This is a genomic window from Nocardioides campestrisoli (assembly GCF_013624435.2).
Classification (GTDB): domain Bacteria; phylum Actinomycetota; class Actinomycetes; order Propionibacteriales; family Nocardioidaceae; genus Nocardioides; species Nocardioides campestrisoli.
The window spans coordinates 56,295-112,368 of sequence record NZ_CP061768.1 but is presented as its reverse complement, the minus strand read 5'-3'; the positions used below and the strand labels follow the sequence as shown (position 1 = coordinate 112,368).

Sequence of the window (56,074 nt, the reverse complement as noted above, 5' to 3'; positions counted from 1 at the left end):
CTGGCCGGTGCGAGCCCGATCATCGCCGTCGACATCGACGCCAAGAAGCTCGAGGCGGCCAAGAAGCTCGGTGCCACCCACACCGTCGACTCCTCGAAGGTCGACCCGGTGGAGGAGATCAAGCGGATCTGCGCAGAGACCTACGAGGGCGCCGAGGGTGCGGACGTGGTGATCGAGGCGGTCGGCCGCCCGGAGACCTGGAAGCAGGCCTTCTACGCCCGCGACCTGGCCGGCACCGTCGTCCTGGTCGGTGTCCCGACCCCGGAGATGAAGGTCCCCGAGATCCCGCTCGGTGACGTCTTCGGCCGCGGCGGCTCGCTCAAGTCCTCCTGGTACGGCGACTGCCTGCCCAGCCGCGACTTCCCGATGCTGGTCGACCTCTACCGCCAGGGCCGGTTCGACCTGGACGCCTTCGTGACCGAGGAGATCGGCATCGACGACGTCGAGGCCGCGTTCGAGCGGATGCACGGCGGCGACGTGCTGCGCTCGGTGGTGGTGCTCTGATGGCCGCGCGCGTGGACCACGCGGTCTCCTCGGGCACGTTCTCGCTCGACGGGGAGACCTTCGACGTCGACAACAACATCTGGGTGGTCGGCGACGACTCCGAGTGCGTGGTGATCGACGCACCCCACTCGGTCGACGACATCCTCGCCGTCGTGGGCGGCCGCACGGTCAAGGCGATCATCTGCACCCATGCCCACGACGACCATGTCCGCGTCGCCCCCGCGCTGCGCCAGGCGGTGAACGGCGGCTCGGGCGCGCCGATCCTGCTGCACCCCGACGACCGCCCGCTGTGGGAGCTCACCCACGGCGGCCCCGACGCCGAGGACGGCTACCTCTGGGACGTCGACCTGGTCGACGGCCAGGAGATCGAGGTCGCCGGCACCACGCTGAAGGTGCTGCACACGCCCGGCCACGCCCCCGGCGCCGTCTGCCTGTACGCCGAGGAGCTGGGCTGCCTGTTCACCGGCGACACCCTCTTCCAGGGCGGTCCGGGCGCGACGGGTCGCTCCTTCAGCGACCGGCCCACGCTCGAGGCGTCGATCCGGGCGAAGCTGTTCGACCTGCCCGACGAGACCGTCGTGCACACCGGCCACGGCGACGACACCACCATCGGTGCCGAGCGGGAGCTGCTCGGCGAGGGCTGAGTCGGCCGCTGTCGGTTTCACCGGGTCCCCGGTGAAACCGTCACTTCTTGACCGTTGCAACGGCAGGTAAGTGACAGGTTTCATCGGGGAGTCGGTCGCGGCGACCGTCTTCCCGGCACTCGCTGTCGATCGACACGTCGGTACGAGCGCGAGGACAACCGTCCGCGGAGTGTTGCTCCGAGCCCGTGAGCGACCTCACCCGCGGCGGGCGAGGAAGCGGGCCCCGTGCCTGAACCGGCTTACGATCCCTGCGTGCAACACCAGAACGGCATCGACCCCGAAGACCTCGCCACCACCGTGAAGGTCCTCGGACAGCTCCACGACCTCCCCGACGACCACCCCGACCTGATCCAGGTCAAGCGCGCGGCGTCGCACATGTACAAGGCCCTGAAGAAGGAGCGGCGTACCCGCAAGCGTGAGGCGGAGCTGGCCCACGACCGGGCGATCACCGAGCAGACGGCGACCGGCTCCGCGATGCGGATCGACGACGAGACCGCCGGCATCCCGCTGGTCTCGCACGCCCCCGGCGCCTTCGCCGGCGAGCTGATCAACCCGCGCGGCTGCTACATCTGCAAGGAGGACTTCACCCTCGTCGACGCCTTCTACCACTGGCTCTGCCCGCGCTGCGCCGCGATGTCGCACGCCAAGCGCGACCAGCGCACCGATCTCACCGGCAAGCGCGCGCTGCTCACGGGCGGCCGGGCGAAGATCGGGATGTACATCGCGCTGCGGCTGCTCCGCGACGGCGCGCACACGACGATCACCACCCGGTTCCCCAAGGACGCGGTCCGCCGCTTCGCCGCCATGGAGGACTCAGCCGACTGGCTGCACCGGCTCAAGGTCGTCGGCATCGACCTGCGCGACCCGGCTCAGGTGATCAGCCTCGCCGACGACGTCGCCGCGGCCGGTCCGCTCGACATCCTGATCAACAACGCCTGCCAGACCGTACGCCGCTCCCCCGGCGCCTACTCCAAGCTGATCGAGATGGAGGACGCGCCGCTGCCGGCGCACATCGCACTGCCGGAGATGGTCACCTTCGACGGCATCTCCGAGGCCCACCCGGCCGCGATAGCGGGCGCGCTGACCACCACCGCCGTCGCCAGCCACGAGGGCGAGTCCCTGGAGGTCGCCGAGGCCGCGCACACGGCAGCCTCGATCACCGCGCTCGCGCTCAAGGCGGGCAACGCCTCGCTCGCAGCCCACCTGGACGGCACCGCCGTCGACGCGGGCGGCCTGCTGCCCGACCTGCAGACCACCAACTCGTGGACCCAGCACGTCGACGAGGTCGACCCCCTGGAGCTGCTCGAGGTGCAGCTGTGCAACTCGATCGCGCCGTTCCTGCTCGTCTCCCGGCTCCGGCCGTCGATGCGGGCCGCGGTGCAGGCGGGCGCGCGCCGGGCGTACGTCGTCAACGTCTCCGCGATGGAGGGGCAGTTCTCCCGCCGCTACAAGGGCGCCGGTCACCCGCACACCAACATGGCCAAGGCCGCGCTGAACATGATGACCCGCACCAGCGCGGGCGAGATGTTCGAGACCGACAAGATCCTGATGACCGCCGTCGACACCGGCTGGATCACCGACGAGCGACCCCACCAGGAGAAGCTGCGGATCGCCGCCGAGGGCTGGCACGCCCCGCTCGACCTGGTCGACGGCGCTGCCCGGGTCTACGACCCGATCGTGCTCGGCGAGCGCGGCGAGGACCTCTACGGCTGCTTCGTCAAGGACTACCAGCCCTCGCCCTGGTGAGGCGCGGACCCGGCCTGACCGTCAGCTCAGCGGCGGGTCGGTCGGCTTCCCCGACTCCGGCGGCGACGCCGGCGCATCACCGGACGCCTGGGCGTCGGTGGCCGGGCCGCCAGCGTCGGGCGAATCGGGCGCATCGGGCGCATCGATCTCTGCCACCGGCGTCATCCTGCGCCTCGCCGCCAGCTTCTCCAGGCTGCTCAGCAGCCCGGTGCGGACCTTCTCCACCTTGTCGCCGTACTGGCCCTTGGTCTGCTCGTTGATCCGTCCGGTGGCCTTGTCGATCCAGCCGGCGATCTCGTCGCGACGCTCGTGCGCCAGGCCGCCGGCCTTCTCCACCGCCTCGCTGGTCTTCTTGTCGGTCTCGGTGACCAGCTCCTTGAGCCGCTTCTCCAGCTCGAGCTCGTCGATCTTCTTCTTCATGTCGTCGGCGAAGGCCATGAGGATCTCCAGGAGTCACGGTGACGGAACACCACGCGGGCGGTGTGAGGGTCTCACCAGAGTAGGTTGCAGGGCGTGACGGACCGGAGCGACGAGCAGCACGAGCAGGCCACCGCCGACCTGGGCTTCGCCCGCGTCGACCTCGACCGGGCCCACCGCACCGGCGACCCCGAGGTGGTCTACGGCGCCGGCAAGTCCCCGGTCCAGGTCGCGGAGATCCTGGCCACCCTGCACGCCGCCCACCCCGAGCGCGCCGTGCTCGCCACCCGGCTCTCCGAGGAAGCCCAGGCGCTCTGCGTCGACCTCGGCGCGCAGGTCGACCGCACCGCCGGGACCGCAGTCCTGGGCCCCCTGCCCGCCCCCCGCGGCACGGTGGCCGTGGTCGCGGCCGGCACCTCCGACGCCCCGGTCGCCCTCGAGGCCGCCCTCACCGTCCAGGTGCACGGTGCCGCCGTCGACCTGATCACCGACGTCGGCGTCGCCGGGCTGCACCGGCTGCTCGCCGTCCGCGACCGGCTCGAGGCCGCCGACTGCCTGGTGGTGGTGGCCGGGATGGAGGGAGCGCTGCCCTCGGTCGTCGGCGGCCTGGTCGGCGTCCCGCTCGTCGCGGTCCCGACCAGCGTCGGGTACGGCGCCTCGCTCGGCGGCGTGGCCGCCCTGCTCGCCATGCTCAACTCGTGCGCCCCCGGCGTCACCGTGGTCAACATCGACAACGGGTACGGCGCCGGCGTCGCCGCCGCCCGGATCGCCCGGCAGTCGGTCCAGCGATGAGCACCGCCTGGATCGACGCGTCGGTCTCCGGGGCCAGCGGCGACATGCTGCTCGGCGCGCTCGTCGGCGCCGGGGTGCCGCTCGACGTGATCCAGGGCGCGGTCGACGCCGTCTCCCCCGAGCCGGTCACCCTCCACGCCGAGAGCGTCCGCCGCGGTGCCCTGGCCGCCACCCGCTGCCACGTCGAGGTCGCCGACTCCACCCACCACCGCACCTGGCGCGACGTCTACGCGCTGCTCACCGAGGCGTCCCTGGCCGAGCCGGTCCGCGAGGCCGCACTGCGGGTCTTCGAGCGGCTGGCGGTCGCCGAGGGTGCCGTGCACGGCGTCGCCCCCGAGGAGATCTCCTTCCACGAGGTCGGCGCACTGGACGCGATCGCCGACGTGGTCGGCGTCTGCGCCGGCTTCGCCTGGCTCCGCGCCGAGCACGGGCTCACCGAGGTGGTGGTCAGCAAGGTCGCCGTCGGCTCCGGCACGGTCCGCGCCGCCCACGGCACCCTGCCCGTCCCCCCACCCGCGGTCGCCGAGCTGCTGCGCGGCGTGACGTCGTACGCCGGTCCGCCCGGCGCCCCCGAGACCGAGCTGTGCACGCCCACCGGCGCGGCCCTGCTCACCACCCTGGCCACCGGCTGGGGCGCCCAGCCGGCGATGGCGGTCGAGCGGATCGGGGTCGGCGCGGGGGGCCGCGACCCCGAGGGGCACGCCAACGTGCTGCGGCTCCTGGTCGGCGCCGCCGAGACCGGCCCGGCCGGGGCGCCCCCGCTGCAGATCGAGACCAACATCGACGACCTGGACCCGCGCCTGTGGCCGCAGGTGATCGCCGCCCTGCTCGCCGCCGGCGCCTCCGACGCCTGGCTCACCCCGATCCTGATGAAGAAGGGCCGGCCCGCGCACACCCTCTCCGTGCTCGTCGCCGCCGACCGGGCAGCGCAGGTGCGGGACGCGATCTTCCGGCACACCACCACCCTCGGCGTGCGGGAGGTCCCGCTCGGGAAGCACTCCCTGGACCGTGAGATGGTGAGCGTCGAGGTCGACGGTCGCACCATCGCGGTCAAGCTCGCCCGCCACGACGGCACGCTGGTCAACGCCCAGCCCGAGTTCGACGACGTGGTCCGGGCGGCCGAGGCGTTGGGCCGTCCGGTCAGCGAGGTGCTGGCGGACGCGTCGGCCGCGAGCCGAGCCTTCTTCGACCGAACTACCTTCCTGGAGTGACCCCTGTGGACCTGGCGGTCGTCGCGCTGACCTTCGGCGCCCTGTTCCTGGTGGAGCTGCCCGACAAGACCTTCATCGCCACCCTGGTGATGAGCACGAAGTTCAGGCCGCTGCTGGTCTGGATCGGCGTCGGTCTGGCCTTCGCCGTGCAGACCGGGATCGCGGTTGCGCTGGGCAAGGCCGCCTCCTTCCTGCCCACCGACGTGGTCCGGGCCGCGGCGATGCTGCTCTTCCTGGCCGGGGCGGTGCTGCTCTTCCGCGAGGCCCGCAGCCACGACCAGGCCGAGGGCGAGTCCGAGACCGAGCAGGAGTTCGCCGAGAAGGCCGCCGCCCGAGGCGAGGTGACCGGGTTCAAGGTCGTGCTCACCAGCTTCCTGGTGCTCTTCGCCGCCGAGTGGGGCGACCTCTCCCAGCTGCTCACCCTCTCCCTGGTCGCCAAGTACGACGACCCCGTCTCCGTCTTCATCGGCGCCTGGGGGGCGCTGCTCGCCGTCTCCGGCCTGGCCGTGATCGTCGGCCGGGTGCTGCTGGCGAAGGTGAAGCTCTCGGTGCTGCACTACGCCGGCGGATGCGTCTGCCTGGTGCTGGCCCTGTTCTCGGCGTACGAGCTGCTGACAGGCTGACCCGGGCCCTGCCACAGTGACGACGTGACCCACCACCCGACGCAGGCACAACCGACCGAGGCAGAGGTACGGGCGGACGCCGTGAAGCGTGACCGCCTGGTGGAGACGGCCCGCCGCGGGCTGGCGCTGCTGGAGACGGACCGGCGAGATCCCGTGGGCCGGGGCCTCCTCGGCGACGCAGTCGGGCAGTGGCCCGGGGAGCCGCCGGTGTGGCTCTCCGCCGCCGCGCTGGCCTGGCTCAGGCCCTCACTGCCCGAGCTGCCGCTGCGCACCGAGCGGCTGGTGCTCCGACCCGCCACCCCCGACGACCTCGAGGACCTGCTCGCCTACTACGGGCGGGAGGACGTCGCGACGTACCTGCCGTTCGGCGTCCAGGACCGCACCGACCTCGCGGCGTCCATCCAGCGACGGCTCCGTTGGCACCGTGAGGACAACCCGGAGCCCCCCGCGCTCGGCCTGCTGCTCGAGCTCGACGGCCGGGTGGTCGGCGACGTGCTGCTGATGTTCAAGCCGCCGCACCACAGCCAGGCGGAGATCGGCTGGGCGGTCCACCCCGACGCCGCCGGACGCGGCCTGGTCACCGAGGCCGCCCGGGCGCTGCTCGACCTGGCGTTCGGGCACTACGGCTTCCACCGTGTCTACGCCAGCCTGGACGCGCGCAACCTCGCCTCCGCCCGGCTCTGCGAACGCCTGGGGATGACGCGCGAGGGGCTGTTCCGGCAGGACTTCTGGTCCCAGGGCGAGTGGACCGACTCGCTGCGCTACGCGATCCTCGCCGACGAGCACGCCCCCACGACGGGCACAGCGACGCGGGACGACGCTGGGCCCGCCCACTAAAGTGCCCGCCATGGCTTCGACAGGCGCGACCGGCCCCAGCAAGACCGAGACAGGCTCCAGCACGCGGCTCGGGGTGGACTCCGAGGTCGGCACCCTGGAGACCGTGCTCCTGCACCGGCCCGGCCCCGAGCTCAAGCGGCTCACCCCGCGCAACAGCGACAAGCTGCTCTTCGACGCCATCCCCTGGGTCAGCCGGGCCCAGGAGGAGCACGACGCCTTCGCCGAGACCCTGCGCGGGCGCGGGGTCGAGGTGCTCTACCTGACCGAGCTGCTGGTCGAGACCCTCGCCGACGCCGAGGCCCGGGAGCGGGCGATCGACGGGGTGACCAACACCCTGCACCTCGGCGACACCCTGGCCACCTACCTGCGGGACTCGCTGCACGACCGCACCCCCGAGGAGCTGGCGCTCTTCCTCACCGCCGGGGTGCGCAACGACGAGGTCCGCGGCGGGCACGGCCTGGTCACCTCGCTGCTGGCCGAGGACGACTTCCTCATCGACCCGCTGCCCAACCTGCTCTTCACCCGGGACTCCTCGGTGTGGATCGGCGACCGGGTCGCGATCACCTCGCTGGCACTGCCGGCCCGGCGCCGGGAGACCCAGCTGACCGAGCTGATCTACACCCGGCACCCGCGGTTCGCGGGCACCTCGACGATCCACGGTTGGCAGCACGAGAACGTCGAGGGCGGCGACGTGCTGCTCATGTCGCCGGGCGTGGTCGCGGTCGGGGTGGGCGAGCGGACGACGCCGGCCGGCGCGGAGCGGTTCGCCCGTCACCTGTTCGCCGAGGGCCTGGCGCACACCGTGCTGGCGGTGCCGATCACCCAGGAGCGGGCGACGATGCACCTGGACACGGTCTGCACGATGGTCGACGTCGACAAGATCGTGATGTACCCCAACCTCGCCGACTCCCTCCAGGCGTACGCCGTCACCCGCGCCGAGCCCGGCGAGGGTGGGGACCCCGACGAGCTGCTCGTGGCCCCGGCCGAGCCGTTCCTGGTCGCGGCGGCCAAGGCGATGCAGATCGACACCCTGCACCAGATCGACACCGGCCTGGACCCGGTGACCGCCGAGCGCGAGCAGTGGGACGACGGCAACAACACCCTCGCCCTGGCGCCACGGGTGGCGGTGGCCTACGAGCGCAACGACCAGACCAACGCCCGGCTCGAGGCGGCCGGCATCGAGGTGGTGCGGATCGCCGGCTCCGAGCTCGGGTCGGGTCGCGGCGGGCCGCGGTGCATGAGCTGCCCGGTCTCGCGGACGCCCCTGCCGACGATGTGACCCGACCGCGTGACCCGACCGCCTGACCCGGGGGCGCCCTGTCCCAGGACCATTCCCAACCGTGGCGGCGCGGGGTAGGGATGGAGACGGGCCGCGGCGGGAGCCCCCGCCCGGGGTTGGAGGCGCCGATGTCGAGCGAGGAACCCGCGCGCCGGCGCGCTCCCGGGCCGAGCCGCTGGCGGCTCACCCTCTCCGACGTCGGCCGGCTGCTGTCCACCTGGGCGGTCTCCACGGCGGCGCTGTGGCTCAGCGCCCTGCTGCTGCCCGAGCTCTCGGCCTCCTCCCTGTGGGACCTCGCCCTGGTCGCGGCGGTGAGCGGCCTGGTCGGTCTGCTGGTGCGACCCGTGCTGGTCGAGGTGAGCGTGCGGATCGCCTGGCTCACGGTGCTGCCGCTGGCCTTCGTCGTCCAGGGCGTGGTGATGCACGTCGCGATGGTCACGGTGCCCGGGATCACCTCGACCTGGCTGGTCGCCTTCGTGGTGAGCTGGGTCTCCGCGGTCGCCGGCACGCTCGCGGCGTACGTCGCCTCCGCGGGCACCGACGCCTCGTTCACCAGCGCGCTGGCCCGGCGCGACCGGGCGGTCACCGTCCCCGACCCCGAGGTCGACGGGCTGGTCGTGGTCCAGCTCGACGGCGTGCCCTTCCCGGTGCTGCGCTGGGCCGTGCAGGCCGGCCGGGTGCCGACGATCCGGCGGTGGGTCGGCTCCGGCAGCCACCTCCTCACCGAGTGGACGCCGCAGCTGCCGTGCACCACGCCCGCCAGCCAGCTGGGCATCCTGCACGGCACCGTGGACGGCGTCCCCGGCTTCCGGTGGTACGACCGGGAGCTGGGCCGGGTGCTGGTCGCCAACCACCCCGCCGACGCCCGGATCATCGAGGAGCGGGCCAGCGACGGACGCGGCCTGCTCTGCGAGGACGGGACGTCGATCTCCAACCTCTTCTCCGGTGACGCCGGACGGTCGCTGCTGACCATGAGCCACGTGGCCGCCAGCCCGGGGTCGCTGCAGACCAAGCGGTCGCTGGCCTGGTTCATGCTCACCCCCACCGGCTTCGCCCGCAGCTTCACCCGCACGGTGGGCGAGGTGGTCAAGGAGCGCTGGCAGCGACGCGTCCAGGTGCGGCAGGGGCTGGAGCCGCGGGTGCCCCGGACGTGGACCTTCGCCTTCCTCCGGGCGCTGACCAACGCCCTCCAGCGCGACCTCAACACCGCGCTGGTCTCGGAGGAGATGCTCGCCGGCCGCAAGGTCGTCTACGTCGACTACGTGGACTACGACGAGATCGCCCACCACGCGGGGATCTTCCGGCACGAGTCGGTCGCCGCGCTCGACGGGCTCGACCGGGTGCTCGCCCAGCTCGAGCAGCTCGCCGCGCGGGCGCCGCGACGCTACCGGCTGGTGGTGGTCTCCGACCACGGCCAGTCGCAGGGGCAGCCGTTCGCCGACCGCTACGGCCAGGACCTCTCCGCGGTCTGCGCCGGGCTGATGGCGGTCGAGGTCCGCCACCCCGAGGCCGCGGACGAGGGGTGGGCGCGGGCGGGCGCGCTGGTCCAGGACCTCGGCGACCAGGGGCTGGCCGGCCGCGTCGCCCGTCCCGCGCAGCGCCGGGTCGACGAGGCGGTCGACGAGGGAAGGTCCGGGCACACCGACCGGGCGCAGGACGTGGTCGTGCTGGCCTCGGGCAACCTGGGCCTGCTCCAGGTCCAGGGCCCGAGCCGGCTCAGCGTCGACGAGCTCGACCGGCGCTGGCCGCGGCTGCTGCCCGGCCTCACCGCGCACCCCGGAGTGGGGTTCGTCGCCGGCCTCGACGACGCCGGCGTCCCGTGGGCCTACGGCCACGACGGCCGGTGCCAGCTGGCGACCGGCGAGGTCACCGGGAGCGACCCGCTGCGCGAGTACGGCGAACCGGCGCGCCGGCTGCTGGCCCGCGCGGTGCTGCGCCCGGAGGCGCCCGACCTCTACGTCAACAGCCTGGTCGAGCGGGACACCCTCGACATCGCCGCGTTCGAGGAGCTGGTGGGGGCCCACGGCGGCCTGGGCGGGTGGCAGGAGAGCGCGGTCCTGCTGGCCCCCAGCGAGTTCGGCGACTCGATCCCCGACCGGGTCGAGGGCGCCGACCAGCTGCACCAGGTGCTGCTCGGGTTCCTGCGGCGCAGCGGCCAGCGGCTGGTCTCAGCGGCCGGGGCCGAGGTCGAGCGTCCAGGGTTCGCCGGGAGCCACGCGGACCACCTCGCACCCGGGCGCCCCGACGGCGACCGCTGAGACGAAGGCGTCCAGCGGCCGGTCGAACCAGCCGCCCACCTGCCTCATCAGCGGCGCGTGCAGGGTGCCCCAGTGCACCGGCAGGGCGTAGCGGGCGCCGGTGGTCGCGCACGCCCGCGCGGCCTGCTCCGGGCCCATGTGCCCGCCGGAGAGGCGCGGTCCCCACCCCCCGATCGGCACGATCGCCACGTCCAGCCGGTCCGCCCCGGCCAGCCCCGGCAGGTCCGCCATCGCCGGGTAGAGCTCGGTGTCGCCGGCGAACCACACCGTCGTCCCGCGCGCACGCAGCAGGTGCCCGTGCGCGTCCTGGGGGCGGTGCGGCAGCGGGCGGTCGTGGTGCACCGCCGGCACCAGCCGTACCTGCGCGTCGCCGACCGTCGCCCACCCCTCCGGCGCCACCCCGCGCAGCCCGCGCCGGGTCGCCCAGCGGGCGTTGTCCGGCCCGGTGAGCACCGGCACCCCGGGCAGCAGTCGCAGCGACCTCAGCTCGGCGTGGTCCAGGTGCAGGTGGGAGAGGAGGACGGCGTCCGTGCCGGCCCACTGCTCGGGGCGCGGTGGCGGCGGGCTGCGCCGCAGCAGGGTGTTGTGGGCGCGGAGCAGCGGGTCGGTGAGCAGCCGCGTGCCGGCCAGGTCGATCACCACGGTCGAGTGGCCCAGCCAGGTCAACCGGAGCGGCCCCGGGGCTCCGTCCATCGTCCGAGCCTAACGGCGCCGCGGAGCGCGGTCGACGCGGTCGATGCGGTCGACGCGGCGCTCAGTCCGCGTCAGCCCGGTCAGCTGCGGTCAGCCCGCCCGTGGGGCGTACATGATGACCGCGACGCCGACCAGGCAGATCACCGCGCCGACGATGTCGAACCGGTCGGGACGGAAGCCGTCGACGACCATCCCCCAGGCCAGGGAGCCGGCGACGAAGACCCCGCCGTACGCCGCGAGGATCCGGCCGAAGTTGGCGTCGGGCTGCAGGGTGGCGACGAACCCGTAGATCCCCAGCGCGACCACCCCGGCGCCGGCCCAGAGCCAGCCACGGTGCTCGCGGACCCCCTGCCAGATCAGCCAGGCGCCGCCGATCTCGGCGAGCGCGGCCGCCACGAAGAGCAGGATCGAGCGGGTGGTCGTCATGGGCACAGCGTGCCGTAAGCCGGCGGCGAAGCGGGTACCGGCTGTCCATGACGTACTCAGCCACCGGCTCCCCTGCCGGCCTCCCGAGCGACACGACCCCCGAGCCGCCCTCCCGTGGTCCCGGCATCCTGCTGGGGCTGGGCCTCGGCGGCTTCGTGGACGGCATCGTCCTGCACCAGATCCTCCAGTGGCACCACATGGTCAGCGACGTGGAGCCCGTCGACACCGTGGCCGGCCTGGAGGTCAACACGCTCGCCGACGGGTTCTTCCACCTGGGCACGTGGTTCCTGGTGGTGGGCGGCCTGGTCGCGCTGATCGCGACCTGGCGTCAGGGGCGGATGGCCCCGAGCTGGTCGTTCCAGCTCGGCCTGCTGGTGATGGGCTGGGGGATCTTCAACCTGGTCGAGGGGCTGGTCAACCACCAGCTGCTGGGCGTGCACCACGTGCGCGACGACCTGGGCGCGCCGCTCTCGTGGGACCTCGGGTTCCTGGCCTCCGGAGTGCTGCTCACGGCCCTCGGCTGGCTCTGGCACCGACGCGGTGCGGCCGCCCTGGAGAAGACCCGGGACACGTCACCGGAAATCTGAGCGCCCGGCCGTTGTTGACGGGGGATACAACAACGACCGGGCTGTCACAAACTTACGTCACCGGAGGCCGGAACAACAACCTCGGGGGGTGACTTTTCCTGGCCAGATTTGGAGAATCTCTCCCGCGGGGGCCGGGGAGGCGCCCAGCGGACCCCGCCGCCCGCTCAGCGGATGGTGACCTGGCGGTTCGCGAGGCCCGCGCGGGCGGACCGCTGCTCGGCGGTCAGCTCGCTCTCGTCGGCCAGCGCCGCCTCCAGGTCGGCGGCGAACCGGCGGGCCGGCTCCTCCAGCACCTCGGCGCCGGTGCCGACCGGCAGGTCCCAGACCGGGGCCAGCAGCCCGTGCGCCCGGAACATGCCGACCAGGCGCGAGCCCTCGGCCACCGAGTCCTTGCCGGCGGCGTGCAGCCGGGCCAGCGCGGTGAGCAGGCTGTCCTCGTCGTGCGGCATCACCCAGCGCAGGTGCTCCTTGGGGCCGACGTTGGTCCAGTACGCCGCCTCGACGCTCGCGAGCCGGGCCGTCGGGCTGGCGGCCTCGTCGGCCTGCTCCAGCGCCGCCTGCATCGTCGCGTCCCGCTCCGGCACGTCGTCGAGCCAGTAGCCGAAGCCCTCGTGCACGGTGATCTCCAGCGGCTCGTCGACCACCAGGTCCTGCAGCCGCTTCCCGGGGCCCGGGTCGGCGGTCAGGCCGACGATCCCGCTCTCCCCGGCGGCCGCGCGCTCCAGCGCCAGCTCCAGGACGGCCCCCAGGTCCCGCGACGGGTCGCCGTACTGGTGCTGGACCTGCAGGCCCAGCCAGACGTCGCCGCCCTCGCGGACCATCGCCGGGGCCGCCATCGGCAGCAGCGAGCAGAGCCGGACCGAACCGGACCAGCCCTCGGGCGCCACGCCCTCGCGCAGCGTCAGGGGCGCGGTCGCCGCCGGCACCAGCTCGCGCAGCGCGATCAGGTCGCACTCGCTCGGCAGGCCCTCGAATGGGCGGGCGACGTACGGGGAGGCGCCGCCGGCCGCGCCGTGGCAGGCCTTGTAGCGCTTGCCCGAGCCGCAGGGGCAGGGCTGCCGGGGGCCGACCGCACCCGCCTCCCCGGACGCTGCGGGCTGGGACTTGGTGCGTGACTTCTTGGCCATGCGCGAGAACCTACCTGCCGTCCAACAGGTCCAGCATGTAGGCCGGGCGGTCGGAGATCACCGCCCGGACGCCGAGCTCCTCGCACAGCGCCAGCTCCGCCTTGGTGTTCACCGTCCACACGTGGATGTCGCGGCCGCTGGCCACCAGCCGCTTGGCCAGCCCCGGGTGGTCGCGCAGCTCGGTGATCCCGGGACCCACGCTCCAGCCGTCGCCGATCACCCGGCGCAGCATCGGCCAGTGGTGCGCCTTCTCGATCAGCATCACCAGCTCCAGCTCGGGTGCCATCCGCTCGACCCGCTGCAGCGCGGACCAGGAGAAGCTCATCACCCGGGCCGGCGAACCCGCGCCGGCCCAGCCGAACTCCTCCAGCATCTGCACCACCCGCCGCTCGACCAGCCCGCCGTATCGCACCGGGTGCTTGGTCTCGATCGCGATCTCCACCCGCTGGGGGTAGTCGCGCACCATCTCCAGCAGTCGCCGCAGGGTCAGCACCTTGCGGTGCGAGACGTCCTCCTCGGGAGCCTCGTCGTCGAGGTCCGCCCACGGGTTCTTCCACCGGGCGAAGTCGAGCTCGTCGAGCTCGGCCAGGCTCATCGTGGAGACGAGTCCCCTGGTCTCCGCGGTCCGCCGCAGGTTGCGGTCGTGCACGCAGACCAGGTGACCGTCGGAGGTCAGTCGGACGTCGCACTCCAGCGCCTCGGCCCCGGCGTCCAGCGCCGCGATGTAGGCGGCCAGCGTGTGCTCGGCCTTCTCGTGGCTGGCGCCCCGGTGGGCGACGACCTGAGGTCTCATGGGTGTCAGTGTGCCTCACCCCCCCGGCCGGACAGCGAGGGTGAGGCACCGTCGCGGGAGGTGTTCGCCGGAAGTTCTTGAACTTTTTTCTTCCTGGGTGCATCCAGACCGGGCCCTGCGCCGGAGAAGGGGGCACACACGGCGTCGACCGAGACGCCGACGCGTACGAGAGGAACAGTTCGATGAAGCGACTCACCGGATCCCTGGCCGCACTGGCCACCGCCGCGACCGTCTTCGGCGCCACGCTCCCTGCCGAGGCCGCGCAGGCCCCGAAGGAGAAGTCGCTGGTCTCGGTGCTCACCGCGGACAACAACAAGTTCGACAAGAACAGCAAGGACTTCGACATCCTCACCGAGGCCGCCCTGGCCGTGGTGGGCGCGAAGCCCGACTCGCCGGTGGGCCTCCTCGCCGACGGCAGCGTCCGCCTGACCGCCTTCGCCCCGACCGACCAGGCCTTCCGCCACCTCGCCAAGGACCTGACCGGCAAGACCGTCCGCAGCGAGAAGAAGATCTTCTCGACGCTGGTCGACCTCGCCGGGGTGGACACCATCGAGCAGGTGCTGCTCTACCACGTGGTCGCGGGCAAGACCCTGACCAGCAACAAGGTCCTCAAGGCCAAGGGTGCGACCCTGACCACCGCCCAGGGCGGCACGCTCAAGGTCAAGATCACCAAGAAGAAGGGCAGCCCGGTGATCACGCTCAAGGACCAGGACCGCAACGACAAGGACGCCAAGGTCATCCTGACCGCGATCGACCTCAACAAGGGCAACAAGCAGGTCGCCCACGGCATCGACCAGGTGCTCCGGCCGATCGACCTCTGAGTCACGCTGGACCGACGCTGAGCTCCACAGGCGCCCGGGCACGGTGGGTCATCCCCAGCCCACCGTGCTCGGGGTAGCGTGACCCCGTGATGATCGCCGGGACCGAGCCGACGGCCTTCGAGGTCGCGACCGGGCTGAGTGCCGGGAACCACGACATGCTCGCCACCGCCTTCCGGCGCTGGTCCTCACTGGTCCACTCCGTGGCGCTCCGCGCCCTGCGCAACCACCACGAGGCCGAGGACGTCACCCAGCAGGTCTTCGTCTCCGCGTGGCGGAGCCGGCACACCCTCGTCCCCTCCGACCACGCCCTGCCGGCGTGGCTCATCGGCATCACCCGCCACCGGATCTCCGACCGGCTCGCCGAGCGGGCCCGGGACGCGCAGAAGGTCGCCGCAGCCGCCACCTCCCCCGACCTCGACCAGGACGAGGGGAACGACCCGGTCTCCTCGGTCGTCGAGCGGCTCGTGGTCACCGAGCAGCTGGAGAGCATGGGCGACCCCCGGGGCACCATCCTGCGGCTGGCGTTCCACGAGGACCTCACCCACGAGCAGGTGGCCCAGCGGACAGGCCTCCCTCTCGGCACGGTGAAGAGCCACCTCCGCCGAGGACTCATCCAGCTCCGCAAGACCCTCGAGGAGGTGCACCGTGCATCCGCGTGATGACGGCGAGCACGTCGACGACCAGCTCCTTGCCGCGCTGGCGCTCGGGGAGGACGACGGCTCCGACGAGCTCGCCCGTGCCCGCGACCACGTCGCGACCTGCACGACCTGCGCCGAGGAGGTGGGCGAGCTGCGCGTCACGCTCGCCCTCGTCACCTCCGGGGCCGACGACCTGCTGGTGGCACCCCCGCCCGCGGTGTGGGCGGCGATCGCCGCCGAGCTCGGGCACGACTCCGAGCCAGCGGGCCAGACACAAGCGGCCCAGACGCACACGTCTGCTCCGACGCCGGCAGCCGCTCCCGCGCCGGAGCCGACCGAGGCGCCGCACGCGAGCGTGACCGAGCTGTCCGGACGGCGCCGCGGCGTCCCGACCTGGCTGGCCGCGGTGGCAGCCTCCGTCACCCTGCTGGTCGGGGTGGGCGGCGGCATGCTGATCGCCGGCGGCGACGACCCCGCCGAGGAGGCCGCGCCGGAGCCGACCGTGGTGAGCAGCACCGACCTGGTCAGCCTGGACGCCGACGCCCAGGAACGGGGCCGGGCCCAGGTACGCCGCCACGACGACCAGGTGGCGCTGCACGTGGACGCCCAGTCGCTGGACGGTCCCGACGGCATCCGCGAGGTGTGGCTGCTCAACGTCGACGGCAGCCGGATGATCTCGCTCGGCCTGCTGAGCCGCGGCGAGCAGGGCGACTTCGAGTTCCCGGTCGACCTGCTCGACGAGGGCTACCGGATCGTCGACATCTCCTACGAGCCGCGCGACGGGGACCCCACGCACTCCGGGCGCAGCCTGGCCCGCGGCACGCTGGAGGGCTGAACCCGCGAGGGCGTCAGGCCGAGGCGCTCTCGGGCTCGTCGTGCCGCGCCCAGGTGCTCTGCACGGCGTCGTACATCTGGTCGCAGAGGATCCGGTCGACGTCGGTCTTGTGCTGGGGGAAGAAGTAGACGTCGACGGGGCGGCCGCCGTCCTCGGTGACCAGCCGGAACGCGTGGAACATCGCCACCCGGGACGGCCGCTCCACGGCGGTGACGTCGGGGAACCGCAGCTCGAACGCGGAGCCCTCGGGCATCCGCGGGTCGATGGTCCGCCAGATCACCTGGTGGCTGGTGACGAACAGCGTGCCGGAGAAGTCCTGGGCTCCCTGCACGCAGCGCAGGTGGGCGAAGTGCACCGGCCGCTCGTTCTCGAGCATGACCGGACGCACGAGCTGCCAGTACGGTCCGGCCGCGACGCGCTCAGCCAAGGTGCCTTTCGCCATGCGGAGAGGCTAGGTGCGCCGGCGGCTCCTCGCCCGGGGAACGCAGAGGTCTTTACCGTGCAGTAACGGGGGTCACACGGTGCCGTCCCGGTGGCATCATCGCCGCCATGACCGTCGACCCCGGCACCGCCGACCTCGAGACCTTCCTGGCCACCACCCCGGACGAGCCGTTCGTGATGCTCAACCTGATGCGGTACGCCGAGGGCGGGCGCGCCCTCTACACCGAGTACCTGCGACGCGCCGCGCCGTACGTCGAGGCCGCCGGGGCCCGGGTGCTCTACCTGGGCAAGGGCGGTACGCCGCTGGTCGGCGGGGACGCGCAGGCCTGGGACGCCGTGATGCTGGTCTGGTACCCCTCACCGGCCGCCTTCACGGCCATGGTCGACGACCCGGAGTACATGGAGGTCTCCCACCTGCGGGCGCAGGCGCTGGCCGCCGCCGTGCTCCAGCCCTCGCGGCCCCTGGTCTCCTGAGTCCAGACCCGCTCTCCTCCTGAGTCTCACGGCCGGTGGGCGGTGTCCTTCTCCATCCGGCCAGCCTTCCCCGTCGCTACAAGCGCCCGACCCGACCCCGGCCGCCAGCCGCCCAGCAGGACCCGTCGTCGGTGCAGTCGAGAGTGTGGAACGCGGTCTCGCTGAACTGCTCCCACGTGCGGCCACCGTCGCGGCTGAGGCTGCTCCCGCCCACCGGGCCCGACTCCCCGACCGCGATCAGGGTGCTCCTGGCCCCGCTGAGCCACGCGGCGTCCTCGCCCAGGTGGGCGAGCGCCCCGGACGGCGTCCAGCGACGGCCGTCGCGGGTCCGGGCGGAAGCGGCCGGCACCCCTGCCTCGGCGCCGAAGTCGCCACCGACGGCCACCCCCTCGCGCGGGGTGCGGAAGGCCAGCGCGAAGACGCCGGCAGCCTCGCCGGCCGGGAGGGTGGACTCCGTCGCCTGCCAGGTCCTGCCCCGGTCCCGGGTGTGGAAGATCCGGGAGACCTCGCCACCGGTGCCGAACCACGCGTCGTTGCCCTCGACCACGAGGCAGTCGCCGCTGGCGGAGAAGTTGAACTCGGCCGGGTCGCCGGTCTCGGTGAGGGGCGAGGCGGGCATGCCGTCGTCCGGGAGCCGGGTCCACGAACGGCCGCCGTCCTCCGTGGAGAGGATCTGGAACCGCCCGTCGACCGGGTCGCTGACCGCCAGTCCGCGCTTGCCGCCGGGGTAGAAGCCGAGGCAGTTGTAGAACGCCGACTCGTCGGTGTTGCGGAACGTCTCGGTCCAGCTCGCGCCGCCGTCGGTGGTGCGGAAGATCCGCGAGTCCTCGCCGGGGCCGATGGCCAGCACCACCGCGGTGCGCGCGTCGCGGGCCTCCACGTCGCGCAGCGAGAGCCCCTCGGTGCCGGGCGGGCTCACGTCGCGCCACGACCGCCCGCCGTCGGTGGTGCGGTAGACCTTGCCGGCGCCCCCGGTGACGCTGCTGCCCGCCGCCCAGGCGGTACGCCGGTCCACCGCGTCCAGCCCGCGGAAGCTCTGGTCCGCGTCGATCACGCTGACCTGCCACTCCGGGGCTTCGGGGCCGGGGCCGGGGTGGGAGCCATGGTGGGGGCCGGGCCCGGCGAGGGCCGGGGCGGCCACCAGCGAGGCGGCCAGAGCCAGGGCCAGTGTCCGGGTCAGGGCGAGGGCGGGTCGCTGAGCGACGGTCCCGAGAAGGATGCGCATGTCCGGCACCCTGCCGTGCCGGTCAGGCCCTGTCCAGAGGGTCGGCCCCCCTCCGCGGAGTCACGCCCCGGGTCACGCCCCGAGTCACCCCCGGAGTCACCCCCGGAGGAGACCGGTCAGACCCGCTCGCGCAGGTAGCGGCCGAAGTGCGGCACCGTGAACGCGATCTTGCCCCGCTCCCCGGAGTAGATCAGCCCCTTCTTGAGCAGCGAGTCGCGCGCCGGGGAGAGCGACTGCGGCTTCTTCCCGAGCGCGGAGGCGACGTCGGCGGTGGGCACCGAGCCGATGTCGTCCAGCTCCTCGGAGTCGGCCTCGGCGATGGAGACCGCGACGTCCGCCATCGCGCGCAGGTAGTCCCGCTCGCCGGGCGTGGCCCGCTCGAAGCGGGAGCCGAAGAAGCCCACCGCCAGCTCGGCCTCGGCCTCGGGCGCGGCGACCGAGACGTCGTCGCAGGTGATCGGCGAGCGCGGTGCCAGGTCCCAGACCGACTTGCCGTAGGCCTGGATGAAGTACGGGTAGCCGCCGGTGGCGGCGTACATCGCGGCCAGCGCGTCCTCGGTGAAGCAGGCGTCCTCGTCCTCGGCCGGGGCAGAGAGCGCCCGGTCGGCGGCGTCGCGGGAGAGCCGGTCGATCCGCTGGTAGCGGAAGAGCCGCTCGGAGTAGGACTTGCTCGCCGAGAGCACCGCTGGGAGGTGCGGCAGTCCGGCGCCGACCACGATCACCGGCAGGCCGGTCTGGCTCATCTCGTGGCAGGCCGCACAGAGCGCGGAGACGTCGTCGGGACCGAGGTCCTGCATCTCGTCGATGAAGACCGCCACCCCCTTGCCCACGTCGGCGGCCAGCCCGCCGACGTCGGTGAAGAGCTCGACCAGGTCGATCTCGATGTCGCCGGAGTCGGCCCGGCCGCGCACCACCGGGGCGTCGATGCCGGGGTTCCACTGGTCCTTCAGCTTGGCCCCGACGCCGGCGTCGCGCTGGGCGAAGGCCCGGATCACGCCGAGCACGTGGTCGGCGTCCTCCTCGCGCGGGTGGCCCAGCTCGCGGACCGCCTGGTGCAGCGCGCTCGACAGCGGCCGGCGCAGCCCCTGGTCCGGACGCGCCTCCAGCTTGCCGGTCCCCCACCGCTTGCGCACCGCGGCCGAGCGGAGCGCGTTGAGCAGCACCGTCTTGCCCACCCCGCGCAGCCCGGTGAGCACCAGGGAGCGCTCCGGGCGGCCGGCGGCGATCCGCTCCAGCACCACGTCGAAGGCGCGCAGCTGCTCGTCACGTCCGGCGAGCTCCGGGGGGCGCTGTCCCGCACCGGGGGCGTACGGGTTCCTGATCGGGTCCACGATGGCACCGTATCCGGCACTCTAGGTCGCCGCCTAGATTGACCAAGCGAGTCGCAGACGAGCTGTCCTCATGTCTGCCCCACGGCCGGACACCCGACCCGGCGTCCGGTCAGACGCCGGGTGCGGGGCTGGGCGGCAGCGTCGGGCCGATGGCGTCGCCACGCACCTCCGGGACCTCGGCGACCGCCGCGGCGGCAGCCTCCGCCGGCAGCGCCGACCGCACCGCCCACTCGAACATCGCCAGCGCGAAGAGCGTGACCAGGAGCGAGTCGACGCCGACCGGCAGCCACTCGCGTCCGCCGCCGAAGCGGCCCGCGAAAGTGAGCACCAGCAGTCCGGCGTAGTAGGGCCCGAGCCAGACCACCGAGTCGATCGCCAGGGAACGCCGCAGGCCCGGCTGCCGGGCCACGCGCCAGACCAGGAGCACCGCACCGACGGCGATCGGGATGGTCAGCTTGGCCATCGTCTCCCAGCCGGTCCAGTAGACGATCAGGCTGACCACCACGAACGCCGCCCGGGCCACGAGTCCCACCGCCGGCAGCCGGAACGGGCGCGCCCGGGCCGGCACCTGACGACGCAGGGCGACGACGGTGACCGGGCCCAGGCACATCGAGAGCACGATGGCGCCGGAGTTGAACGCCAGCAGCTCCGACCAGCCGTCGCGGAACGCGACCAGCAGCACCAGGCCGACGGCGAGGTTGAGCAGCATCGCCCGCATCGGCACCCCGTGCCGCGAGAGCACCATGACCGACCGCGGGAAGAGCCCGTTCTCCGAGACCGCGACGGCCAGCCGTCCGGTGGAGGCGGTGGAGACCAGGCCCGCGCCGAACGGACCCAGCACCGCGTCGGCCACCACCAGCTTGGCCAGCGTGGCCATCCCCAGACCGGCGAGCAGCCCGGCCAGCGGGCCGTTCGCCCCGCCGTGGCCCAGCCCGGCCCAGCCGTGGTCCAGGTCGACGGGGTCGACCGCGCCGACGTAGGCCAGCTGGAGGACGGTGAAGAGCGCGGCGCAGACCAGGATGCCGCCGACCAGCGCCACCGGGATGGTCCGCTGCGGCCGCGCGGCCTCGCCGGCGAGGTCGAGGGCGTGCCGGAAGCCCAGGAAGGCGAAGACCACCCCGCCGGTGGTGATCGCGGCCAGCACCCCGCTGACGCCCTCGGGGGCGAACCCCGTCTCCCGGATCGGCGCGGTGGAGAACTTGGTCAGCAGCGCCACCGAGATGACCACCGGGATGAGGAGCTTCAACCAGGTCAACGGGGTGTTGATCCGGGTGAACAGCGCCACCCCGAACGCGTTGAGCGCGGTGAAGCCGGCCAGCACGACGGTGGCGGCGAGGATCCCGGGCAGGCTCAGCGCGCTCTCCCCGTCCGCGGAGGCCGAGGCGACGAAGAGCCAGTCGAAGGCCCGCTCGTTGCTGACGTACTCGAGCATCGCCTGGGTCTCGATCGGCGCGGCCGTCACGTAGCCCACCCAGGCCACCCAGCCGATCGCGATCCCGACCCCCGGCCCGTGGCTGAACGTCGGCAGCCGGCCGAGCCCGCCCACGACCGGCAGCATGGCCGCGACCTCGGCGAAGACCAGCGCCACCGCGACCAGCATCACCCCGGCGATCGGCCACGCCAGGATCGCCGCGGGGCCGGCCTGCTGGGCGGCGAAGAGCGGCGCGAAGAGGACGCCGGAGCCCACCACCCCGCCGATCGCGACGAAGGTCAGGCCCACCGTCCCGACCCGGCGCCGCGGGGCTTCGGTCTGCTCGGTGGCCACGGTTCCTCCTCACGAGCGGGACCCTCTGGCTCCCGACGCTAGAGGGGCGTACGCCGCCACGACAGGGGCGCGGGACAGGACCGTTGGACCCTTGCGAGCGCCCGTGCGCGCCATACACTCGCGGCATGCCCGAGCTGCCCGAGGTGGAGGCACTGGCCCACGACCTCGACTCCCGCCTGCGCGACCGGGCGATCACCCGGATCGACCTGGCCGCCTTCAACGCGCTCAAGACCTTCGACCCGCCGGTGCACGCCCTGCACGGCACCCTGGTCGACCGGGTCGGCCGGCACGGGAAGTTCCTCGACATCGAGGCCGGCGGCCTGCACCTGGTGATCCATCTGGCCCGCGCCGGCTGGATCCGCTGGCGCGAGGAGGTCCCGGCGCTGCCCGCCAAGCCCGGCGGCAAGAGCCCGCTGGCGATGCGGATCGTGCTCGACGAGGACGAGGCGGGCCACACCAACGGGCTCGACGTGACCGAGGCCGGCACCAAGAAGAGCCTGGCCGCCTACGTGGTGCGCGACCCGCAGGAGGTCGAGGGGATCGCCCGGCTGGGCCCCGACCCCCTGGTCGACGAGTTCACCCCGCAGGCGCTGGCCGCGATCCTCGCCGAGGCCGGCCGCGCCCAGCTCAAGGGCGTGCTGCGGCACCAGGGCACCATCGCCGGGATCGGCAACGCCTACTCCGACGAGATCCTGCACGCCGCCCGGATGTCGCCGTTCAAGCCGGCCAGCAGCCTGGACGACGACGAGGTCGCGGTCCTGCACGACGCGATCAAGGTGACCCTCGGCGACGCCGTCCAGCGCAGCACCGGCCTGGCCGCCAGCGAGCTCAAGGGCGAGAAGAAGTCGCACATGGCGGTGCACGGGCGGACCGGGAAGCCGTGCCCGGACTGCGACGACACCGTGCGCGAGGTCAGCTTCGCCGACTCGAGCCTGCAGTACTGCCCGACCTGCCAGACCGGCGGCAAGCCGCTCGCCGACCGGCGGATGAGCCGGCTGCTGAAGTAGCCCACCGACTCCGACACCCCCGAGGCGCTATCATCGCCGCATGACGATGAAAGCGGCAAGTGTCGATGACGGAGCAGAGCCTGCGGCGCTCGACGCCGCAGCATGCCTCTTCCACGGGTTCTCCGACCCCTCCCGGCTGGCCATCGTCCGCCACCTCGCGCTGGGTGAGCACCGGGTCGTCGACCTGACCGAGCACCTCGGCCTGGCGCAGTCGACCGTCTCCCAGCACCTGGCCTGCCTCAAGGACTGCGGACTCGTGACCTCCCGGCCGCAGGGCCGGGCGTCGATGTGGTCGCTCGACCACTCCGAGGCCGTGCTGGACCTGCTGGCCGCCGCCGAGCGGCTGCTCGCCGCGACCGGCGACGCGGTGACCCTCTGCCCACCTTCGGCCTCGACGCCCTGACCTCCGAGGACGACGCCTGATGACCACCCACGTGCACCCCGTCACGGCTCTTGACCCCGCAGAGAAGGCCCGGCTCGGCCGACGCGCCCAGCTGCTCGCCGGCGCCTCGGTGGCCTACAACGCCGTCGAGGCCGTCGTCGCCGTCACCGCGGGTGTGGTCGCGGGCTCCGTGGCCCTGGTCGGGTTCGGCCTGGACTCGGTGGTCGAGGTCTCGTCCGGCCTGATCATCCTGTGGCAGTTCCGGCACCGGCTCCCCGAGAGCCGGGAGAAGCAGGCGCTGCGACTCATGGCGATCTCCTTCTTCGCCCTCGCCGGCTACGTGACCTTCGAGTCGGTCCGGACACTGGTCACCGGGCGCGACCCCGACTCCTCCCCCGTCGGCATCGGCCTCGCCGTCGCCTCGCTGCTGATCATGCCGTTCCTGTCCTGGGCGCAGCGTCGTACCGGCCGGGCGCTCGGCTCGAACGCCGTGGTCGCCGACTCCACGCAGACCCTGCTGTGCACCTACCTGTCGGCGGTCCTGCTGGTCGGCCTGCTGCTCAACACCACCCTCGGCTGGTCGTGGGCCGACCCGCTGGCCGGGCTGGTGATCGCCGCCGTCGCGGTCAGGGAGGGCCGGGAGGCCTGGCGCGGCGACAGCTGCTCCTGCGGGCCCGTCTGCACGCCGGCGTAGGGCTAGTCTTCGCCCGTGCTGCCCCCCGGTGACTCCCGCGATCGGGACGTCATCGGGCTGCGGGAGGCGACCAAGGCCTGGTTCGCCGTCTCGCTGCAGACCTTCGGCGGGCCCGCGGGCCAGATCGCGGTGATGCAGCGGATGCTGGTCGACGAGCGCCGCTGGATCGGCCAGCAGCGGTTCCTCTTCGCCCTCTCCTACTGCACCCTGCTCCCGGGCCCGGAGGCCCAGCAGCTGGCCACCTACGTGGGCTGGCTCCTCAACGGGGTGCGCGGCGCGCTGGTCGCCGGCACCCTCTTCGTGCTCCCGGGCGTGGTCGCGCTGCTGGCGCTCTCCGCGGTCTACGTCGCCTACGGCGAGACCAGCGGCGTCGAGGCGGTCTTCCTCGGTCTCGGCGCGGCGGTGATCGCGATCGTGGTCCAGGCGCTCGGCCGGCTGGGGCGCCGGGCGCTGACCCGACCGGCCTACGCCTGGCTCGCCGTCGCCTCCTTCCTGGCGCTGACCCTCTTCGCCGTCCCCTTCCCTGCCGTGGTCGCGACCGCCGCGTTCCTCGGCTGGCTGCTCGGCCGGCTCCGGCCGGCCAGCGTGGTCCTGCCCGCCGACCCCCCGGACGCCGGCCCGCCCCCGCTGGTCCCGGACGACGCCCTGCACACCGAGCGCCCCTCGACCCGCCGCTCCGCGCTCGTCCTCGGGCTGGGCCTGCTGCTCTGGACGACCCCGGTCGTGCTGGCCGCCCTGACCCTGGGCCGCGACAGCGTGCTGGTCGACCAGGGCCTCTTCTTCTCCGGGGCGGCGCTGGTGACCTTCGGCGGCGCGTACGCCGTGCTCGCCTTCGTCGCCCAGCAGGCGGTCACCGTCTACGGCTGGCTGACCGCCGGGGAGATGGTCCGCGGCCTGGCCCTGGCCGAGACCACGCCGGGCCCGCTGATCATGGTGGTCCAGTTCGTCGCGTTCCTCGGGGCCTACCGGGACCCCGGTGGCCTGGATCCGTGGGTCGCCGCCGTGCTCGCCGCACTGCTGACCACCTGGGTGACGTTCGTGCCGTGCTTCCTCTTCATCCTGCTCGGCGCCCCGTACGTCGAGCGGCTGCGCCAGCACCAGGGCCTCTCCGCAGCGCTGTCCGGGATCACCGCCGCCGTGGTCGGGGTGATCGCCAACCTGGCCGTCTACTTCGCGCTGCACACCCTGTTCGGCGACACCACCCGGGTCGGCGCCGGGCCGCTGAGCCTGGAGGTGCCGGTCCCGGACTCGGTGCACTGGCAGGCGGTGCTGCTCACCGCCCTCAGCTTCCTGCTGGTGGTCGGTCGCGGCTGGTCGGTGCCGCGCACCCTCGTCACCTGCGCGCTGGGCGGGGTCCTGCTGAGTCTGGTCTGAGGCGGTCTGGTCCGAGGCGGTCTGCTCCGAGGAGGGGCTGCCGGCTATCCGTCGGCGCCGGTGCGGGCGCTGCTGCCCAGGCAGGTGCCGTCGTTGTAGGCGAAGAACTCCTCCACCATCCCCAGCTGCTTCCGGCTGAGCCCGGCCTCCAGCGCCTCCACCTCCGCGCGGTCGGCGTCGTCGTCGACCTGGGCGATCAAGTCGCTCCAGATGTCGTGCCCGGCGCGGGCCTCCTCGCCCATGTCGTCGGGGATGCCGATCTCGGTCGACTGCCGGCCCCACTCCTTGAGCGTGGCCACCACCTCGGTGTCGCTGGCGTTCGAGCCCTGGTCGGCCCGCTCGTCGAAGAAGTCGCGGTAGGCGTCGCAGTACCGCTGCTGGGTGCTGACCTCAGCGGGCTCGTCCTCCTCGGCACCGCAGCCCAGGGCAAGGGAGCCCACCAGCACCACCGCCAGAGGCAGCGCAGACGCGCGCGCGAGGTTCATGGACCACAGCATGGAGCACAGAGTGCACCATCCGCGCGGGTATCCGCATCGGCGGGTCTCATGTGACCTTCGTCGCAGCGACGTTCCAGCGCTGCTCAGTGGCTGCTACTGGCCGCTCAGGAGCCGAACGCGGCCGGCTCCGGGACCTCGAGCGCCTCGCGCAGCCGGGCGGCGTACTCCCGGCGGTCGACCTCGACCACGCCCAGCGAGGCCAGGTGCGGGGTGCTCCACTGCACGTCGAGCAGCCTTCGGTCGGCGTGCTCGTCGCGCAGCCGCTCCACCAGCCCGACCAGGGCCACCTTGCTGGCGTCGGTGACCCGGTGGAACATCGACTCCCCGGCGAACAGGCCGCCGATCGCCACGCCGTACAGGCCGCCGACCAGCTCGCCGTCGCGCCAGGTCTCCACCGAGTGCGCCCAGCCCAGCCGGTGCAGCTCGCCGTACGCCAGGCGGATGTCCGCGTCGATCCAGCCGTCGCTGCGCGCCGGGTCACCGCAGGCCTCCACCACCTCGTCGAAGGCGGTGTCGACCCGGATCTCGAAGTCGCGCACCGCGCGGCGCAGGGACCGCGAGACCCGCAGGTCGGCCAGCGGCAGGATCCCGCGCCGGACCGGGCAGAACCAGTACGGCGGGTCCCCCGGCGTCCCCGACGGCATCGGGAAGAGCGCGTGCCGGTAGGCGGCCAGCAGGGTGCCCGGCGTCAGGTCGGCCCCGATCGCCACCAGGTCCTCGTCCGGGTCGAGCCGTCCGGGTGCCCCCAGCATCTCGAAGGCCCAGGGTGAGGGCGGGGGCTCGATCGGCACCCTGACAACCTAACCGTCTGGAGCCGACCCGCGCTGTGCGACCCGGCCTAGGCTGTGCGTCATGGGAATCACGAGCTCCGTCGGCAAGTCCGTCGGCAAGATGGTCGTCCCCCAGGTGGGCCGGCTCGCGCCCGGCGTCACCAGCCGTGCCGTCCTGGAGGCGCTGGCGAGGGCGATCGACGGGGTCGGCCCGCTGCCGCCCGCCGCCCGCGCCGCCGAGAGGCAGCTCGCCGAGCAGGGCGGGAACGTCGACCGGGCGATCCACGAGGTGATCGAGAACAACGTCCGGCTGGCCGGCGCCCAGGGATTCGCCACCAACATCGGCGGGCTGCTCACCATGGCCGTCACCCTGCCGGCCAACATCACCGGGCTGGCGATCATCCAGTCCCGGATGATCGCCGGCATCGCCCACCTGCGGGGCTACGACCTCGACGACCCCAAGGTGCGCACCGCCGTGCTGGCGACGCTGCTCGGCTCCGACGTGGTCGACGAGCTGGTCAAGCGCCGGAAGATCCCGGGCGCCCCGCTGGCCCTGGCCGCCGCGCCGGTCCACGACCCGACGCTGGGCGTGCTGCTCGCCACCGAGGTCGCCCAGGTGATGCTGGCCAAGGTGGCCGGCAAGCGCCTGGCCACCGCCGCCGGTCGTCGCATCCCCGTGGTCGGCGGACTGGTCGGCGCCAGCGCCGACGGCTACACCACCTGGCGCGCCGGTCGCTACGCCGACAAGGAGTTCCGGCCCCGGGCCCGCCGGTAGACCATCAGCAGCCCGCGTCCGGGACGCGTCTCCTCCAGCAGCCGCACCAGGCGCTCGCGCAGCCGGTAGGAGGGCCGCAGGTAGGAGCGCTCCAGGGCCTCACGGGTCTGGGCCAGCTCGTGGCCGAGCTCGCCCTCGACCCGGCGCAGCCGGGCGGTCTCGGTCAGCAGCGCGGAGATCGCGTCCACCGCCGCGCGGGAGACCAGGGTGTCGTCGGGGTGGTCCGGGTCGGCCCAGGCGGCCTGCTCCTCGGCCGAGCCGAGCGGGGCGCCCAGCAGGTCCCCCAGGTCGCCGACCACGTCGTAGCCGCGGCGCTCGATCTCCTCCACCCAGGTGGCGGAGAGCTCGCCGGCCCACGTGTGCAGGTGCGGGGGCAGGGTCAGCCGCGGTGAGCCTGCGCGGCGCGAGAGGGTCTGGTGGGCCAGCAGCTCCCGCACCAGCGGCCGGTAGTCGGCCGGGTCGACGGTCTTGACCACCTCGCGGTTGATCCGGCGCAGCAGGGCCGTCTCCGCCACGCCGAGCGAGGGGTTGGCGCGCTCGGGGGTGAGGTCGAGGTCGAGCCCGTCGAGGCCGAAGGCCTGGCTGAAGCGGCGCCACAGCTCGTCCCGGGGAGCGCCGGGCGCCGGCACCGTGACCAGGTGGATCCGCTCGGGCGGCACCGAGGCGCCCCAGCGGTTGATGATGTCGGGGATCTCCTGGACCCCCCAGAACCACGAGCCGATCCGGCTCTCGCGGGCCGGGTCGGTGATCTGGTCGAGGAACTTGGCGTAGCTGATCGTGCTGCGGTGCTTGACGTTCTCCTGCCACTCCGCCGGGATCTGCCGGACCAGGTCGCGCACTGAGAGGATCAGGTGCACCTCGGCGTCCTGGCCGTCCTCGCCGGCCAGCGAGGTCAGCGCCCGGTCGACCTGCATCCGGGAGGCGGTGGCGAGGATCTCGTGGCTGATGATCGACGTGCCCGGCCACTCCCGGACCTGCTCCGCGAGCCGGTCCCAGGCGCCGACCGCCTCGAGCTCCAGGCCGCCCCAGGTGAGCTTCATCAGGTCGAGCGCGGCCAGGAAGTGGGCGTCGAACCGCTCGGCCGGGTAGGAGATGCCGTGCTCGCGCAGCACCTCGGCGTTGCGGAACAGCACGTCCTGCAGGTGGGAGGTGCCGGTCTTCGGGGTGCCGACGTGGATCAGCACCCGTCGCCGCGTCGCCGCGCCCGTCCCGGGCTGCACCTCAGCTCCCGCCACGCCCGTCACACCTGATCCTTCCGACCGTCCAGGAGCATCCGCACCGCCAGGGAGAGTACGCCGTCGCCGTGCGGCGAGGGCTCGCGGCCCTCGGCGGAGGCGACGCCGCCGGGCAGCGACAGGTCGACGGGGCGACCGGCGCGGCGCAGCCGCCCCGACATCCGCCGGGCGCGTCGCTCGACCCACTCGCGGTGCTCGGCGGTGACCTGCGGCAGCGGTGCGGCCGGGCCGAACGCGTCGTCCGGCAGCCGCGGCAGCAGCCCCTCGCGCAGCAGCAGGGTGCGGCGCGGCGGGGTGACCATCACGCCCAGCACCGCGGCGACCCGGCGGGAGAGCTCGGCGGCCCGGGCCCCGGGCCGCGGCGGCAGCTCGGGACGGCGTACGCCGACCAGCTCGGGCAGTCGCGCCCACTCCGGGCTGCCCTCGAGCAGCAGGTGCACGTGGTCGGCGCCTCGGCGCTGCTCCCAGGTGCGCAGCACCTTGGGCAGGTCCACCCGGGGCGGCACCTGGCCGCGCTGGCGCCAGGTCTCCAGCCACGACGCCCAGCTGCCCACCCCGTGGTCGAAGCAGTGCGAGGTCCAGACGTCGGCGAGCATCCGGCCCAGGTCGGAGCCGAGCACCACGATCTCCCCGCCGGGACGCGGCGGGTGGCCGCCGGCCACCAGCCCGCGGCGGAGCGGGTCGGCCAGCAGCGGGTCGCCGACCACCCGGTAGCGGCGCCGCCACGGGCGCGGCAGCCGGTCGGGGCGGCGCTCCACCGGACCGAGCTCGATCAGGTCCTCGGCGAGCAGGTAGGTGGCGACCCGGAGCAGCTCCTCCTCGCGCAGCGCGCTGGGGTCGACGGCGCCGGCGCCGAACCGGGTGTCGTCCGCGGCGCCGAGCAGCTCCAGGTCGGGCTGGCCGCGTCCCGGGGCGCTGGCCTCCAGCACCCGACGGGCCAGGGCCGGCGGGACCCGCAGGCCGCCGGACGTCTCGGCGTTGAGCCGGCGCAGCAGCTCGAGCTGCTGGGCTCCGGGGATCACCCGGCCCACCGGCTCGGCCTCGGCGGTCCACTCCGCCCAGGGGGTGGTGCCGCCGTCGAGCAGGTGGCGCACCCACCCCCAGGCCCGGCGGCGTCCGGCGGTCGAGGTGGTCGGCGTGGTCACCGGGTGCGGCTCACTTGCCGAGGATCTGCTGGGCCCGGGTCCGCACCAGTCCGGCGACGCCCTGGCTGTCCGCCCGCGCGGCCGCCTCGTGGGTCATCGCGGTCAGGGCGTCCATCGCCACGGCCAGCTGCGGCCGGGCGCGGACCTTGTCGGGGTTGATCCAGGGGGTGTCCGGGTCGGGCCGGCGCGGGCGCAGGTCCTCCACGTCGCCGACCACGTCGATGCCGCTCTCGGCGACCCAGTCGATCCACCGCTGCGCCTGCGCCTCCGCCCAGTCGTAGCGCTCGGGGGGCAGCGTGACCGGCTGAGAGGTGCGGTTGGCGAGCTCGCCCTGGGCCAGCATCTGCCGCACCAGCACGTCGTACGTCGGCTCGGTGCGCAGGTCCAGACCCAGCCGGCGGTTGAGCTTGCGCAGCAGCTGGACCTCGGCGACGCCGAGGGAGCGGTTGGCCCGCTCGCTGTCCAGCGGGGCCCAGGAGGGGTCGATCGAGAACGCCGTGGCGAACCGGTTCCACAGCACGTCGCCGGCGCGGCCGTGCGGCACGGTCACCAGGTGCACCCGCTCGGGGGGCAGCTTGGCGCCCCAGCGGGCGAGCACGGAGGGCAGGTCGAAGGCCTTGGCGAACCAGATGTCGCCGCGCTCCATCTTGGTGAGGAAGCGACGGTAGGTCCACCGCCGGCCCTGCTTGATGGTCTCCTGCCAGGCGGCCGGCAGCTGCCGGCCCAGGTCGCGGGCGGAGTAGACGACGTGCACCTCGGCGCCGGCCAGGTCGTTCATCGCCTTGGCGATCTTGTCGGGCTTGGCGGCCGCCAGGATCTCGTGGCTGACGATCACCGTGCCCTTGGCCCGGTGGACCTTGCCGACCAGCATCTCCCAGGCGCCCTCGGCGTGGCCGGGGCGCCCGCCCCACTCCTGGTCCAGCAGGTCCAGGGCGGCGCGGAACTGGAAGAGGTCGGCGGGGATGAACCGGTTCTTGGTGGGGATGGTGACCCCGTGCTTCGCCAGGCGGGAGGCGTTGCGGGTCAACCGGTCCTGCAGATAGGTGGTCCCGGTCTTCGGGGCACCGATGTGCAGGTAGACGACCGGGGTGCTCATGTCCCGGATTCTGCCAGCCCCTCGGCCCCGGCGAGCGCGCGCACCACCGCCGAGGGGCTCGGGCGGCCCAGCTGCCCGGCCATCCACGCGCTGGTGGCGACCACCGCGTCGAGGTCGACGCCGGTCTCGATGCCGAGCCCGCGCAGCATCCAGACCAGGTCCTCGGTGGCCAGGTTGCCGGTGGCGCTCTTGGCGTAGGGGCACCCGCCCAGGCCGCCCGCGCTGGCGTCGAAGGTGGTGATCCCCTCCTGGAGCGCCGAGAAGGCGTTGGCCAGCGCCTGGCCGTAGGTGTCGTGGAAGTGCATCGCCAGCTGGTCGACCGACATCCCGGCCCCCGTGAACCCGGCGACCAGCTCCTTGACGTGCCCGGCGGTGCCGACGCCGATGGTGTCGCCCAGGCTGAGCTGGCTGGCGCCCAGGTCGAAGAGCCGTTTGCCCACGGCGACGACCTGCTCGACCGGCACCGCGCCCTCCCACGGGTCGCCGAAGCACATCGAGACGTACGCCCGCACGTCCAGGCCGGCGTCGCGGGCCCGGCGTACGGTCGGCTCGAACATCGCGAACTGCTCGTCCAGGCTGCGGTTGAGGTTCTTGGTCGCGAAGGTCTCGGTGGCGGAGCCGAAGATCGCGATGTGCCTGGCGCCGAGCTCGAGCGCGCGGTCCAGACCGCGCTCGTTGGGCACCAGGACCGGCAGGTCGGCCGCGGCCGGGCCCATCCGCTCGCCGAGCATGGTCATCAGGTCGGCGGCGTCGGCGAGCTGCGGGACCCACTTCGGGTGCACGAAGCTGGTCGCCTCGACCACCGGCAGCCCGGCGGCCACCAGCCGGGTGACGAACTCGGCCTTCACCTCGGTCGGCACGACGGTCTTCTCGTTCTGCAGGCCGTCGCGCGGTCCGACCTCGTAGATCGTCACGCGGTCGGGCAGCCCGCCCGGCGCGGACGTCATGGGCAACGGCCGGTCCAGGGTGCTCATCGGTCCTCCTCGCCGGGCTCCACCACGAAGAGCGGCGCGCCCAGCGGCACCTGCGCGCCGACGGCGGCCTCGACCTGCGTGACGGTCCCGGCGTACGGCGCCTTGAGGGCGAGCTCCATCTTCATGGCCTCCATCATGCCCAACGGCTGGCCCTCCTCGACCCGGTCGCCGACGGCGACCCGGACCTCGAGCACGGTGCCCGGCATCGGGGCCAGCACCGTGCCGTCGCCGGCCGCGGCGCCGGAGTCGCGGAACGGGTCGGGGACCACGAAGACGAACCGCTGGCCCCGGTGCACGAGCTCGACGGTGTCGCCGCGACGGACGACCTCGGCCCGGTGGGTCTGGCCGTCCACCTCGGCGACCACGTGCCCGACCCCGCCGGACGGCCCGCGGTGCGGGAGGTACCCGCCCAGCCAGGTCGCCTGGTGGTCGCCGGCCCGGCCGTCCCCCACGGCGACCAGCTCGTCGAGCTGCACCAGGGTCGGCGCTGAGGCGGCGGCGACCCGGAACCCGTCGGCCCGCCACGGGTCCCCGAGCGTGCTCGGCGGCACGGCGCCGGCGGCCGCCTGCTCCTCGGCCCCGCCCCCGGTCAGCGCCAGGGCGGCCAGCGCCCGGGCGAGGTCGCGGGAGGGGGCGGCCACCTCGCCGCGCTCGAACGGGTCGGTGTCGAGCCAGGCGGTGTCGATCGAGGCCTGCCGGAACTGCGCGGAGTCGACCAGCGCCCGCAGGAAGCCGGTGTTGGTGGTGAGCCCGAAGATCCGGGTGTCGTCCAGGGCACGCACCAGGGTGTCGATCGCCTCCTCCCGGGTGGCGGCCCAGGCGATCACCTTGCCGAGCATCGGGTCGTAGGCGCTGGAGACCTCCTGCCCGGACAGCAGGGCGTGGTCGACGCGGACCACGGGCTGCTCGCCCGCGCCCCAGCTCATCGTCCAGTCGTGCTCGCCGGCCCAGCCGACCTGGCCGGCGCGCCCGGCCTGCGGGAGGAACCCGCCGAACGAGTCCTCGGCGTACACCCGGGCCTCCACGGCGTGGCCGTGCAGCGTCACCTCGCCCTGCTCGAAGCCGAGCGGCTCGCCGGTGGCCACGCGCAGCTGGAGCTCGACCAGGTCGACCTTCTCGCCGTTGACCCGGACCACCTCCTCGGTGACCGGGTGCTCGACCTGGAGCCGGGTGTTCATCTCCAGGAAGTAGAACTCGCCCGTCGCGTTGTCGAGCAGGAACTCGACCGTGCCGGCGCCGGCGTAGCCGACCTGGGCGGCCAGCGCGACCGCGGACGACGTGATCGCCGCGCGCTGCTCGGGGGAGATCGTCGGCGCGGGCGCCTCCTCCAGCACCTTCTGGTGCCGGCGCTGGGTGGAGCAGTCACGCTCGAAGAGGTGGACGACGCGACCGGCGGAGTCGCCCATCACCTGGACCTCGACGTGGCGGCCGGACTCGACGTACTTCTCCACCAGCAGCGTGTCGTCGCCGAACGAGCTGAGCGCCTCCCGGGCCGCGGCGGCCCGGGCGGCGTCGTACTCGTCGGCCGAGCGGACCACGCGCATCCCCTTGCCGCCACCGCCGGCGGCGGCCTTGACCAGCACCGGGTAGGCGAAGGTCGACGGGTCGTCCTCGTCGCCGTAGGAGGGCACCACGGGGACGCCGGCGGCCACGGCGATGTCACGGGCCCGGTCCTTGCGGCCCATCGAGTCCATCACCTCGGCGCTGGGTCCGACCAGGGTGACCCCGGCCTCGGCCAGCGCCCGGGCGAACGGCGCCCGCTCGGAGAGGAAGCCGTAGCCGGGGTGGACGAAGCCGGCGCCGGAGGCGACCGCGGCCGCGACCACCTCGTCGACGTCGAGGTAGGAGCCGACCCGCACGGCCCGGTCGGCCGACGCGACGTGCGGCGCCTTCGCGTCCAGGTCGGTGTGGATCGCCACGGTCGTCCAGCCCAGCCGGGAGGCGGTGCGGATGATCCGCAGGGCGATCTCGCCGCGGTTGGCGATCAGCAGGGTGCCGGCCGCGTCGGTCGAGCTTGTTCCGTCGGTCGAGCTTGTTCCGTCGGTCGAGCTTGTCGAGACCATCGTCATCACATCCGGAAGACGCCGTAGGACGGCGCCGGGGTCGGGGCGTGGGCGGCCACGGCCAGGCCCATGCCGAGGACGCGGCGGGTGTCGGCGGGATCGATGATCCCGTCGTCCCAGAGCCGGGCGGTGGAGTAGTACGGCGACCCCTGGGTCTCGTACTGGTCGCGAATCGGGGCCTTGAACGACTCCTCCTCCTCGGCCGACCACTCGCCACCCCGGCCCTCGATTCCGTCGCGCTTGACGGTGGAGAGCACGCTCGCGGCCTGCTCGCCGCCCATCACCGAGATCCGGGCGTTGGGCCACATCCACAGGAAGCGCGGGTCGTAGGCGCGCCCGCACATCCCGTAGTTGCCGGCGCCGAACGAGCCGCCGATCACCACGGTGAACTTCGGCACCACGCTGGTGGCGACCGCGGTGACCAGCTTGGCGCCGTCGCGGGCGATGCCGCGGTTCTCGTACTCGCGCCCGACCATGAACCCGGTGATGTTCTGCAGGAAGACCAGCGGGATGCCGCGCTGGTTGCACAGCTCGATGAAGTGCGCACCCTTGAGCGCCGACTCGCTGAACAGGATGCCGTTGTTGGCGACGATCCCCACCGGGTGGCCGTGGATGTGCGCGAAGCCGGTCACCAGGGTCTCGCCGTAGAGCCGCTTGAACTCGTGGAACCGGCTCCCGTCGACGATCCTCCGCACCACCTCGCGCACGTCGTACGGCGTGCGGGTGTCGGCGGGCACCACGTCGGCCAGGGTCGCCGGGTCCTCCAGCGGCTCCTCGGGCTCGCGCAGGTCGTAGGCCGGCCGGCCGGGCGCCCCGGCCGCGGCGCCGTACCCGACGGTGGAGGGCAGGGTGTCGACGATGGAGCGGACGATCGCCAGCGCGTGCGCGTCGTCGTCGGCCAGGTGGTCGACCACCCCGGAGGTGCGGGCGTGCACGTCGCCGCCGCCGAGCTCCTCGGCGGTGACCACCTCGCCGGTCGCGGCCTTCACCAGCGGCGGACCGCCCAGGAAGATCGTGCCCTGGTCGCGGACGATCACCGTCTCGTCGCTCATCGCCGGCACGTAGGCGCCACCGGCGGTGCAGGAGCCCATCACGCTGGCGATCTGCGGGATGCCCCGCGCCGACAGGTTGGCCTGGTTGAAGAAGATCCGGCCGAAGTGCTCCCGGTCGGGGAAGACCTCGTCCTGCATCGGCAGGAAGGCGCCGCCGGAGTCGACCAGGTAGACGCACGGCAGGTTGTTCTCCGCCGCGATCGTCTGGGCGCGCAGGTGCTTCTTGACCGTGATCGGGTAGTAGGTGCCGCCCTTCACCGTGGCGTCGTTGGCCACCACCATCACCTCGCGGCCGTTGACCCGGCCGATCCCGGTGACGATCGAGGCGCTGGGCACCGCGTTGAGGTCGTCGGCGTCCTTGCCGTACATCCCCCAGGCGGCCAGCGGCGCGACCTCCAGGAACGGGCTGCCCGGGTCGAGCAGCCGGTCGACCCGGTCGCGGACCAGCAGCTTCCCCCGGTCGGTGTGCTTGCGGCGGGCGCTCTCCGAGCCGCCCTGGCGTACCAGGGCGAGACGCTCGCGCAGCTCGGCGGTCAGGTCGTGCAGGCTCATGCGAGAAGGTTAACGGTCATTAACCTCCAGGAGAAGCCCGAGGCCCCAGTACGCTTCGCGCGTGACGCTCCAGATCTTCCTGCCCTTCTACGGCGACCCCGGGCTGATGCACACCGCGGTACGCAGCGTGCTCGCCCAGGACAGCCCGGACTGGACCCTCACCGTGGTCGACGACCGCTACCCGCACGCCGACGTACGGCCGTGGGTCGAGGGCCTGAACGACCCTCGGGTGCGCTACGTGCTCAACGAGCGCAACCTCGGCGTCAGCGGCAACTTCGACCGGTGCCTGCGGCTCGCCGACGGCGACCTGGTCACCTTCCTCGGCGGCGACGACGAGCTGCTCCCGGGCTACGTCTCGACCGTGCTGCGGATGCGCGCCGCCCACCCCGACGCCGCCCTGTTGCAGCCCGGGGTGGAGGTGATCGACGAGCACGGCGAGCCCGCCCTGCCGCTCGCCGACCGGGTCAAGCAGCGGCTGCTGCGACCCAAGGTGCCGGCCGGCGGCCTGCGCGAGCTGGGCGGCGAGGAGCTGACGGCGAGCCTGCTCGCCGGCAACTGGCTCTACTTCCCCGCCCTGGCCTTCGACCGGGTGCGGGCCCAGCGGCACGGCTTCCGCGAGGAGCTCAAGACCATCCAGGACCTCGACCTCATCCTGCGGCTGGTGATGGAGGGCGGGACGCTGGTCATCTGCGACGACGTCTGCTTCCGCTACCGCCGGCACGCGGCCAGCGAGTCGTCGTGGCGCGCCTCCAGCGGCGACCGGTTCGCCGAGGACCGGCGGTTCTTCGCCGAGGCCGCGGAGCGTGCCCGCGAGCTCGGCTGGGACCGGGCGCGACGGGCCGCCCGTCGCCGGGTCACCTCACGGCTGCACGGGGCCACCATGCTGCCCGCGGCGCTGCGCTCGCGCGACGCCGCGGCCGCGCGGTCACTGGCCCGGCACGTCCTCGCCCGTCCGGGGAGCTAGGGGGTCGACCTCGGCGCCGCTGGCGGCGCGGTGGTCGGCCAGCTCGAGGCGCAGCAGCGCGACCTCCTCGGCCAGGGTGCGAGTGCGGTCCTCGAGCCGTCCCAGCTCGTAGCTGTACTGGATGCTGACGACCAGCAGCAGCATCGAGGCCAGGAAGAAGAGCAGGTTGGCCGGGACAGCGACGCCGACGAGCTCGGCGAACCAGTCCAGCGTCGCCGGCCACACCGCCACCACCACGGTGGCGAGCGCGACGAAGCTCCAGGTCACCGCGTACTTCTCCCGCAGGTGACGGCGCCGGAGCAGCTCGAAGAGCGTGATCAGCGTGACCAGGGCGCCGACCAGTCCGAGCAGGTGGGGGGCGGTCACACCGTCACCTCCGCGGTCGTGTCCTCGACGCTGGGCCACTTGCGCACCAGCGAGAGGAAGAGCGCGAGCATCGCGCGGAACAGGTAGATGGCCGCCTTGGCCGGGGTCTGGCTGGCCTGGCCCGCCGCGCGGACCCGCATCCCCACGGGGACCTGGACCACCGAGCAGCCCATCCGGCTGGCGATCACCAGCGACTCCACGGTGTCGCCGAGGTACTCCGCGGGGTAGTGCTCGGCGAAGACCTTGGTGGCCCGGGCGTTGCTGGCGCGGAAGCCGCTGGTCACGTCGGTCAGCGGGACCTTGGTCACCCGGGAGAGCGTCCAGGCCAGCAGCACCATCGCCCAGCGACGCGGGCCGCGGGCGCGGTAGTCGCCCTCCCCGGCGAACCGGGCTCCGATCACCACGTCGGCGCGGTCGAGCCCCTGGAGCAGCAGGTCCAGGTAGCGGGGGTCGTGCTGGCCGTCGGCGTCCACCTGGACGGCGACGTCGTACCCGTGACGGACGGCGTAGCGGTAGCCGGTGCGCATCGCGCCGCCGACGCCGAGGTTGAACGGCAGCTGGCAGACCAGGGCGCCCGCCGCCAGGGCGGCCTCGGCGGTGCCGTCGCCGGAGCCGTCGTCGACGACCAGGACGTCGACGTCCGGGTGCAGGTCGCGCAGCTCGGTGATCGTCGAGCCCACCGAACCCTCCTCGTTCCAGGCGGGCATGATCACCAGCACCCGGCGACCGGGGTCGCTCGGAGTCGGAGGAACGCCGGCGGACGTGGAGGACACCGGCCGATCCTAAGCGTTCGCCGGGGTGGTGGGCGGCAGGGTGGTCGGCGTGGTCGCGACCTCGTCGTCCCCCGCGGGAGCCGGGGCCTCGGAGGCACCAGCGGCCACCGTGCGGGTGGTGTCGAAGCTGTCCGGGGCTTCCGGGTGCTCAGGGGTGGCAGACCTCCTGGTGTCGCGCCGCAGGAACCACAGCAGCAGCAGCCAGCTGGCCACCACCCAGACCGCGTACCCGACCATCCACGTCTCGGCGTTGACCGGCGGCTCCCACGGTCCGTCGAGGGCCGAGTCGCCCTTCCCGGCGTTGACGTTGCGGCGCAGGTGGGTGCGGAACGCCTCCAGTTGGACGTAGGCCAGCGGTAGCGAGAGCAGCGGCAGCATCCACCACAGCTTGCGCGCCGGGGAGAGCCGGTTGGAGACATCGACCCGTTCGGAGGCGAGCCAGAGCGCGGTGATCGGGATCAGCACCATCATCGGCAGGGTGTAGCGGCCCTGCCACCACTGGCCGCCCGCGTTCCAGTTGGCCGCCTGCATGACGATCGGCAGCACGTAGGTGCACAGCCCCAGGAAGGCCAGGGCCAGCACCTCGCGGGTACGCAGGAACGCGGCCGCCAGCACCACGATCGCGAGGGAGGGCCACAGGTAGAGCTCCAGGACCCGGATGTCGAGCGGAGCGTCCAGCCAGCCGAACCAGCCGATCATCTCGTGCAGGGTGTCCGGGTCGTTGCGCATCCGGGAGAGCTCCAGGCGCTCCCACCAGGAGAGGTCGAAGGCGGGGGTGCTGCCGACGTCCTCCACCCCGGAGGAGACGGTCCACGCGCCGCTGGCCAGCGTGGCGAGGACGGGCAGGCCCATCCAGGCGAGGTTGCGCCGCCGGCCCAGCGCCCGCCACACGGCCGCGCCGGCCAGGATCGCGAAGACCAGGAACCAGACGCCCACCCACATCGGGGCGATCAGCCGGACCAGCACCATCACCGAGGCCGCCACCATGGCCCGGGCGAACATCGCCCGGCCCAGCCAGCTGTCGGGCTCGCGCAGGAAGACCAGCGTGCAGGCGCCCATCGCGACGGCGGCGGCGATCTCGAGGCTGTTGGGGTTGGCGATTCCGCCCAGCCACAGGACCATCGGGGAGCACGCCACCGCGACCCCGGTCAGCGCCACGCCCCGGCGGCGCGCGGTCAGCGCGGCCGCGAACGCCAGGCCGACGAAGAACGACGCGTAGCCGGCGGCGACGAAGTTCTGCGCGTACCAGGTGTACTTCAGCGGGGCCCAGGCCGAGGGGAACCCGACGGCGGCGTAGTAGGTGGGGATGTAGCGCCCGGCCGGGTTGTAGTAGTCGACCAGCTCCGTCTTGTCCGGGTCGGGCATGGTCACGCAGCTGGCCGGGGTGTCGCGCTGGAACGCCAGGCAGGAGACCGACCCGGCGGACTCGATCAGGCCCAGGGGGGTGGGTGTGTTGGTCATGTAGACGCCCTCGACCCGGTCACCGGTCAGGTCGCCGTGGCCCACCGCGTAGGTGCGGACCGCGTGCGCCACGGAGTCCGGGGCCGCCCACATCGGGGTGGCGATCGACCACAGGAACATCCCCAGGAAGGCCCACGCCCAGCAGACCAGGGTCAGGCGCCACAGCTGGCCGCGGGTGGTGACCCGGGAGGCGGGCACGCCGGCCTCGGACTGCGCCAGGGCGGGCGTCGGGCTCGGCTCCGGCGCCCGCTCGGGGGTCGGCTCGGGACCCGGCGCCGAAGTCGGGTCGGAGGTGGCGGGCTCAGCGTCCGAGGACGTGGACGAGGACATGGGCAAGGATGATGACACGCGCGTGCCGGGGCGCCACAGTTCGCTCACCCCGCGGCGCCGGACGCGGACCGGCCGCTCAACGGCTGAGCAGGGCGCCGAGGGCCATCCGGACCAGCAGCTCGCGCATCTGCTCGTCGGGCAGCAGGGCGCTGTGCGGGGTGGAGTTGAGCAGGCCGAACGCCGCGTGTGCAGCCGCGCGGGCGCCGTCGAGGCCGTCGTCCCCGCTCCCCTCGGCCAGGGCGAGCGCGTGCAGCTGCTCGGCCCACAGGTCGACGTACGCCCGCTGGAGCGCCCGGACCTGCTCGCGGGCGTCCGGGGGCAGCGACTCCCAGTCCCGGTCCTGGACGACGATCAGCGCGCGATGCTGGAGGGCGAAGTCGGTGTGCCACTCGACGAGCGCCGCGATCGCCTCCCGGGGCGAGGACGCGCCGCCGACCCGGGTCCGGCCCACCTCGAGCAGCTCCTCGCTGATCCGGACCAGCATCTCGGCGAGCATCGCGTCCTTGGAGGCGAAGTGCTTGTAGAGGGCGGGCCCGCTGATCCCGCAGGCGGCGCCCAGCTCGGCGACCGAGACGCCGTGGAAGCCGCGGGCGGCGAAGAGCTCCGCCGCGGTCCGCAGGATCTGCTCGCGCCTGGTCACGGCGGCAAGGCTAGCCACCCTCACTCCCCCTCGCCCTCACTTCCGCTCACCCTCACTCCCACTCACCCAGCATCACCTGGGCTCGCAGGGCCGCGTCGGTGCCGGCCTCCAGGTCCTCGACCAGCTCGTCGGCCAGGTCCTCGGCCGGCTCGTCCCCGCCGCCGGGCCCCGACCCGGAACCCGTGCGGACGGTCAGCTCGTGCACCCGCGCCAGCAGCTCGTCGCGCGGCAGGCCGCGCAGGTGGACCAGCACCAGCGGGTCGGCCTGCAGCAGCCAGCCCACCTGGGTGGCGACCGCCACCGCGTGCTCGCACGGGTCGATCCAGGGCCGGCAGGTGCAGCTCCAGCCGAGCTCGCCGGCGTAGGGCACCAGCTCGACCCCGACCTCCTCCAGCCCCTCGACCAGCCGCTCGGGCAGCTCCCCGGTGAGCAGGGCCGCGGCCAGCCCGGCGCCGCTGGCGACGACCTCCACGAAGAGCGAGGCGTCGGTGGGGTCGAAGAGCGCCACGCTGCCCGTCACCGTGAACGCGTCGTCGACCACCGCGACGTACTCCCCCGGGGCGACCGCGATCGCGCCGACCGCACCGGCGCGCGCGAGCCGGCGCCCCCCTTTCAGCTCCTGCTCGCCGTACGCCGACTCCTCCAGGCTGCGCACCCACGCCTTGCCCCACCACGTCCCCGGCGGGGCGCTGCGGCGCGGCGGCTGGCGCGGGTGGGTGAGGGTCACCGCAGCTCCACCAGGTCGCGCAGCTCGCCGTCGGAGAGCTCGGTCAGCGCGGACTCCCCACGCGCCAGGACCGAGTCGGCGACCCCGCGCTTGCGGGTGAGCAGCTCGGCGATCCGCTGCTCGACCGTGCCCTCGGTGACCATCCGGTGCACCTGGACGGCGCGGGTCTGGCCGATCCGGTACGCCCGGTCGGTCGCCTGGTCCTCCACCGCCGGGTTCCACCAGCGGTCGTAGTGGATGACGTGGTCGGCCGCGGTGAGGTTGAGGCCGGTGCCGCCGGCCTTGAGGGAGAGCAGGAAGACCGGGGTCCGGTCCGGCTCGTCGGGCGCGGCCTGGAAGCGCCGGACCATCGCCTCGCGCTCGGCCACCGGGGTGCCCCCGTGCAGGAACTGGTGCGGCACGCCCGCCCGGGTCAGGTGCACCTCCAGCAGCCGCGCCATCGCGACGTACTGGGTGAAGACCAGCGCCGCTCCGTCCTCGGCGAGCACCGTGCCGAGCAGCTCGTCGAGCAGGTCGAGCTTGGCCGAGCGCCCGACCAGCGTCGGGTTCTGCTCGCGGAGGAAGTGCGCCGGGTGGTTGCAGATCTGCTTCAGGCCGGTGAGCATCGCCAGCACCATCCCGCGGCGGGCGAGGGCGTCGGAGCGCTCGATCCGCGCCATCCGGTCCTTGACGAACGCCTCGTAGAGCACCGCCTGCTCCCGGGTCAGCCCCAGCAGGTGGTCGGTCTCGGTCTTGGGCGGCAGCTCGGGCGCGATCCCCGGATCGGACTTGCGCCGGCGCAGCAGGAACGGGCTGACCAGGTCGGCGAACCGGGCGGTGATCTTCGAGTCGACCCCCGCCTCGATCGGGGCGGCCCAGGTACGCCGGAACGCCAGGCGGCTGCCCAGCAGCCCCGGGATCGCCCAGTCCAGGATCGCCCACAGCTCGGTCAGGTTGTTCTCCACCGGGGTGCCGGTCAGCGCCACCCGGGCCGTGCTCTCGAGCTGGCGCAGCGCCCGCGCGGTCCCGGAGCGGGCGTTCTTCACGTGCTGGGCCTCGTCGGCGACCACCAGGTCCCAGGGGACGGCGCGCAGGGCGCTCTCGGGGCTCACCACGTCGTTGCGCATCGTGCCGTAGGTGGTCAGGACGAACCCGTCGTGCACCTGCGCCAGGGAGCGGTCGCCTCCGTGGAAGCGGCGGACCGGCACCCCGGGGGCGAACCGGCGGATCTCCGCCTCCCAGTTGCCCAGCAGCGAGGCGGGGCAGACGACCAGGGTGGCGCCCGGCCCGGCACCCGGCCCGGCATCCGTCTCGGTGCGGGTCTCGGCGCGGCGCAGGTGCAGCGCGATCACGGTGATCGTCTTGCCCAGGCCCATGTCGTCGGCCAGGCAGGCGCCCAGGCCGAGCGAGGTGAGCTCGGCCAGCCAGGTCAGCCCCTGGTGCTGGTAGTGCCGCAGGGTCGCGTCCAGGCCCGCCGGGATCGGCACCGGCTCCCGGGTCGTGGCCTGGCGCACCCGGTCGCGCACCTGGAGCAGGGACGCGCCGACCACCACCTCCGCCTCGGAGCCCAGTACGCCGCTCGCCTCACCCGGCTCGCCCGCGTCGGCGGCGCCCGGCTCGGGGCCGACGGGGACCGTGCCGGTCAGCGCCGCGGCCAGCGCCTGGCTGGGCCGGACCGTCCGGATCAGGCGGCGCCGCGCCTTCTCCGCCGTGGCCGGGTCGACCACGACCCAGCTGTCCCGCAGCCGGACCACCGAGCCGGCCGACTCGGCCAGCCGGGCCATCTCGTCGTCCGCGAGCGGGTCGCCGTGCAGCGAGACCTGCCAGCGGAAGGCGAAGAGCGCGTCGGCCCCCAGCGTGGAGGTCTGCAGCGGCAGCTCCTGGCCTGCGCGGGCGGGCGCACGGTCCAGCACGGCCGCCGAGGTCAGCTCCCGGCCCAGGTCGCGGGGCCAGTGCACGTCGACCCCGATCTCCTTGAGGGCGGCCAGTCCCTCGCTGAGCAGCCCGGTCACCTCGTCGGCGGCCAGGGTGATCACGTCGGGCACCCGCACCTCGAGCAGCCGCTCCAGCGGCGGCCAGGCCGCAGCAGCCTGGCGCAGGGCCAGCGCGGCGTGCACCCGGGCCCGGTCGCCGAACCCGTGCGAGGCGTCGGGACCCGACTCCAGCCACAGCTCCGCGGCGTCGGCGACCTGGTGCTCCCCGCCCTCGGCGTGCACCTGCGGCACCACCCGCAGCTCGCCCGCGTACAGCTCCTCCTCCTCGGCCTCGATCCGCAGGGAGAGGCGGACCAGCTCGGGCCGGTCGTCCCTGCCCCGTCGGCGGCCCAGGTCCGCGAGCCGGTCCTGGAGCCGGCGCGGGTAGTCCGGGACCGCAGCCAGCCGGGTGGGCTGACGCCGCGGCATCGCGTCGACCACCGCCTCGAGGACCGCCCGGACGATGCCCTCGGCGCCCGCGGCGTCCAGGTCCCCGTACGCCCGGGCCCGGGCGAGCTGCTCGACCCGGTCGGCGTCGGCCGCGTCGAGCGGCGCCAGGCGCCACCAGGGCTCGTCCGGGTGCGGCTCGAACCGCCCCTCGGCGACCAGGCGCAGACCCAGGTGCGCGGCGGCGGCCAGCAGCGCGACGCTGGGGTGGATCTCGTCCTGCTGGGCTGCCTTCCGGGCGCGGGCGAGGATCGGCAGCGCCGCGGTGATCGGCAGCGTGACGGTCCGCCCGCCGGTGAACTCGACCACGCCCTGCCGCGGCGGGGTGCCAGGTCGGAAGGTCGCGGGGCCGCGGGTCGGGACGAAGCTCACCCTGCGACGCTAGCCCCCCGGGCCGACAGGACTGCCGGTCGCGGTCCCCTGCCGCGCCTGCGCCCAGCGCTCGAGCAGCAGCGCCCGCGCCTGCGCCACGTCGACGTCGGCCTCGCCGACCTCGGCCAGCAGCGCCAGCAGGGCGACCGGCTCGGCCAGGGTCGCGCGTGCGGCCGGGGTGTCGAGGAGCAGGCCCATCAGCGCCTGGAGCGCGGCCACGTCGCCACGCCAGTAGCCCTGGCACACGTAGCCGTCGCAGCCCGCCACGTACTCCTCCGCCCGGGTCCGCACCGTGAGCAGGGCGTCCGAGCTGTCCGGGCCGGTGCCCAGCCCGAGCACCTCGGAGCCGACCGCCACCAGCAGCGGCAGGACCGGCGTACGGTGCTGGTCGCTCGGCAACGCCTGCAGCGTCAGGGACAGCACGTCCGCCCACGGCACGCTCCACACGGTGGTCGGGTCGGGTCCGTCCTCGTCGGTCGGCGTCTCGGCCCAGCGCAGGTCGCGGTGCTCCACGCCCACGGTGGAGAGGCGCAGGTGCCTGGTCGCGGGCCGGCCCAGGAGCAGGGCGCCGTCCCCGGCGACCGCCAGGGCCACCCTCCCGTTGCGGTGCGTCCGCGGCTCCCACTGCATGCTGCCTCCCGACGGATCCACGCGCCGGCCGCCCCGGTCGTGGTGCCTGTCTTCGAGGAGACTCCGCCGACGGCCCCGGGCAGAGAGTCCTCGGGCCGAACCGGACCGGGACCTTGGACCCGATCTCGCGACGTGTGAGCCACAATGGCGGGCATGAGCATCCTGGACGCCTCCCTGAGCAGGCTCGACGGCACGCCCGGCACCCTGCGCGACCTCACCGGCGGGCGTCCGGCCCTGCTGGTCAACGTGGCCAGCAAGTGCGGCCTGACCCCGCAGTACGCCAAGCTCGAGGCCCTGCACGAGGCGTACGCCGCGCGCGGTTTCACCGTCGTCGGGCTGCCCTGCAACCAGTTCATGGGCCAGGAGCCCGGCAGCGCCGAGGAGATCGCCGAGTTCTGCTCCGCGACGTACGGCGTGACCTTCCCGATGTCGGAGAAGATCGAGGTCAACGGGGTCGGCCGGCACGAGGTGCTCGCGCCGCTGGTCGAGCTTCCCGACGACCGCGGCAACACCGGCGACGTGCAGTGGAACTTCGAGAAGTTCCTGGTCGACGCCGACGGCACCCCGGTCGCCCGGTTCAACCCGGCCACCGAGCCGGACGACGCGGCCCTGGTCGCCGCGGTGGACGCGCTGCTGTCCTGACCGGGTCAGTTTCACCGGGGCCCCGGTGAAACTGGCACTTCTTGGGGGTTGCAACGGTCGAGAAGTGGCGGTTTTCCTCGGGAAGTCGGCGCAGTGGTCCAGATCACGCCGTTAATGACGTCAAAGTTGACGAGAGCAACCACTACTCTCACCCGGTGACCACGCAGACCCCGCCGCTCCCCACGGAGCCGACGCCCGCCGCCGACCGCCTCGACAAGCGCGTCCTGATGATCGCCGGGGTCGTCGTCCTCGGTGGCATCATGTCGATCCTCGACGTCACCGTCGTCTCGGTGGCGCTCCAGACCTTCCAGCAGGAGTTCGACGCCACGGCCGCCCAGGTGGCCTGGACGATGACCGGCTACACGCTGGCCCTGGCCACCGTCATCCCGCTCACCGGGTGGGCCGCCGACCGGTTCGGCACGAAGCGGCTCTACCTGCTGGCGGTGCTGCTGTTCACCCTCGGCTCGATCCTGTGCGCGCTGGCCGACAGCCTCTCCGCACTGGTCGCCTTCCGGGTGCTCCAGGGCCTGGGCGGCGGCATGCTGATGCCGCTCGGCATGACCATCCTGACCCGCGCCGCGGGCCCGGACCGGGTGGGTCGCGTGATGGCGATCATGGGCATCCCGATGCTCCTGGGGCCGATCTTCGGGCCGATCCTCGGCGGCTGGCTGATCGACATCGCCTCGTGGCACTGGATCTTCCTGATCAACGTGCCGATCGGCGCCTTCGCGATCGGCTACGCCTGGCTCGTCCTCGACAAGGACGACGTCGAGCCCTCGGAGACCTTCGACTTCGTCGGCATGCTGCTCCTCTCCCCCGGGCTCGCGCTCTTCCTGTACGGCGTGAGCTCGGTCCCCGGCGCCAAGGAGGAGCAGGGCACGCCGTGGACCGGCGAGGTCATCGGCACCATGGTCGTCGGCATCCTGCTGCTGATCGCGTTCGTGCCGTGGGCGCTGCGCCGGGCCAACATCCACCCGCTGGTCGAGCTCCGGCTGCTGAAGAACCGGTCGATGACGGTCGCCCTGCTGACCATGTCGCTCTTCGCGATCTCCTTCTTCGGCGCCTCGCTGCTCTTCCCGCTCTACTTCCAGCAGGTGCGCGGCGAGGACGCGCTGGGCGCCGGGCTGCTGCTCGCCCCCCAGGGCATCGGGGCGATGCTGACCATGCCGGTGGCCGGCTTCCTGGTGGACAAGATCGGGCCCGGCAAGATCGTGATGACCGGCGTCGCGGTGATCACCCTCGGCATGGGGCTCTTCACCCAGATCGACGCCGAGACCAGCTACACCTACCTGCTCACCGCGCTCTTCATCATGGGTCTGGGCATGGGCGCCACGATGATGCCGATCATGACCGCGGCGCTGGCCACGCTCACCGACCACACCATCGCCCGCGGCTCCACCCTGCTCAACATCCAGCAGCAGGTGGCCGCCTCGATCGGGACGGCGCTCTTCTCGGTGATCCTCACCGACCGGCTGGCCGACCAGCCGGCGGTCCAGCAGGCGCGCGACCTGGCCGAGGAGACGGGCGGCAGCCAGGACCCGGGCGTGCTCGCCGAGGCCGCCGCCCGGCTCGGCATCGACCCGGCAGGTCTCGAGGCGCTCTTCGCCCGGGCAGCCGACGGGATGGCGGACGCGTTCGCCACGGTCTTCGTGGTCGCCACCGTGCTGGTCGGCTGCTGCCTGGTCCCGGCGTTCTTCCTGCCGCGGCGCAAGCTGGAGAAGCCGGTCGACCCCACGGTGATGGCCGGTCACTGACCCGTAGCGCCCGACGGCCGCCCCGACCGCGCACCCGCGCGGTGGGGGCGGCCGTCGCGTTGCGGGCCGCGGGACGGCTCGGGCTCAGCCGTTGACCGCGAGCGTCAGCGGCAGCACCTCGGTGGCGCCGGCGTCGCGCAGCGCCCGGGCGGCCAGGGTGAGCGTCCACCCGGTGACCACCAGGTCGTCGACCAGGAGCACCGGACCGGCCGGCACGTCGGCCTGCAGGGCTGAGCGCCGCCCCACGGCCGCGACCCGCTGGGCGGAGTTGGCCGCACCCTTGCCGGGCGGCACGTCCGGGTCGACGATCGCCCAGGAGCCCACCACCGGCACCTTGAGGTAGCGGGACAGGCCGTCGGCCAGGTCCCGGGTCAGGGTGGGACGACGGGCCGACTCGACGTAGACGATCGCCTCCACCCGGGGGCGCCAGTCGCCCAGCACCTCGACCACGGCCCGGACCAGCGGCACGGGCACGGGACCGTCGAGCGCCTCGCCGTCGGGGCCGGTCTTGAAGAGCTCGCGCAGCTGCTGGCCGTAGCCCAGGTCGGTGAGCCGGTTGACCGCGCGGCCCTCCGCGGCGCCGTCGGTGATCTTGCCCTTGAGCGAGATGCCCAGGTTGGCCAGGCCCGAGGGCCACATCTTGCGCGGCTCGATCACCACGCCGGGGCGGGCGAGCCGCTCGTGGGCCGACTCCACCGACTCCTCCGAGACCGAGGTCGCCAGGCTCAGCCCCCCGCAGTTGTCGCAGCGCCCGCACCGCTCAGCCACGTCCGGGTCGTCGAGCTGGTCGCGCAGGAACCACATCCGGCACTTGTCGGTGGTGATGTAGTCGAGCATCGCCTGCTGCTCGCGCTCCCGGGCCGCGGCCACCCGGGCGTACCGCTCGGCGTCGTAGCTCCACGGCTGCCCCGTGGAGGTCCACCCGCCCTGGACCCGGCGGACCGCGCCGTCGACGTCGAGCACCTTGAGCATCTGCTCCAGCCGGGACCGGCTCAGGTCGACGTACGTCTCCAGCGCCGCGGTGCTCATCGGCTTCTGGGCGCCGGCGAGCACCTCGAGGGTCTGGCGGACCAGCTCCTCCCGCGGGAAGGACAGGGACGCGAAGTAGGCCCAGATGTCGCGGTCCTCGGTGGCGGGCAGGAGCACCACGGTGGCCTCGTCGGTGCCGCGGCCGGCGCGGCCGACCTGCTGGTAGTAGGCCACCGGAGAGGCCGGCGCCCCCATGTTGACCACGAACCCGAGCCGGGCGTCGAACCCCATGCCCAGGGCGCTGGTCGCGACCAACGCCTTGACCCGGCCCTCGACCAGGTCCTGCTCGAGCGCCTGGCGCTCGCTGGCCTCGGTCTGCCCGGAGTACGCCGCGACCTGCATGCCGCGGGAGCGCAGGTAGTCGGCGATCTCCTGGGTGGCGGCCACGGTGAGGCAGTAGACGATGCCGGAGCCGGGCTGCTCGGCCAGGTGGTCGGCCAGCCAGGCGAGACGCTGCTCCGCGGTCTTGAGCCGCACCACGCCCAGGCGCAGCGACTCGCGGTCCAGCGAGCCGCGCAGCACCAGGACGTCGGAGCCGAGCTGCTCGGCGACGTCGGAGGTGACCCGGGCGTTGGCGGTGGCGGTGGTGGCCAGCACCGGGATCCCGGTGGGCAGGTCGCCGAGCAGGGTGCGGATGCGCCGGTAGTCAGGACGGAAGTCGTGGCCCCAGTCGGAGATGCAGTGGGCCTCGTCGATCACCAGCAGACCGGCGGTCGCGGCCAGCCGCGGGAGCACCTCGTCGCGGAACCCGGGGTTGTTGAGCCGCTCGGGGCTGACCAGCAGCACGTCGACCTCACCGGCGTTGATCGCCTGGTGGATCGGCTCCCACTGCTCGATGTTGGTGGAGTTGAGGGTGACCGCCCGGATCCCGGCCCGCTCGGCCGCGGAGATCTGGTTGCGCATCAGCGCGAGCAGCGGGGAGACGATCACCGTCGGCCCGGCGCCCTGGGCGCGCAGCAGCAGGGTGGCGACGAAGTAGACCGCCGACTTGCCCCAGCCGGTGCGCTGGACCACCAGGGCGCGGCGCCGGTCGACCGCCAGCGCCTCGATAGCCGACCACTGGTCCTCGCGCAGCACCGCGTCGTCGCTGCCCACCAGCGCGCGCAGGTGCTGCTCTGCCTGGGCGCGGGTGTCTCGGCGTACGTCGTCTCCTGCGGTGACCGTCATGGTTCCTGTCTACCAACCCCGGCCGACACGTCCGGTGGCCCGGGTCGCCGGCTGTGCACGACGGGGGTGGTCCCCAGCCGGGTCAGCCCAGAGCGGGCAGCCGGGCGGCGGTCTCCCCCAGCCCGTCCGGGACCGGCACCCGGCCGGCACCCACCAGGACCGCCTTCTCGTCGGACCAGTCCGCGGGCAGCGGACCGGCCAGCGCCTCGACGGTGGCCCGGGTCAGGGCGAGCGCGCTGGCGGGGGCCGGCACGGAGGAGCACAGGTCGAGGTGGTGCACCGCGTGCTCCACCGCCCAGATCGCCAGGAAGTCGCCCGCAGCGAAGACGTGGCCCTGCCAGGCGCACGCACGGTCGGGCAACGCGGCCACCCCGCGACGCAGCGACTCCGCGAGCTCGTGCAGCTGCTCGACCGCGTCCGCGGGCCGGAGGTACGCCGCGGTCCGGCGCCGCTGCGCCATCAGCGCCGGCACCGGGTCCCCGCCGCCGAACGCGGCAGCGAACTCGGGCCAGTAGGAGGCCGCGTCGACCGTGGGCTGCTCCTCGACGAGGCAGACCAGGCCGGCGAGCATCTCCTGCCAGCCGGCGACCACGTGCACCACGGCGTCCAGCCTGGTCCACCCGTGGCACCGGGACGGCCCGAGCAGGTCGTGCTCGGAGAAGCTCTCCACGGCCTGCACGAGCCCGGTGACCGAGTCCAGGCAGGCGGTGCGTCCGGTCTCGAGGCCCACGGTGAGCGACATGCCCGCGAGGCTAGCGGGCGAGGGCGACGCCGTCAGCGCCTCGACCACGCCCTGCTGCCGCCGTCAGTGCCGGCGCGCCGCCCCGAACGCGGCGTCGCTCAGCACCGGCACCACGTCGCTCACGTCGGTCTCCGCGGCGACCGCCACGTCGGCCCCGAAGCCCGCGGCCACCAGCTCGACCCCGCTCGCGCAGGCGTGCAGCCGGGCCTCGACGTCGTGCTCGACCGCGCGCCAGGCCGCGACTGCCACGTCCGCCTCCGGGCTCAGCACCCCGGCCACGGCCCCGTCGAGGTCGAGCAGCCCGGCGAGCACGGCACCGCTGCCCCAGAGGTCCTCGGCGCACGGCCGCAGCGAGCCGTCCGGCCAGCGCTCGCCCGCGGGCACGACGGCGACCGTCGCCCCCGCCTCGACCCGGGGGGCCAGCCAGCTGGCCACGGCAGCCCGGTTGCGCAGGCAGGCTGCGACCACCACCGCCCCGCGCTCGGCCAGGGCGGCGCTCACGGTCGAGCCGTTGGGCGAGGGCAGCACCAGCCGTTGGACGCCGCTGACCGAGCGCATCGCCGCCGGGGAGAGAGTGACCGGGCGGTCCCGGGGTGGCTGGTCGGGGGCGTGCTGCCGGGGGCGCTCCCGGGCCTCGAGCCGCCCGACGGCCAGGACGGCGTCGAGCTCCGCGGCGTACGTCGCGGCCCGCTCGTCGTGCCAGCCGAAGGGCCAGACCCGGATCCCGCGCTCGACGGCGATGCTCACCGTCGTGGTGAACGAGAGCACGTCGACCACCACGGCCACGTCCGCGCCGGCCGCGACCGCCGCGCCACCGGCGGGCCCCCACTCCAGGCGGACCCGGTGGCCGGCCTGGTCGTGGCCGGCCTTGACCGGCGCGGCTACCAGATCCGCACCCGGTCGGCGGGGTCGAGCCACAGACCGTCGCCCGGCTCGGTGCCGAAGAGGCCGTGGAACTCGTCGAGGTTGCGCACGATGTTGGCCCGGAACTCCGGCGGGGAGTGCGGGTCGATGGTCAGGTACTGCTGCTCCTGCTCCTTGCGCCGCTTGGTCCGCCAGCAGTAGGCCCAGTTGAGGAAGACCTTGCGCTGCTGCTCCGGCGGCGCCTGGCCGTCGGTGGCGATCATGAACGCCTGGTAGCCGATCGTCAGACCACCCAGGTCGCCGATGTTCTCCCCGACGGTGAGCGCGCCGTTGACCTTCTCGTCCGGCAGGGCGCGCGGCGAGAAGCCGTCGTACTGCTCGATCAGCGCCTTGGACTTCACCTCGAAGGCGGCCTTGTCGTCCGCGGTCCACCAGTCGTTGAGGTTGCCCGCGCCGTCGTACTGGGCGCCCTGGTCGTCGAACCCGTGGCCGATCTCGTGGCCGATCACGGCGCCGATGCCGCCGTAGTTCTCCGCCGGGTCGGCGTCCGGGTCGAAGAACGGCTTCTGCAGGATGCCCGCCGGGAAGCAGATCTCGTTGGTGCCGGGGTTGTAGTAGGCGTTGACCGTCTGCGGCAGCATGAACCACTCGTCGCGGTCGACCGGGCTGCCGATCTTGGCCAGCTCGCGGTCGGTCTCGTAGACCGACACCGCCCGCACGTTGCCCATCAGGTCACCGGGGTCGACCTCGAGCGGGGAGTAGTCGCGGAACTTGTCCGGGTAGCCGATCTTGGGCCGGAAGGTGGCCAGCTTGTCGTAGGCCCGCTGCTTGGTCTCCTCGGTCATCCAGTCCAGCGCGGCGATCGAGCGCCGGTAGGCCTCGAGCAGGTTGGCGACCAGCTCGTCCATCATCTCCTTGGCGCGCGGGCCGAAGTGCCGGGCGACGTACTCCCGGCCGACCGCCTCGCCGATGCCGCCCTCCACGAAGGCGACCCCGCGCTTCCACCGCTCACGCAGCTCGGGGGTGCCGTTGAGGGTGCGGCCGTAGAAGTCGAAGTTGGTCTCGACGAAGTCGTCGGTCAGGTACGCCGCGGAGGAGCGCAGCACCTTGGCGGCCAGCCACGGGCGCCACTGGTCGACCGAGGTCTCCTTGAGCACCGTGGACAGGTGCTCCAGGTAGGACGGCTGCCGCACGCAGGTCTCGGCGATGATCCGCTCGCCGTCCTGGTCGCCGCCGGTCAGCGCGCGGACGTAGGCGCTCCAGTCGAACGCGGGCGCCAGCGCCTCGAGCTCGTCGCGGGTGAGCAGGTTGTAGGTCTTCTGCACGTCGCGGGTCTCGGCCCGCTCCCAGTGCCCCTCGGCCAGCCGGGTCTCCAGCGTCAGCACGGACTGCGCTGCCTCCGCGGCGTCGGCGCGACCGGCCAGCTCGAAGAGCCGGGTCAGGTAGGCGAGGTACTTCTCCCGGATCTCGGCGAACTTCTCCTCGCGGTAGTAGCTCTCGTCCGGCAGCCCCAGACCGCCCTGGGTGAGGTTGACCAGGTAGCGGTCGGAGTCCTTCGCGTCGGTGTCGACGTACGAGCCGAACGCCCCGCCGCCGCCCGCGCGCTCGAACTCGCCGAGGAACCGGGCAAGCTCGCCCTCGCCGAGCGCGTCGACCGCCTCCAGCAGCGGCCGCACCGGCTCGATGCCGCGGGCCGCGATCGTCTCGGTGTCCATGAAGGAGGCGTAGAGCGCCGCGATCTTGCGGGCGTCCTGCGGCTCGGCGCCCCGCTCCGGATCGGCGGTGAGCTCCTCGATGATGGCGTGCACCTGCTGCTCGGCGGCATCGGCCAGCATCACGAAGGGACCCCAGCTGCTGCGGTCGCTCGGGATCTCCACCGTCTCCAGCCAGGTGCCGTTGACGTGGCCGAAGAGGTCGTCCTGGGGACGGATGTCGAGGTTCATGCCCTCGCGGGCGTCGTCGAGGATGCTCACCCGGGTCAGCCTAACCACCGGGAGCGACATCGGGGCCGCGCCGCGGGGACCCTCACGGGTGTGACGCCCCTCGCTGCGGCACCATAGGGACATGACCCGTCGTGCCTACGCACCCCCGGCGACCGGCCGGGACCGGCGCCCGCTGCTCCTGCTGGCCGCCATCCTCGGGGTCCTCGCCCTGCTGCTGCCGCTGGCCTGGACGCTGGACGCCAGCATCGACCACGACCGGAACCTCTTCACCGACCGCCAGCAGATGGCCTGGATCCAGCACGTCAACCTGGCCAACGGCGGCAACCCGGTGGCCGGCAACGTCGGGCCCGACGACGAGATGAAGGTGGGCGAGGTCGTCTTCCGCCCCAGCAAGGACATCAGCGTCGAGGTGCGCCTCCAGGAGCGCACCGGCGCCGAGGGCGAGACCCTGCAGGGCTACTGCGTGCGGACCAGCAACGAGGACGGCGAGGAGATCCCGTGGCTGTGCCACGACCTGGCCTCCCCGCCCAGCAAGCCGTCGGGCGACCCGCTCGCCGACCTCTGACGGCCGCCTGGACCTGACCCTTCCGGTCTAGACCGGCAGGGTCAGCACGAACCGGGTGCGCCCCGGCTCGGAGGTGACCGTCAGGTCCCCGTCGTGGGCCCGGGCGATCGCCCGGCTCAGCGCCAGCCCCAGGCCCGCCCCGCTCGCCTCCCGGGAGCGCGCCGCGTCGCCGCGGGTGAAGCGGCGGAAGACGTCGGGCAGCAGGGCCGGGTCGATCCCCGGCCCGTCGTCGGTCACCGTGACCAGCACCGCGCCCGGCCGGCGCTCGACCGCCGAGACGACCGTCGTCCCCGGCGGGGTGTGCCGGGTCGCGTTGGTGAGCAGGTTGGTCACCACCTGGTGCAGCCGCAGCTCGTCGCCGGTCACGCTCACCGCCTCCTCGGGCAGCTCGAGCAGCCACCGGTGGTCGGTGCCGGTGACCCGGGCGTCCTCGACGCACTCCAGCACCAGCCGGGTCACGTCCACCTCCGTGCGGGCCAGCGGGCGACCGGCGTCCAGTCGGGCCAGCAGCAGCAGGTCCTCGACCAGCGAGGTCATCCGGGCCGCCTCAGCGCGCACCTTGGTCATCGCCTGGGCCAGCGCGTCCGGGTCGCGGTCGCGCAGGCTGAGCTCGGCGTACCCGGTGATGGTGGCCAGCGGGGTACGCAGCTCGTGCGAGGCGTCGGCGACGAACTGGCGCACCTGCTGCTCGCTGCGCTGGCGCTGGGTCAGCGCCTGCTCGACGTGCCCGAGCATGGTGTTGAACGCGGTGGCGACCTCGCCGACCTCGGTGCCGGAGTCGACCAGCCGGGCCGGCACCCGCGCGGTCACCCCGATCTCCCCGGTCGCCAGGTCGGTCTCGCTGACCCGGCGCGCGGTCGCCGCGACCTCGCTCAGCGGCCGCAGCTGACGGCGTACGACGGCCACGGCGACGCCGCCCGCCACCGCCACCCCCAGCAGGCTGAACAGCACCTCCCAGCCGACCAGGCTCCGTACCGTGCCCGCGACGCTGTCGGTCGGCAGCCCGGTGGTCACCGCGACGCCGGACACGTCGCTGACCAGCACCCGGTAGTCCCCGCTGTCGGGCAGCGAGACCGTCCGCGGGTCGTCGTCCGGCGAGAGCCCCTCGAGGGCGGTCAGGTCGTCGTCGCTCAGCCCTCGCAGGGCGCCGCTCTCCTCGATCACCCAGCCCGAGCTCGCCCCGCCGGCGCTCAGCGCGGTCAGGGCGCTGAGCGTGCCGGCGTCCTGCCCACGCACCTCGGGGCCGCCGCCCGGACCCTCGTCGCCGTCCGCGGGGCCGCCGTCGCCGGGCCCCCGCCGGGGCGGCCGGCCCTCGCCCAGGGCACCCAGGCCACGGCCGTGGGCCTGGGTGAGCTTCTGGTCCAGCTCGTCGGTGAGGTGGTCGGAGATGGCGGCCGTGGTGAGCGCCGAGATCACCACGCTGACCAGCGCGACCAGCACCACCACGGTCGCAGCGAGCCGCGCGGTCAGCGAGGCCGGCCCGAGGCGGCGCAGGCGCACCCGGCTAGTCCGCGGCATCGGACCGGGTGGCCGGCTTGAGCACGTAGCCGGCGCCGCGCATGGTGTGGATCATCGGCTCCCGGCCGGCGTCGATCTTCTTGCGCAGGTAGGAGATGTAGAGCTCGACCACGTTGGACTGCCCGCCGAAGTCGTAGCTCCACACCCGGTCGAGGATCTGCGCCTTGGAGAGCACCCGCCGCGGGTTGCGCATCAGGTAGCGCAGCAGCTCGAACTCGGTGGCGGTCAGGGAGATCTCGTCGCCGCCTCGGCGTACCTCGTGGCTGTCCTCGTCGAGCTCGAGGTCGCCCACCACCAGGGTCGAGGTGCTGGCGCGCGCCGACGCGCCCGCGCGACGCAGCAGGGCCCGGACCCGGGCCACCACCTCCTCCAAGCTGAACGGCTTGGTCACGTAGTCGTCGCCGCCGGCGGTCAGTCCGGTCACCCGGTCCTCCACCGCGTCCCGCGCGGTGAGGAAGAGCACCGGCACGTGCGGCTGGCGCTGCCGGACCCGGCGCATCACCTCCAGCCCGTCGAAGTCGGGCAGCATCAGGTCGAGCACGATCGCGTCGGGGACGACCGCTCTCGCCTGCTCGACCGCCGTACGCCCGGTGTGCGCGACGCTGACCTCCCAGCCCTCGTAGCGCATCGCCATCGCCAGCAGCTCGGTCAGGTTCTTCTCGTCGTCGACGACCAGCACCCGCGGGGGCGAGCCGTCGGCGCGGGTGAGCGGGGCAGTGCTGTCAGCCACCTCTCCAGCGTCGCACCGGATCACGAGGTCGGGCCTGTCCACTGCCTGTGCTTTTCCTGTGAAGTACGGCGCCCTGCGCCCTCACAGCCGGCTCACAGGTCCCTCTCAACCGAGTGACACGCGGGGCGGCCACGGTGGGTGGCGTGCCAGCGGCACGACCTTCCCCCAGACATGCCAGAGGAGGCACCCCCGGTGCGCAAGCCGCTCAACCCCACAGTCAAGAAGTCGGTCAGGCGGGCGACCGCCCTCTCCACCCTCGCCGTGCTGGCGCTGGCCGGATGCTCGGCGCAGGCGAGCACCGGTGCCGAGGCCGGGAGCGATGAGGCGACCCCGGTCCTCGACCAGTCCGTGCTGCACGAGGTCGACGTCACGGTCGAGGAGGAGACCCTGTCGTCCGACGACTGGACCCGCGCCGACGTGACCATCGACGGCGAGGAGTACGCCGACGCGGGCGTGCGGCTGGCCGGTGGGCCGGGCGACGGTCGGCCCGGTGACCACGGACGTGCCGACGATCGCGGCGGCCCCGAGGACCACGACGGGGACCGCGACTCCGACACGGACCGCGACTCCACCGAGGCCCCGTGGCTGATCAGCCTCGACGAGTTCGTCGACGACCAGTCGCTCGACGGGATCACCGAGCTGGCGGTCGTCGGCGACGACACCGGCGACGTGCTCGGCCAGGCGGTCCGCCTGGACCTGATGGCCCAGCGCGGTGCCGGTGACGAGGTGCCAGTCGCCTCCTCCTTCTCCGTCAACGACTCCGAGGAGGAACTGCGGCTGCTGGTGCCGTTGCCCGGCGAGGAGCGCCCGGACGGCGAGGACGCCGAGGAGCTCCTGGACAAGTGGGTCGACCTCCTGGGCAACCAGGCGGGCGACCTGGTCGACCCCGACACCCTCCAGGACGACGCCGACTCGCTGCGCGAGCACCTGAGCGACGGCGACTTCGGCGACGGCCTGGGCGGACCGGGCTCGGAGACCGGTCGCGGCCCCGGCGGATCCGGCGACATGCCCTCCGGTCCGCACGGACCCGGCGGGCCCGGCTACGAGCACGGCGACGGGCACGGTGACGAGCACGGTGACGAGTTCGACGGTGACGCCGACAGGGACCACCCGGGCGACCGGCACGACCGGCAGGGAGGCGCGGACGACTCCGGCGCCGCCGCCTCCCTGAGCTGATCCCCACCAGAAGGGGACGGGGCAGAGGGTCCGGCGAGGATCCCGCAGCACGCGGGTCCTCGACCGGGCCCTCGCCCGTTCTCCCGGCAGTCGCGGGCGGCGGGCTCAGCGCAGCCGGACGACGACCTTGCCGAGCGCCTTGCGCTCCTCCAGGTCGGCCAGGGCGCGACCGAACTCCTCCAGCGGGTACGTCGCACCG

General features: G+C 73.6%; 55 protein-coding genes (2 of these 55 only partly in view). 24 read left to right on the top strand and 31 right to left on the bottom strand.

The window, feature by feature from the left end:
* From H8838_RS00545 to H8838_RS00535, 3 genes are all read left to right on the top strand, one after another.
* Positions 1–504, top strand: the final stretch of a protein-coding gene (locus H8838_RS00545; RefSeq protein ID WP_185995496.1) for an S-(hydroxymethyl)mycothiol dehydrogenase. The gene continues 609 nt to the left of window position 1, outside the view; only the last 504 of its 1,113 coding nucleotides appear in the window; its start codon lies off the left edge, out of view; it ends in the stop codon at positions 502–504.
* On the top strand, positions 504–1,148 hold the full coding sequence (locus tag H8838_RS00540; protein WP_185995497.1) for an MBL fold metallo-hydrolase: 645 nt from the start codon (positions 504–506) through the stop codon (positions 1,146–1,148). The genes H8838_RS00545 and H8838_RS00540 overlap by 1 nt, the downstream gene beginning before the upstream one ends.
* A gap of 252 nt (positions 1,149–1,400) precedes the next feature.
* Positions 1,401–2,894 (top strand): SDR family NAD(P)-dependent oxidoreductase, encoded by a 1,494-nt coding sequence (locus H8838_RS00535; protein ID WP_224766296.1) that lies wholly within the window; start codon positions 1,401–1,403, stop codon positions 2,892–2,894.
* Between the two features lie 21 nt (positions 2,895–2,915).
* Here the strand turns inward: H8838_RS00535 and H8838_RS00530 are convergent, their stop codons facing one another.
* Entirely contained in the window at positions 2,916–3,332 is a 417-nt protein-coding gene (locus H8838_RS00530) for an antitoxin (RefSeq protein ID WP_185995499.1), read from the bottom strand.
* Positions 3,333–3,407: 75 nt separating this feature from the next.
* On the opposite strand from H8838_RS00530, the gene larB reads away from it, so the two are divergent.
* The 6 genes from larB to H8838_RS00500 all read left to right on the top strand — a co-directional run bounded on the left by larB (position 3,408) and on the right by H8838_RS00500 (position 10,311).
* Entirely contained in the window at positions 3,408–4,103 is a 696-nt protein-coding gene (gene larB, locus H8838_RS00525; protein ID WP_185995500.1) for a nickel pincer cofactor biosynthesis protein LarB, read from the top strand.
* Positions 4,100–5,314, top strand: coding sequence for a nickel pincer cofactor biosynthesis protein LarC (larC, locus tag H8838_RS00520; protein ID WP_185995501.1), 1,215 nt, complete (start codon positions 4,100–4,102; stop codon positions 5,312–5,314). Before larB ends, larC begins: the two co-directional genes overlap by 4 nt.
* The gene (locus tag H8838_RS00515; protein ID WP_224766295.1) at positions 5,311–5,937 is read left to right on the top strand and encodes a TMEM165/GDT1 family protein; all 627 of its coding nucleotides are present in this window, start codon (positions 5,311–5,313) and stop codon (positions 5,935–5,937) included. Before larC ends, H8838_RS00515 begins: the two co-directional genes overlap by 4 nt.
* A 24-nt stretch (positions 5,938–5,961) precedes the next feature.
* Complete coding sequence (locus H8838_RS00510) at positions 5,962–6,774, top strand: GNAT family N-acetyltransferase (protein WP_224766294.1); 813 nt, start codon at positions 5,962–5,964, stop codon at positions 6,772–6,774.
* Between the two features lie 10 nt (positions 6,775–6,784).
* Positions 6,785–8,053, top strand: a complete 1,269-nt coding sequence (locus H8838_RS00505; RefSeq protein WP_185995502.1) for an arginine deiminase — start codon at positions 6,785–6,787, stop codon at positions 8,051–8,053.
* A gap of 128 nt (positions 8,054–8,181) precedes the next feature.
* Complete coding sequence (locus H8838_RS00500) at positions 8,182–10,311, top strand: phage holin family protein (protein WP_185995503.1); 2,130 nt, start codon at positions 8,182–8,184, stop codon at positions 10,309–10,311.
* On the opposite strand, the gene H8838_RS00495 is transcribed toward H8838_RS00500, so the two are convergent.
* Positions 10,222–11,004: an MBL fold metallo-hydrolase gene (locus H8838_RS00495; protein WP_185995504.1), complete on the bottom strand. Its 783-nt coding sequence runs from the start codon at positions 11,002–11,004 to the stop codon at positions 10,222–10,224. The genes H8838_RS00500 and H8838_RS00495 overlap by 90 nt on opposite strands.
* 90 nt (positions 11,005–11,094) lie before the next feature.
* Positions 11,095–11,430, bottom strand: coding sequence for a YnfA family protein (locus H8838_RS00490; protein ID WP_181310023.1), 336 nt, complete (start codon positions 11,428–11,430; stop codon positions 11,095–11,097).
* Positions 11,431–11,477: 47 nt separating this feature from the next.
* On the opposite strand from H8838_RS00490, the gene H8838_RS00485 reads away from it, so the two are divergent.
* The gene (locus tag H8838_RS00485) at positions 11,478–12,017 is read left to right on the top strand and encodes a DUF2243 domain-containing protein (protein ID WP_185995505.1); all 540 of its coding nucleotides are present in this window, start codon (positions 11,478–11,480) and stop codon (positions 12,015–12,017) included.
* A 164-nt stretch (positions 12,018–12,181) separates the two neighbouring features.
* Here H8838_RS00485 and H8838_RS00480 read toward each other — a convergent pair whose 3' ends face one another.
* Both H8838_RS00480 and H8838_RS00475 read right to left on the bottom strand, forming a co-directional pair.
* The gene (locus H8838_RS00480; protein WP_181310025.1) at positions 12,182–13,144 is read right to left on the bottom strand and encodes a DUF5926 family protein; all 963 of its coding nucleotides are present in this window, start codon (positions 13,142–13,144) and stop codon (positions 12,182–12,184) included.
* Positions 13,145–13,154: 10 nt separating this feature from the next.
* Positions 13,155–13,937, bottom strand: a complete 783-nt coding sequence (locus tag H8838_RS00475) for a glycerophosphodiester phosphodiesterase (protein WP_181310026.1) — start codon at positions 13,935–13,937, stop codon at positions 13,155–13,157.
* A 182-nt stretch (positions 13,938–14,119) separates the two neighbouring features.
* On the opposite strand from H8838_RS00475, the gene H8838_RS00470 reads away from it, so the two are divergent.
* From H8838_RS00470 to H8838_RS00460, 3 genes are all read left to right on the top strand, one after another.
* Positions 14,120–14,758 carry a fasciclin domain-containing protein gene (locus tag H8838_RS00470; protein WP_181310027.1) on the top strand — a complete coding sequence of 213 codons (639 nt, stop codon included), beginning with the start codon at positions 14,120–14,122 and terminating at the stop codon, positions 14,756–14,758.
* Positions 14,759–14,847: 89 nt separating this feature from the next.
* A complete protein-coding gene (locus H8838_RS00465) occupies positions 14,848–15,417 on the top strand; it encodes an RNA polymerase sigma factor (protein WP_181310200.1) in 570 nt (189 codons plus the stop codon).
* Positions 15,404–16,231 carry an anti-sigma factor gene (locus tag H8838_RS00460; protein WP_185995506.1) on the top strand — a complete coding sequence of 276 codons (828 nt, stop codon included), beginning with the start codon at positions 15,404–15,406 and terminating at the stop codon, positions 16,229–16,231. Before H8838_RS00465 ends, H8838_RS00460 begins: the two co-directional genes overlap by 14 nt.
* Before the next feature lie 13 nt (positions 16,232–16,244).
* Here H8838_RS00460 and H8838_RS00455 read toward each other — a convergent pair whose 3' ends face one another.
* Positions 16,245–16,673: a PH domain-containing protein gene (locus H8838_RS00455; RefSeq protein WP_181310029.1), complete on the bottom strand. Its 429-nt coding sequence runs from the start codon at positions 16,671–16,673 to the stop codon at positions 16,245–16,247.
* Between the two features lie 107 nt (positions 16,674–16,780).
* On the opposite strand from H8838_RS00455, the gene H8838_RS00450 reads away from it, so the two are divergent.
* Complete coding sequence (locus H8838_RS00450) at positions 16,781–17,146, top strand: DUF1330 domain-containing protein (protein WP_185995507.1); 366 nt, start codon at positions 16,781–16,783, stop codon at positions 17,144–17,146.
* Between the two features lie 76 nt (positions 17,147–17,222).
* Here H8838_RS00450 and H8838_RS00445 read toward each other — a convergent pair whose 3' ends face one another.
* From H8838_RS00445 to H8838_RS00435, 3 genes are all read right to left on the bottom strand, one after another.
* A complete protein-coding gene (locus tag H8838_RS00445) occupies positions 17,223–18,371 on the bottom strand; it encodes a WD40/YVTN/BNR-like repeat-containing protein (RefSeq protein WP_224766293.1) in 1,149 nt (382 codons plus the stop codon).
* Between the two features lie 116 nt (positions 18,372–18,487).
* Complete coding sequence (locus H8838_RS00440) at positions 18,488–19,702, bottom strand: ATP-binding protein (protein ID WP_181310032.1); 1,215 nt, start codon at positions 19,700–19,702, stop codon at positions 18,488–18,490.
* A gap of 109 nt (positions 19,703–19,811) precedes the next feature.
* Positions 19,812–21,467 (bottom strand): APC family permease, encoded by a 1,656-nt coding sequence (locus H8838_RS00435; protein WP_181310033.1) that lies wholly within the window; start codon positions 21,465–21,467, stop codon positions 19,812–19,814.
* A 125-nt stretch (positions 21,468–21,592) separates the two neighbouring features.
* Here H8838_RS00435 and H8838_RS00430 point away from each other — a divergent pair, with 125 nt between their 5' ends.
* Genes H8838_RS00430 through chrA form a run of 4 tightly spaced genes read left to right on the top strand, consistent with a single transcriptional unit; the run spans position 21,593 to position 24,924 of the window.
* Positions 21,593–22,474, top strand: a complete 882-nt coding sequence (locus H8838_RS00430) for an Fpg/Nei family DNA glycosylase (RefSeq protein WP_185995508.1) — start codon at positions 21,593–21,595, stop codon at positions 22,472–22,474.
* Between the two features lie 40 nt (positions 22,475–22,514).
* On the top strand, positions 22,515–22,877 hold the full coding sequence (locus H8838_RS00425; protein ID WP_185995509.1) for an ArsR/SmtB family transcription factor: 363 nt from the start codon (positions 22,515–22,517) through the stop codon (positions 22,875–22,877).
* Positions 22,878–22,896: 19 nt separating this feature from the next.
* On the top strand, positions 22,897–23,550 hold the full coding sequence (locus tag H8838_RS00420; RefSeq protein ID WP_185995510.1) for a cation diffusion facilitator family transporter: 654 nt from the start codon (positions 22,897–22,899) through the stop codon (positions 23,548–23,550).
* Between the two features lie 15 nt (positions 23,551–23,565).
* Entirely contained in the window at positions 23,566–24,924 is a 1,359-nt protein-coding gene (chrA, locus tag H8838_RS00415) for a chromate efflux transporter (protein WP_224766292.1), read from the top strand.
* A 44-nt stretch (positions 24,925–24,968) separates the two neighbouring features.
* Here the strand turns inward: chrA and H8838_RS00410 are convergent, their stop codons facing one another.
* Together H8838_RS00410 and aat are read right to left on the bottom strand one after the other, a co-directional pair.
* Positions 24,969–25,409 carry a hypothetical protein gene (locus H8838_RS00410; protein ID WP_181310037.1) on the bottom strand — a complete coding sequence of 147 codons (441 nt, stop codon included), beginning with the start codon at positions 25,407–25,409 and terminating at the stop codon, positions 24,969–24,971.
* A 116-nt stretch (positions 25,410–25,525) separates the two neighbouring features.
* Positions 25,526–26,212, bottom strand: a complete 687-nt coding sequence (gene aat, locus H8838_RS00405; RefSeq protein WP_309136275.1) for a leucyl/phenylalanyl-tRNA--protein transferase — start codon at positions 26,210–26,212, stop codon at positions 25,526–25,528.
* A 61-nt stretch (positions 26,213–26,273) separates the two neighbouring features.
* Here aat and H8838_RS00400 point away from each other — a divergent pair, with 61 nt between their 5' ends.
* Complete coding sequence (locus H8838_RS00400; RefSeq protein ID WP_185995511.1) at positions 26,274–26,966, top strand: EcsC family protein; 693 nt, start codon at positions 26,274–26,276, stop codon at positions 26,964–26,966.
* Here the strand turns inward: H8838_RS00400 and H8838_RS00395 are convergent.
* From H8838_RS00395 to H8838_RS00370, 6 genes are read right to left on the bottom strand one after another with little or no spacing between them, the layout of a single operon-like run.
* On the bottom strand, positions 26,927–28,210 hold the full coding sequence (locus H8838_RS00395) for a hypothetical protein (protein ID WP_185995512.1): 1,284 nt from the start codon (positions 28,208–28,210) through the stop codon (positions 26,927–26,929). The two genes, H8838_RS00400 and H8838_RS00395, sit on opposite strands and share 40 nt — an antisense overlap.
* Entirely contained in the window at positions 28,207–29,346 is a 1,140-nt protein-coding gene (locus H8838_RS00390) for a hypothetical protein (protein WP_181310040.1), read from the bottom strand. The genes H8838_RS00395 and H8838_RS00390 overlap by 4 nt, the downstream gene beginning before the upstream one ends.
* Before the next feature lie 10 nt (positions 29,347–29,356).
* Entirely contained in the window at positions 29,357–30,442 is a 1,086-nt protein-coding gene (locus H8838_RS00385; RefSeq protein ID WP_181310041.1) for a hypothetical protein, read from the bottom strand.
* Positions 30,439–31,416 (bottom strand): hydroxymethylglutaryl-CoA lyase, encoded by a 978-nt coding sequence (locus H8838_RS00380; protein ID WP_185995513.1) that lies wholly within the window; start codon positions 31,414–31,416, stop codon positions 30,439–30,441. Before H8838_RS00380 ends, H8838_RS00385 begins: the two co-directional genes overlap by 4 nt.
* Entirely contained in the window at positions 31,413–33,479 is a 2,067-nt protein-coding gene (locus tag H8838_RS00375; RefSeq protein ID WP_185995514.1) for an acetyl/propionyl/methylcrotonyl-CoA carboxylase subunit alpha, read from the bottom strand. Before H8838_RS00375 ends, H8838_RS00380 begins: the two co-directional genes overlap by 4 nt.
* Before the next feature lie 5 nt (positions 33,480–33,484).
* Positions 33,485–35,083: a carboxyl transferase domain-containing protein gene (locus H8838_RS00370; RefSeq protein ID WP_185995515.1), complete on the bottom strand. Its 1,599-nt coding sequence runs from the start codon at positions 35,081–35,083 to the stop codon at positions 33,485–33,487.
* 61 nt (positions 35,084–35,144) lie between these two features.
* Between H8838_RS00370 and H8838_RS00365 the strand changes: the two genes are divergently transcribed.
* Entirely contained in the window at positions 35,145–36,047 is a 903-nt protein-coding gene (locus tag H8838_RS00365) for a glycosyltransferase (protein WP_185995516.1), read from the top strand.
* Here the strand turns inward: H8838_RS00365 and H8838_RS00360 are convergent.
* The 7 genes from H8838_RS00360 to H8838_RS00330 all read right to left on the bottom strand — a co-directional run bounded on the left by H8838_RS00360 (position 36,009) and on the right by H8838_RS00330 (position 43,745).
* Entirely contained in the window at positions 36,009–36,413 is a 405-nt protein-coding gene (locus H8838_RS00360; protein ID WP_185995517.1) for a DUF2304 domain-containing protein, read from the bottom strand. The two genes, H8838_RS00365 and H8838_RS00360, sit on opposite strands and share 39 nt — an antisense overlap.
* Positions 36,410–37,186, bottom strand: coding sequence for a glycosyltransferase family 2 protein (locus H8838_RS00355; protein WP_224766291.1), 777 nt, complete (start codon positions 37,184–37,186; stop codon positions 36,410–36,412). The genes H8838_RS00360 and H8838_RS00355 overlap by 4 nt, the downstream gene beginning before the upstream one ends.
* Before the next feature lie 9 nt (positions 37,187–37,195).
* Positions 37,196–38,977, bottom strand: coding sequence for a DUF2142 domain-containing protein (locus tag H8838_RS00350; RefSeq protein ID WP_185995518.1), 1,782 nt, complete (start codon positions 38,975–38,977; stop codon positions 37,196–37,198).
* Positions 38,978–39,053: 76 nt separating this feature from the next.
* A complete protein-coding gene (locus H8838_RS00345; protein WP_185995519.1) occupies positions 39,054–39,617 on the bottom strand; it encodes a TetR/AcrR family transcriptional regulator in 564 nt (187 codons plus the stop codon).
* A gap of 52 nt (positions 39,618–39,669) precedes the next feature.
* Complete coding sequence (locus H8838_RS00340; RefSeq protein ID WP_181310049.1) at positions 39,670–40,344, bottom strand: SWIM zinc finger family protein; 675 nt, start codon at positions 40,342–40,344, stop codon at positions 39,670–39,672.
* A complete protein-coding gene (locus H8838_RS00335; RefSeq protein WP_185995520.1) occupies positions 40,341–43,115 on the bottom strand; it encodes a DEAD/DEAH box helicase in 2,775 nt (924 codons plus the stop codon). The genes H8838_RS00340 and H8838_RS00335 overlap by 4 nt, the downstream gene beginning before the upstream one ends.
* A 9-nt stretch (positions 43,116–43,124) precedes the next feature.
* Positions 43,125–43,745, bottom strand: a complete 621-nt coding sequence (locus H8838_RS00330; protein WP_181310051.1) for a hypothetical protein — start codon at positions 43,743–43,745, stop codon at positions 43,125–43,127.
* 153 nt (positions 43,746–43,898) lie between these two features.
* Here H8838_RS00330 and H8838_RS00325 point away from each other — a divergent pair, with 153 nt between their 5' ends.
* Positions 43,899–44,387 (top strand): glutathione peroxidase, encoded by a 489-nt coding sequence (locus H8838_RS00325; RefSeq protein WP_181310052.1) that lies wholly within the window; start codon positions 43,899–43,901, stop codon positions 44,385–44,387.
* 155 nt (positions 44,388–44,542) lie between these two features.
* On the top strand, positions 44,543–46,141 hold the full coding sequence (locus H8838_RS00320) for a DHA2 family efflux MFS transporter permease subunit (protein ID WP_317983783.1): 1,599 nt from the start codon (positions 44,543–44,545) through the stop codon (positions 46,139–46,141).
* Positions 46,142–46,225: 84 nt separating this feature from the next.
* Here H8838_RS00320 and H8838_RS00315 read toward each other — a convergent pair whose 3' ends face one another.
* The 4 genes from H8838_RS00315 to H8838_RS00300 form a co-directional block, all read right to left on the bottom strand.
* The gene (locus H8838_RS00315) at positions 46,226–48,337 is read right to left on the bottom strand and encodes a RecQ family ATP-dependent DNA helicase (RefSeq protein WP_185995521.1); all 2,112 of its coding nucleotides are present in this window, start codon (positions 48,335–48,337) and stop codon (positions 46,226–46,228) included.
* An 82-nt stretch (positions 48,338–48,419) separates the two neighbouring features.
* Entirely contained in the window at positions 48,420–49,079 is a 660-nt protein-coding gene (locus H8838_RS00310) for a maleylpyruvate isomerase N-terminal domain-containing protein (RefSeq protein WP_185995522.1), read from the bottom strand.
* A gap of 63 nt (positions 49,080–49,142) precedes the next feature.
* Positions 49,143–49,997 carry a 2-phosphosulfolactate phosphatase gene (locus tag H8838_RS00305; protein ID WP_224766290.1) on the bottom strand — a complete coding sequence of 285 codons (855 nt, stop codon included), beginning with the start codon at positions 49,995–49,997 and terminating at the stop codon, positions 49,143–49,145.
* Entirely contained in the window at positions 49,961–51,916 is a 1,956-nt protein-coding gene (locus H8838_RS00300; RefSeq protein WP_317983782.1) for a M13 family metallopeptidase, read from the bottom strand. The genes H8838_RS00305 and H8838_RS00300 overlap by 37 nt, the downstream gene beginning before the upstream one ends.
* Before the next feature lie 91 nt (positions 51,917–52,007).
* On the opposite strand from H8838_RS00300, the gene H8838_RS00295 reads away from it, so the two are divergent.
* Positions 52,008–52,451, top strand: a complete 444-nt coding sequence (locus tag H8838_RS00295) for a hypothetical protein (protein WP_185995523.1) — start codon at positions 52,008–52,010, stop codon at positions 52,449–52,451.
* Between the two features lie 27 nt (positions 52,452–52,478).
* Here the strand turns inward: H8838_RS00295 and H8838_RS00290 are convergent, their stop codons facing one another.
* Together H8838_RS00290 and H8838_RS00285 are read right to left on the bottom strand one after the other, a co-directional pair.
* Positions 52,479–53,951 (bottom strand): sensor histidine kinase, encoded by a 1,473-nt coding sequence (locus H8838_RS00290; RefSeq protein WP_224766289.1) that lies wholly within the window; start codon positions 53,949–53,951, stop codon positions 52,479–52,481.
* A gap of 4 nt (positions 53,952–53,955) precedes the next feature.
* Positions 53,956–54,699 carry a response regulator transcription factor gene (locus tag H8838_RS00285; protein ID WP_185995525.1) on the bottom strand — a complete coding sequence of 248 codons (744 nt, stop codon included), beginning with the start codon at positions 54,697–54,699 and terminating at the stop codon, positions 53,956–53,958.
* A gap of 192 nt (positions 54,700–54,891) precedes the next feature.
* On the opposite strand from H8838_RS00285, the gene H8838_RS00280 reads away from it, so the two are divergent.
* Complete coding sequence (locus H8838_RS00280; protein ID WP_181310058.1) at positions 54,892–55,875, top strand: CotH family protein; 984 nt, start codon at positions 54,892–54,894, stop codon at positions 55,873–55,875.
* A gap of 105 nt (positions 55,876–55,980) precedes the next feature.
* Here H8838_RS00280 and H8838_RS00275 read toward each other — a convergent pair whose 3' ends face one another.
* A protein-coding gene (locus tag H8838_RS00275) for an NADPH:quinone oxidoreductase family protein (protein WP_181310059.1) crosses the window boundary here: on the bottom strand, positions 55,981–56,074 show its 3' end. Its footprint extends 881 nt past the window's final position; only the last 94 of its 975 coding nucleotides appear in the window; its start codon lies off the right edge, out of view; it ends in the stop codon at positions 55,981–55,983.

Coding starts and splice junctions, on each gene's coding strand:
- H8838_RS00330 (WP_181310051.1), bottom strand. CDS start 43,745: ATGCAGTGGGAGCCGCGGACGCACCGCAACGGGAGGGTGGCCCTGGCG.
- H8838_RS00480 (WP_181310025.1), bottom strand. CDS start 13,144: ATGGCCAAGAAGTCACGCACCAAGTCCCAGCCCGCAGCGTCCGGGGAG.
- H8838_RS00505 (WP_185995502.1), top strand. CDS start 6,785: ATGGCTTCGACAGGCGCGACCGGCCCCAGCAAGACCGAGACAGGCTCC.
- H8838_RS00385 (WP_181310041.1), bottom strand. CDS start 30,442: ATGAGCACCCCGGTCGTCTACCTGCACATCGGTGCCCCGAAGACCGGG.
- H8838_RS00420 (WP_185995510.1), top strand. CDS start 22,897: ATGACCACCCACGTGCACCCCGTCACGGCTCTTGACCCCGCAGAGAAG.
- H8838_RS00540 (WP_185995497.1), top strand. CDS start 504: ATGGCCGCGCGCGTGGACCACGCGGTCTCCTCGGGCACGTTCTCGCTC.
- H8838_RS00400 (WP_185995511.1), top strand. CDS start 26,274: ATGGGAATCACGAGCTCCGTCGGCAAGTCCGTCGGCAAGATGGTCGTC.
- H8838_RS00470 (WP_181310027.1), top strand. CDS start 14,120: ATGAAGCGACTCACCGGATCCCTGGCCGCACTGGCCACCGCCGCGACC.
- H8838_RS00500 (WP_185995503.1), top strand. CDS start 8,182: ATGTCGAGCGAGGAACCCGCGCGCCGGCGCGCTCCCGGGCCGAGCCGC.
- H8838_RS00530 (WP_185995499.1), bottom strand. CDS start 3,332: ATGGCCTTCGCCGACGACATGAAGAAGAAGATCGACGAGCTCGAGCTG.
- H8838_RS00315 (WP_185995521.1), bottom strand. CDS start 48,337: ATGACGGTCACCGCAGGAGACGACGTACGCCGAGACACCCGCGCCCAG.
- H8838_RS00370 (WP_185995515.1), bottom strand. CDS start 35,083: ATGAGCCTGCACGACCTGACCGCCGAGCTGCGCGAGCGTCTCGCCCTG.
- H8838_RS00410 (WP_181310037.1), bottom strand. CDS start 25,409: ATGAACCTCGCGCGCGCGTCTGCGCTGCCTCTGGCGGTGGTGCTGGTG.
- H8838_RS00455 (WP_181310029.1), bottom strand. CDS start 16,673: ATGGCGAAAGGCACCTTGGCTGAGCGCGTCGCGGCCGGACCGTACTGG.
- H8838_RS00325 (WP_181310052.1), top strand. CDS start 43,899: ATGAGCATCCTGGACGCCTCCCTGAGCAGGCTCGACGGCACGCCCGGC.
- H8838_RS00465 (WP_181310200.1), top strand. CDS start 14,848: ATGATCGCCGGGACCGAGCCGACGGCCTTCGAGGTCGCGACCGGGCTG.
- H8838_RS00310 (WP_185995522.1), bottom strand. CDS start 49,079: ATGTCGCTCACCGTGGGCCTCGAGACCGGACGCACCGCCTGCCTGGAC.
- larC (WP_185995501.1), top strand. CDS start 4,100: ATGAGCACCGCCTGGATCGACGCGTCGGTCTCCGGGGCCAGCGGCGAC.
- H8838_RS00450 (WP_185995507.1), top strand. CDS start 16,781: ATGACCGTCGACCCCGGCACCGCCGACCTCGAGACCTTCCTGGCCACC.
- H8838_RS00375 (WP_185995514.1), bottom strand. CDS start 33,479: ATGGTCTCGACAAGCTCGACCGACGGAACAAGCTCGACCGACGGAACA.
- H8838_RS00350 (WP_185995518.1), bottom strand. CDS start 38,977: ATGTCCTCGTCCACGTCCTCGGACGCTGAGCCCGCCACCTCCGACCCG.
- H8838_RS00445 (WP_224766293.1), bottom strand. CDS start 18,371: ATGCGCATCCTTCTCGGGACCGTCGCTCAGCGACCCGCCCTCGCCCTG.
- H8838_RS00295 (WP_185995523.1), top strand. CDS start 52,008: ATGACCCGTCGTGCCTACGCACCCCCGGCGACCGGCCGGGACCGGCGC.
- H8838_RS00380 (WP_185995513.1), bottom strand. CDS start 31,416: ATGAGCACCCTGGACCGGCCGTTGCCCATGACGTCCGCGCCGGGCGGG.
- H8838_RS00495 (WP_185995504.1), bottom strand. CDS start 11,004: ATGGACGGAGCCCCGGGGCCGCTCCGGTTGACCTGGCTGGGCCACTCG.
- H8838_RS00430 (WP_185995508.1), top strand. CDS start 21,593: ATGCCCGAGCTGCCCGAGGTGGAGGCACTGGCCCACGACCTCGACTCC.
- H8838_RS00490 (WP_181310023.1), bottom strand. CDS start 11,430: ATGACGACCACCCGCTCGATCCTGCTCTTCGTGGCGGCCGCGCTCGCC.
- H8838_RS00475 (WP_181310026.1), bottom strand. CDS start 13,937: ATGAGACCTCAGGTCGTCGCCCACCGGGGCGCCAGCCACGAGAAGGCC.
- H8838_RS00425 (WP_185995509.1), top strand. CDS start 22,515: ATGACGATGAAAGCGGCAAGTGTCGATGACGGAGCAGAGCCTGCGGCG.
- H8838_RS00485 (WP_185995505.1), top strand. CDS start 11,478: ATGACGTACTCAGCCACCGGCTCCCCTGCCGGCCTCCCGAGCGACACG.